We start from the raw sequence: 56778 nt of genomic DNA on the forward strand, positions 1-56778 counted from the left end.
CAAGAGCGCCAGCCCGATGGCGTCGATCGGCACCTTGTGCGTCTTGCTCTCGCGCTTGTGATACAGCGTCCAGGTGATGGCCGCGGCCACGATGCCGACCGGGATGTTGATGTAGAAGATCCACGGCCACGAGATGTTGTCGGTGATCCAGCCGCCGAGCAGCGGCCCCATCACGGGCGCGACCAGCGTCGTCATCGACCACATCGCCATGGCCAGGCCGGCCTTGGCCTTCGGGTAGCTCGACAGCAGCAGCGTCTGCGACAGCGGGATCATCGGCCCCGCCACGAAGCCCTGCAGCGCACGGAACAGGATCAGCGTGGTCATGTTGGGCGCCAGGCCGCACAGCAGCGAGGCGACCATGAACAGGATCACGCTGGCCATGAACAGGCGCACCTGGCCGAAGCGCTGGGTCATGAAACCCGTGAGCGGCACCGCGATGGCGTTGGCCACCGCGAAGCTGGTGATGACCCAGGTGCCTTGCGTGGTGCTCACGCCAAGGTCGCCCGAGATGGCCGGCAGCGACACGTTCGCGATCGACGAGTCGAGCACGTTCATGAAGGTGGCGGCGGACAGCGCGACCGTGCCCCACACGCGGGCGGAGCCCTCGAGCGGGGGGTGCGCGATGTAAGCGGGAGCAGCAGTGGCCATGGCGCGGGCTGTGAAGGTTCAGCGAATCAGCGCTGCGATCAGCCCGGCTGGCCCTGCGTGGCGACGTGCGCGGCCGGTGCAGCAGTGGCTGGGGCCGGACGGCTCACGGCCGCCGTGGGCGCGCCGCGGCCGAGGTTGGCGGCGACGATGCGGTCCACCTCGGCGTCGGCGCCGCGGTCGAGCTGGCTGTAGACCTGCGTCTGCGCGAAGGCGGTGCTGCGCGGCGCGTCGGCCAGCATCTTGCCGGTCTTCTGCGTGATGTCGATCTCGGCGTCCATCGACAGGCCGATGCGCAGCGGGTTGGCCTTGAGCTGCTCGGGGTCGAGCGCGATGCGCACGGGCACGCGCTGCACCACCTTGATCCAGTTGCCGGTGGCGTTCTGCGCCGGCAGCAGCGCAAAAGCAGCGCCGGTGCCCACGCCCAGGCCGGCGACCTTGCCGGTGTACTCGACCTTCTTGCCGTACACGTCGGCCGTGAGCTTCACGGGCTGGTCGATGCGGATGTTGCGCAGCTGCACTTCCTTGAAGTTGGCGTCGACCCACAGCTGGTGCAGCGGCACGATCGACATCATCGGCGTGCCGGCGGCCACGCGCTGGCCCAGCTGCACGGTGCGCTTGGCAACGTAGCCGTCAACCGGCGCAGGCATGGCCACGCGCTGCGTGGCGAGGTAGGCCTCGCGCACCTTGGCGGCGGCGGCCAGCACGCTCGGGTGCTGGGCCACGCTGGTGCCTTCGGTCAGCGACTGGTTGCTGGCCAGCGCCTCGCGCGCGGCGACCACGCCGGCCTGTGCGGCAGCGAGCGCGCTCTTGGCATTGGCCAGTTGCGTCTCGGCGTGGTTGAGTTCTTCCTTCGACACGGCGCCGTTGCCCGACAGCGCGCGGCGGCGCTGCAGGTCGTCCTGCGCCTTGGCGATGTCGCTCTGGGCCTTGGCGATGTCGGACTGGCGCAGCGTGACCTGCGCGGCCAGCGAGCCGTTGTTGGCGTACAGCGTGCGCACCTGACGCACGGCCTGCGCGAGCGCGGCCTCGGCCTGCTCGAGCGCGACCTTGGCGTCGGCCGGGTCGAGCTGCACCAGCGGCTGGCCGGCCTTCACGAAGTCGGTGTCGTCGGCGCCGATGGCCATGACGGTGCCGCCGATCTGCGGCGTGATCTGGATGACGTTGCCCTGCACGTAGGCGTTGTCGGTGTTCTCGTAGTGGCTGGCGACCAGCCATTCGTACAGGCCCCAGCCACCGCCGGCGACCACCACGACGGTGGCGAGGACGGTGAGTGCGCGGCGGCGCTTGCCGTTGCTTGCAGGCGCCTCGGGCGCTGCGGGGGTGGGCGCGTTGGAAGACGGGATGGAAGCGGATGTCGGAGTGTTGTTATCGCTCATGATGGAGTTCTTTCCGAAGAAGGCGGATCAGCAAATCAGTTCTGGGTGGCGGCCGTCGGGGCCGCAGCCGTCGCGGTGGCCGGCGGCTGCCAGCCGCCGCCCAGGGCGCGCGCCAGGCCCACCTGCGTGTCGAGGGCGCGGGCCGCCAGGTCGACCGCGAGGCGGCGCTGGGCCAGTACGGCGGTTTCGGCGGTCAGCACGTTGAGGTAGTTGCCCAGGCCCGCGCGGTAGCGCTGCACGGCAATGTCGTAGGCGCCTTCGGCGGCCGTCTGCGCGGCGCGCTGTTCGGTCTGCTGGCGCGTGATCGACTGCGCGCTCGACACCTGGTCGGCCGCGTCGCGCACGGCATCGAGCACGGTGGCGTTGTAGCTTTCGATGGCCACGTCGAGGTCGGCCGACTTGCCGCGCAGGTTGGCGCGCAGGCGCCCGCCTTCGAAGATCGGCAGGTGGATGGCCGGGCCCACGCCCCACTGCTCGCTGCCCGACTTGAGCAGCCTGCCGAAACCCAGGCTCTGGAAGCCGGCAAAGGCCGTGAGGTTCACGTTGGGATAGAACTGGGTCTTGGCATTGGCCACGTCGCTGGTGGCGGCTTCGACGCGCCAGCGCGCGGCGGCGATGTCGGCGCGGCGGCCCAGCAGGTCGGCCGGAATGTTCGCCTGCAGCGCCATCGGCTTCACGCCGGCGAGCACCGGCGGCTTGAGCGACGCCGACACGTTGGGCTGGCCCACGAGCGCATCGAGCGCGTGCTGCTGCAGCGCGATCTGCTCGTTGAGCGCTTCGATCTGCTGGCGTGCTTCAGGCAGGCCGCCTTCGCTCTGGCGCAGTTCGAGGCGCGTATCGAGGCCGGCCGAGACGCGGTCGCGCACCAGCTTGAAAGTTTCATCGCGCTGGGCCAGCGTGCGCTTGGCCACCTCGACCTGTTCGTTCAGGCGCGCCCACTGAAAGTAGCTGCGCGTCACGTTGCTCGCGAGCAGCACGCGCGCGGCATCGGCGTCGGCTGCCGCGGCATTGGCCGCGCCGAGGGCGGTGTCGAGTGCGCTGCGGTTCTTGCCGAAGAAGTCGAGCTCCCAGCTCGCGCCGAGCTGCAGCAGGCCGATGTTCTGCGTGGAGCCGCCCAGCGGCGCCGGGTAGATGTAGTTGCTGTTGAACTTCTGGCGGTTCAGGTTCAGGTCGGCGCCGACCTTGGGCAGCAGCGCCGCGCCGGCGATGTCCGCCGAGGCCTGGGCGCGCACGAGGCGCGCACGCGCGACCTGCAGGTTCGGGTTGCCGGCCACGGCCTGGTCGACCAGCGCATTGAGCTGGCTGTCGCCGAAGGCCTGCCACCACTGGCTGTCGAGGGCGGGCACGGTAGCGCGCGCGGGGTCGGCCGCGATGCCGAGCGTGGTCGCATCGCGCAGCGTGGCGTGCGAGCCGATGCCGGCCATGTCGGCGCAACCGGCGAGCGCGACCACCGCCAGCGCGGCGGCCACGACAGGCGTGCGGCGCAGCGCGCGCACGGCGAAAGACTCAGTCATTCTTCTCTCCACGGGCCGCGAGGCCCTGTGCGTTGTCGAGGATGCGGCGCAAGTAGTCCTTGAGCTGCTCCCATTCTTCGGGGCTGAAGCCGGCCAGGTACTCGTTCTGTACCCGGCTCAGCACATAGGGCACTTCCTTCGCGGCCGCACGGCCTTCGTCGGTGAGTTCGATGTTGACCACGCGGCGGTCTTCGAGCGAGCGCACGCGGCGGCACAGGCCCTTGGCTTCGAGGCGGTCGAGCAGGCGCGTCATGGCGCCGGTGTCGAGTTCGCAGGCGCGGGCGAGTTCGGCCACCGTGGTGGCGGCGCCGGCGTGCAGCTTGTACAGCGGCACCCACTGCGGGTACGTGGGGCTGCCGGGTTCGCACATGCGCGTGCCGACCGTCTGGCCCACGGACGTGACGATGCGGCGCATCAGGTAGCCGATGCTCTCTTCGGCGCGGTAGTCCTCGGCGCGATAGAAGTCGGCCGGCGCACGCGCGGCCTCGTCGGGCGCCGGGGGGGCCTGGGGAATGTGGGCATCGCTCATGCCCAAAATATTAGCTGCCATGACAATTACTGTCAAGGCGACCTTTGTGGGGGCAAGGGCTCGGTAGAATTCGCGCCCATGGCTTCTTCCCCTCCGTCGTCCTCCGCAGCCAAGGGTTCGCCCCGCTCGCTGTCGGGGTTGCGCCCCTTCCTTCGCCCCTACCGCGTGCAGATCGTCCTGGCGGGGGTCTTCCTGGTGATGGCGGCCGTCACGACGCTGGCCTTCCCTATCGCCCTGCGCAGCCTGATTGACGGCGGCTTGGTCAGCGCCGACAAGGGCGCGCAGACCATGGCGCTGCGCGAGCACTTCGGTGCCCTCTTCGCGGTGGCCGTGGCGCTGGGCCTGTTTTCGGCCGCACGCTTCTACACGGTGAGCTGGCTCGGCGAGCGCGTGACGGCCGACCTGCGCAATGCGGTCTACGGCCACGTGCTACAGCAGAGCCCGGCCTTCTTCGAGACCACGCAGACGGGCGAGGTGCTGTCGCGCCTCACGGCCGACACCACGCTCGTGCAGACAGTCGTCGGCTCGTCGCTGAGCATGGGCCTGCGCAACGCCGTCATGGGCGTGGGCGCGCTGGCGGTGCTGGTCTGGACCAATCCTTATGTGATGGTGCAGGTGCTGGGCATCCTGGTGCTGGTGGTGCTGCCGAGCATGTGGTTCGGCCGCCGCGTGCGCAAGCTCTCGCGCGCCAGCCAGGACCGCGTGGCCGACTCGAGCGCCATCGCGGCCGAGGTGCTGAACGCGATTCCCGTGGTGCAGAGCTACACGGCCGAAGGCCGCGAGGCCGACCGCTTCAACGGCTCGACCGAGAACGCCTTCCATACCGCCGTGCGCCGCACGCGCGCACGCTCGGTGCTCGTGGCCTTCATCATCATCGCCACCTCGGCCGCCTTGCTTTGGGGCCTGTACGAAGGCACGCAGGCCGTGCTGCGCGGCGACATCACGGCCGGCCACCTGGGCCAGACGGTGGTGTACGTGGCGATCCTCGCGAGCGCCACGGCGGTGCTCGGCGAGGTGTACGGCGACCTGCTGCGCGCAGCCGGTGCCACCGAGCGCCTGATGGAGCTGCTGCATGCGCCGACGGCCATCGCCTCACCCGCACGGCCGGCGGTCGCGCCCGTTCCCGCCGCGGGCAGCGCCATCCGCTTCGACGCGATCACCTTCCACTACCCCTCGCGGCCGGGCACGCCGGCGCTGCGCGACTTCAGCCTGGACATCGCGCCGGGCGAAACCGTGGCGCTGGTGGGATCGAGCGGCGCGGGCAAGAGCACGGTGTTCCAGCTGCTGCTGCGCTACTACGACCCGCAGTCGGGCCGCATCGTGCTCGACGGCGCATCACTGGACGCGCTCGCGCTGCACGACCTGCGCACCCGCATCGGCCTCGTGCCGCAGGACGCGGTGATCTTTTCGGCCAGCGCCTTCGAGAACATCCGCTACGGCCGGCCCGAGGCCAGCGCCGACGAAGTGCACGCCGCGGCGCGCGCCGCCTTCGCGCACGACTTCCTGCAGGCCCTGCCCGAAGGCTACGACACCTTCCTGGGTGAACGCGGCGTGCGGCTGTCGGGCGGCCAGCGCCAGCGCATCGCCATCGCACGGGCCATCTTGAAGAACCCGCCGCTGTTGTTGCTGGACGAAGCCACGAGCGCGCTCGACGCCGAGAGCGAACGCATGGTGCAGGCCGCGCTGGAATCGGCGATGGAAAACCGCACCACGCTCGTGATCGCCCACCGCCTGGCGACCGTGCAGAAGGCCGACCGCATCATCGTGCTGGACCACGGCGGCATCGTCGAACAGGGAACGCACGCGGCGCTGGTCGCGCAAGGCGGCGTGTACGCGCGGCTGGCTGCGCTGCAATTCACGGCCTGACCCGATCCCCGATATCGATCGGGTCGGTCGGTTACTGCAGGGTTTCTTTCAGCGCCGCCGGAATCGGCAGCGCCATCACCGGAATGCCTTCGTCGAGCAGCGCCTCGGTCTGCTCCGGCGTGGCCTGGCCGCGGATGCCGCGCTCGGCGGTTTCGCCGTAGTGCATCCTGCGCGCCTCGTCGGCGAAGCGGTCGCCGACGTCTTCGGTCTTGGCCAGCACTTCGCGCACGGCGCGCATCCAACGGGCTTCGGGTGATGAAGTCGCGGTTGCGGATACTTGAGTGGAAGGCGGTGCGGGCGCCGACGGCGTGTGGGCCGCGTCGCGCCCTTCTTCCTTCGGCGCCTTGGCGTTGCTCAGGTTCAGGCGGGGCGCGCTCAGCAGCTTGACGATCGCGGTGTCACCGCAGACCGGGCACTCGACGAGGCCGCTTGCGAGCTGGCTGTCGAACGCTTCATTGGACGCGAACCAGCCCTCGAAGCCGTGGCCGTGCGTGCAGCGGAGATCGAGGACCTTCATGCGCGGATTATCCCGCGCCGCCTTGCGAGGCTGCGGCCTGCCAATCCAGTGCCCATGCGCCCGAGAGGACGTTCTGCAGCCACAGGGCGCAGGTGAGCGTCTTTGCGTCGGTCACGGTGCCGTCGCGGCACCAGCCGATGAGCTCCTGCGGCGTGGCAGTGAACACGTCGAGAAACTCGCCATGGTCGAGCTTGCGCTCGCCCAGCGAGAGGCCGCGTGCAAAGTAGATGTGGATGATTTCGGTCGAGTACGCCACCGCCAGGTGCGTGGCCCCGGCATGCGCCCATTCGCGCGCGGTGTAGCCGGTTTCCTCGAGCAGTTCGCGCTGGCCGCACAGCAGCGGATCTTCGCCGGCGTCGAGCTTGCCCGCGGGAAACTCGACGATCACGCGGTCCACCGGGTAGCGGAACTGGCGCTCCAGCACCACGCGGCCGTCGTCGAGCAGCGGAATCACCACCACTGCGCCGGGATGCACCACGTACTCACGCGTGGCGCTGTGGCCGTCGGGCAGGCGGATGGTGTCGCGCTTGGCGTGCAGGAACTTGCCCTTGAAGAGCTCCTCGCTGCTGACGAGCGCTTCTTTCAAATGCGAATCGGGGGCGGGAGAAGTCATGTCGGTCAGTGCCTGTGCTTCATCAGGTAGCGCCAGGTGAATCCCGGGAAGGCCAGCACGACGAACAGCGAAGCCGTCACCGCGTAGAACTCCCAGCCCTGCGCCGCGATCTGCCCTGCCCTGCGTTCGAACAGCAGGCCGATGCCGCCGGCAATGAAGTACAGCACCACCAGTTCGCCGAAGCGGATGGCGAGGGACTTGTGCTTGGCCGACAGCGGCACCGCCCCGAACAGGCGTTCATTGAGGAACGGCAGGTTGGCGGCCGCCAGGGCCACCAGCAGCACCACCCAGACCGACGCGGTTTGCGACACCTGTGCGGGCCGCGTCAGTGGGCCAGCGTGGCCGCGATGGCGTCGTAGCACAGCGTCATCAGACCGCCGGGCAAGACACCAAGAATCAGGATCAGCGCGCCGTTGATCGTGAGCACGGTGCGCACGTCGAACGAGGCCGACACGGTGGTCGCCGTGACAGGTGCGTCGAAGTACATGACCTTGACCACGCGCAGGTAGTAGAAGGCGCCGATCAGCGACATGATCACGGCGAACACCGCCAGGCCGATGTAGATGGCGGCACCCGAGGCGATCAGCGCTTGCAGCACGGCCAGCTTGGCGTAGAAGCCGACCAGCGGCGGCAGGCCGGCCAGCGAGAACATCGCGATGGCCATCACGCCGGCATACAGCGGGCTGCGCTGGTTCAGGCCGGCCAGGTCGGTGATCTCTTCGCTTTCGAAGCCTTCGCGCGCCAGCAGCAGGATGATGCCGAAGCTCGCCAGCGTGGTCAGCACGTAGGTGATGACGTAGAACATCGAGGCGCTGTAGGCGGCCTGCGCGTTCTGCGTGCCCTGCTGGTCGGAACCCGCCACCAGGCCCAGCAGCATGAAGCCCATCTGCGCGATGGTCGAGTAGGCCAGCATGCGCTTGAGGTTGCTCTGCGCGATGGCGGCCAGGTTGCCGATCACCAGCGAGGCGATCGCCAGCACGGCCAGCATCTGCTGCCAGTCGATGGCCAAGGGCTGCAGGCCGTCGACCAGCAGGCGGATGATGATGCCGAAGGCAGCCAGCTCGGGCGCGGCACCGATCAGCAGCGTGACCGCCGTCGGCGCGCCCTGGTAGACGTCGGGCACCCACATGTGGAACGGAGCAGCGCCAACCTTGAAGGCCAGGCCCGCCACGATGAAGACCAGGCCGAACACCAGCACCTGGTGGTTCACCTTGCCGGTCGAGATCGCCTTGAAGACTTCGTTCAGGTCGAGCGAGCCGGTCGCGCCGTACATCATCGACAGGCCGTACAGCAGGAAGCCGCTGGCCATCGCGCCGAGCACGAAGTACTTCATGGCGGCTTCGCTGGCCACCGCGTTGTCGCGGCGCAGGGCCACGAGCGCGTAGCTCGACAGCGTGAGCAGCTCGAGGCCGAGGTAGATCAGCAGGAAGTTGCTGCCACCGATCATCACGAACATGCCCAGCAGCGCCAGCATGCTGATCGTGAACAACTCGCCGCCGCGCAGCATCTCGCGGTCGGCCGCGTAGGGACGGCCGTAGACCAGCGTCACCATCAGGGCGAGCGAGGCGAAGCACTTGAGCCAGTTGCCCATCGAGTCGCTCACCACCATGCCGCCGAAGCCGTAGGCGGTCTTGCCGCCGACAGCGGCCAGGCCCGTGAGCACAGCCACCGCCGCCAGCGTGAGCAGCGTCAGGATGTAGGTGCGGGTGCGGCGCGGGCTCGTGTCCGACAGGTCGACCAGCGCAATGATGCAGGCCATGACCAGCAACACGATTTCGGGGTAGATCGTCACCCAGCTGAGTTTGTCAATCATCTCGTTCTCTTCTTCAGCGTGGCATCAGACGGGCAGCTTCGAAATCGCCACATGGCGCAGAAGCTCGACGACGGAGGCATCCATCGCGTCGGTGAAAGGCTTCGGATACAGACCCATCCAGAGCACGGCGATCGCCAGCAGCGACAGCATCAGGAACTCGCGGGCGTTGATGTCCTTGAGTTCCTTGACGTGGTCGTTGGCGACCGGGCCCAAGTACACGCGCTTGTACATCCACAGGGTGTAGGCGGCGCCGAAGATCAGTGCGGTGGCTGCCCCCAGGCCGATCCAGAAGTTGGCCTTCACGGCGCCCAGGATCACCATCCATTCGCCCACGAAACCGGCGGTGCCCGGCAGGCCGCAATTGGCCATGGCGAACAGCAGCGCGAACGCGGCGAACTTGGGCATGGTGTTGACGACGCCGCCGTAGTCGGCAATCTGGCGCGAGTGCACGCGGTCGTACAGCACGCCGATTCCCAGGAACATGGCGCCCGACACGAAGCCGTGGGCAATCATCTGCACAATGCCGCCGGACACGCCGAGCTCGTTGAAGATGAAGAAGCCCAGCGTCACGAAGCCCATGTGGGCCACCGACGAGTACGCCACCAGCTTCTTCATGTCCTGCTGCACCAGCGCAACGAGGCCCACGTAGATCACGGCGATGAGCGACAACGCGATCATCAGCCACGCCCATTCGTGCGAGGCGTCAGGTGCAATGGGCATCGAGAAGCGCAGGAAACCGTAGGCGCCCAGCTTCAGCATGACCGCGGCCAGCACGGCCGAACCGCCCGTGGGGGCCTCGACGTGCACGTCGGGCAGCCAGGTGTGGACCGGCCACATCGGCACCTTGACGGCGAAGGCCGCGAAGAAGGCAAAGAACAGGAAGGTCTGCGCGGTCGAACCCAGCGGCAGCTTGTGCCAGCTCAGGATGTCGAAGCTGCCGCCCGACTTGTTGTACAGGAAGATCAGCGCGACCAGCATTAGCAGCGAGCCGAGCAGCGTGTACAGGAAGAACTTGAACGCCGCGTAGATCTTGTTCGGGCCACCCCAGATGCCGATGATCAGGTACATCGGGATCAGCGTGGCTTCGAAGAACACGTAGAACAGGATGCCGTCGAGCGCAGAGAACACGCCGATCATGAAACCCGACAGGATCAGGAACGCGCCCATGTACTGGTTCACGCGCTCGGTGATCACTTCCCAGGCCGAGATCACGACCACGACCGTGATGAACGAGGTCAGCAGCACCAGCCACAGCGACATGCCGTCGATGCCCAGGTGGTAGTTGACGTTGAAGCGCGAGATCCAGCTCGTCTTCTCGACGAACTGCATCGCGGCGGTTCCGTTCTGGAAGCGCATGAACAGCGGCACCGTGACCAGGAAGCTCACGATGGCACCGACGAGCGCGACCCAGCGCACGCCCTTGGCGTGCTCGTCGCGGCCAAACGCCAGCAGCGCGGCGCCGAATGCGATCGGCACCCAGATGGCAAGGCTCAACAAACCCATTTTTCTTTTTCTCCAGCGTTCGGGCTCAACGTTTGAACCAGACGAAGTACGTCATCAGGATGAAGATGCCCAGCAGCATCGCAAAGGCGTAGTGGTAGATGAAGCCCGTCTGCAGCCAACGGATGACACCTGCGACGCGCCCCACCACCTTCCAGGACCCGTTGACGATCGTGCCGTCGATCAGGCCCTGGTCAGCGCCCTTCCACAGGCCGGTACCGAGCATGCGGGTACCGCGGGCAATGATGTTTTCATTGATCCAGTCGAGGTAGTACTTGTTCTCGAGCAGACGGTAGACCGGACCGAACGTCCGCTTGATGGCGGCCGGCAGGGCCGGGTTCATCATGTACATGTAGTACGAGAGCGCCACGCCGGCCAGCGCCAGCCAGAACGGTGCGGTCTGCAGGCCGTGGATCGCCATGGCGACCGGGCCGTGGAAGGCTTCCTTCAGCTCGCCCATCGCGTGGTGCTTGGCACCGTCCACGAAGATCGCGTCCTTGAAGAAGCTGCCGAACAGCATCGGGTCGATGGTCATGAAGCCGATCACCACCGAGGGGATCGCCAGCAGCACCAGCGGCAGCCAGACCACCATCGGCGATTCGTGCGGCTTGTGGGCGTCATGGCCATGGCCGTGATCGTCGTGGCCGTGATCGCCATGGGCATCGTGCGCATGGTCGTCATGGTGCGCATCGGGGTTCTGGTCGTAGCGTTCCTTGCCGTGGAAGACCAGGAAGTACATGCGGAACGAGTAGAACGCCGTCACGAACACGCCGGCCAGCACCGCGTAGTAGGCGAACTGCGCGCCCCACAGGTGGCTTTCGTGCACGGCCTCGATGATGCTGTCCTTCGAGTAGAAGCCCGAGAACAGCGGCGTGCCGATGAGCGCCAGCGAACCCAGCAGCGAGGTGATCCAGGTGATGGGCATGTACTTGCGCACGCCGCCCATCCAGCGGATGTCCTGGTTGTGGTGCATGCCGATGATCACCGAGCCTGCACCGAGGAACAGCAGTGCCTTGAAGAAGGCGTGCGTCATCAGGTGGAACACCGCGACCGAGTAGGCCGAGGCACCGAGCGCCACCGTCATGTAGCCGAGCTGCGAGAGCGTCGAGTACGCAACCACGCGCTTGATGTCGTTCTGGATGATGCCCAGGAAGCCCATGAACAGCGCGGTGATGGCACCGATCACGAGGATGAAGCTCAGGGCCGTGTCGCTCAGCTCGAACAGCGGCGACATGCGCGCCACCATGAAGATGCCGGCCGTCACCATGGTCGCCGCGTGGATCAGCGCCGAGATGGGGGTCGGGCCTTCCATCGAGTCGGGCAGCCACACGTGCAGCGGGAACTGGGCGCTCTTGCCCATCGCGCCGATGAACAGGCAGATGCAGATCACCGTGATGAGCATCCACTCGGTGCCCGGGAAGGTGATGCCGGCCAGCATGTTGGCCTTGGCGAAGGCTTCGGTGTAGTTCAGCGTGCCTGCATAGGCGGCGATCAGGCCGATGCCCAGGATGAAGCCGAAGTCGCCCACACGGTTGACCAGGAAGGCCTTCATGTTCGCGAAGATGGCCGTGGGCTTGTTGAACCAGAAGCCGATCAGCAGGTACGACACCAGGCCCACCGCTTCCCAGCCGAAGAACAGCTGGAGCATGTTGTTGCTCATGACGAGCATCAGCATCGAGAAGGTAAAGAGCGAGATGTACGAGAAGAAGCGGTTGTAGCCGTCGTCTTCTTCCATGTAGCCGATGGTGTAGATGTGGACCATCAGCGACACGAAAGTCACGACGCACATCATCATGGCCGTGAGGCCGTCGACCAGGAAGCCGACTTCCATCTTCAGGCCGCCGACGATCATCCACTCGTAGAGCGTCTGGTTGAAGCGGGCACCGTCGACGATGACCGACTTCAGCGTCAGCGCCGAGATCACGAAGGCGACGAACACGCCCAGGATGGTCAGCGAATGCGTGACCTTGCGGCCGATGTGGTTGCCGCCGAACTTGGTGCCGAACAGGCCGGCAAGTGCGGCGCCGACCAGGGGTGCCAGCGGCACGGCCAGCAAGGTGGATGCGGAAAGGGTTGCGCTCATGCTGAGACCGCCCGTAGGGCCGCCCCAAGGGCGGTCTGCGCCCCCTCGGGGGGCAGCGAATACACGAAGTGAGGAGCGTGGGGGCCCATGTCTTAACCCTTGAGCGAATTGAGTTCGTCGACGTTGATGCTCGACTTGTTGCGAAACAACAGGACCAGCAACGCGAGGCCGATGGCCGATTCGGCCGCTGCCACCGTCAGGATGAAGAACACGAAGATCTGGCCGTGCATGTCGCCCAGGTAGTGCGAGAAGGCCACGAAGTTCATGTTGACCGCGAGCAGCATCAGCTCGATGGCCATGAGCAGCACGATCAGGTTCTTGCGGTTCAGGAAGATGCCGATCACCGACAGCGCGAAGAGCATCGCGCCGAGCGAGAGAAAGTGTCCGAGCGTGATCGTCATGCCTTGTTTTCCTTTGCAGCATCCGCTGCCGGGGCCTCAACCACCGGCTCGGCCGCACGCGTGACGGGCATCTGCACGATGCGCACGCGGTCGCGCGCCTTCACGCGCACCTGGTCCGACGGGTTGACGTACTTGCTGTCCTTGCGGGTGCGCAGCGTCAGTGCAATGGCGGCAATGATGGCCACCAGCAGGATGACCGCGGCGATTTCCAGCGGGTACAGGTATTCGGAATACAGCAGCTTGCCCAGCTCGAGCGTGTTCGAGCTGTTGGGCGAGGTCGTCGCCATGGCGCGCGGGCCTTCGCCCAGGCGGAAGCCGCCCATGAGCACGGCCGCCATTTCGAGCGCGATGAGCGCGCCGACGCCTGCAGCCAGCGGGAAATGCTTCCAGAAGCCCTCTCGCAGGCCGTCGACGTCGATGTCCAGCATCATCACGACGAACAGGAAGAGCACCATCACGGCGCCGACGTACACGAGCACCAGTGCGATCGCGAGGAACTCGGCACGCAGCAGCAGCCAGATGGCCGAGGCCTGGAAGAAAGCCAGCACCAGGTACAGCGCGGCGTACACGGGATTGCGGGAGGTGATGACGCGGAAGGCTGCAAACAGCAGCACCGCGGCAAACAGATAGAACAGACCGGTCTTGACGTCCATTGGAATTCGATTGGTACGGGTTTCGAGCGGAGCCGGCTCAGCGGTACTTGGCGTCGGCCGCCTTGTTCGCCGCGATTTCTTTTTCGTAGCGGTCGCCCACGGCCAGCAGCATGTCCTTGGTGAAGTACAGGTCGCCGCGTTTTTCGCCGTGGTATTCGAAGATGTGCGTCTCGACGATCGAATCGACCGGGCAGCTCTCTTCGCAGAAGCCGCAGAAGATGCACTTGGTCAGGTCGATGTCGTAGCGCGTGGTGCGGCGCGAGCCGTCGTCACGCACGTCGGATTCGATGGTGATGGCCAGTGCGGGGCACACGGCCTCGCAGAGCTTGCAGGCGATGCAGCGCTCTTCGCCGTTCTCGTAGCGGCGCAGCGCGTGCAGGCCGCGGAAGCGCGGCGACAGCGGCGTCTTCTCTTCGGGAAACTGCACGGTGATCTTGCGCGCGAAGGCGTACTTGCCCGTGATGGCCAGGCCCTTGAACAGTTCGAACAGCATGAAGCTGCCCAGGAAGTCCTTGAGCGAGAACGGCGCGGAGGCCAGCTTGGAGGGGCGCGAAAGCCCCCCGGCGGTGTGTGAAGCAGTCATGATGTCGTCGCTTCCTGCTTATTTCCAGATGTTGAACGGCGTCTGCATCCAGCCACCGACCACGACCAGCCACACCAGGGTGACGGGAATGAAGATCTTCCAGCCCAGACGCATGATCTGGTCGTAACGGAAGCGCGGGAACGTCGAACGCACCCACAGGAACATGGTGACCACGCAGAAGGTCTTGAGGCCCAGCCAGATCCAGCCCGGAATGAAGCTCAGGAACTCGAACGGCGGCAGCCATCCGCCGAGGAACAGGATGACGGTCAGGATCGAGACCAGCCACATGTTGGCGTACTCGGCCAGGAAGAACATCGCGAAGCTCATGCCCGAGTACTCGATCATGTGGCCGGCCACGATTTCGGACTCGCCTTCCACCACGTCGAACGGGTGACGGTTGGTTTCGGCCAGGCCCGAGATGAAGTAGACGACGAAGATCGGCAGCAGCGGCAGCCAGTTCCACGACAGGAAGCCGATGCCCAGGTCTTGGAACATGCCCTTGCCCTGCACCGTCACGATGTCGGACATGTTCAGGCTGCCCGTGACCATCAGCACCACGACGAAGCAGAAGCCCATCGCGATTTCGTAGCTCACCATCTGTGCCGAGGCGCGCAGCGCGCCCAGGAAGGCGTACTTCGAGTTCGAGGCCCAGCCGGCGATGATCACGCCGTACACCTCGAGCGAGGTGATGGCCATCACGAACAGCAGGCCGGCGTTGATGTTGGCCAGCGCCACATCCGGGCCGAAGGGAATCACGGCCCATGCGGCGAGCGCCGGCATGATGGTCATGATGGGGCCGAGCAGGAAGAGGCCCTTGTTGGCGACCGTCGGAAGAATGATTTCCTTGGTCATCAGCTTGAGCGCGTCGGCGATCGGCTGCAACAGGCCCAGCGGCCCGATGCGGTTCGGGCCCACGCGGATCTGCGTGAAGCCGATGGCCTTGCGTTCCCACAGCGTGAGGTACGCCACGGCGCCCATCAGCGGGATCACGACGACGATGATCTTGATCAACGTCCAGATGACGGGCCAGACGACGGCGGTCCACCAGCCTGCGGCGACCAGCCCCAAGCCGAAGCCATGAATTGCGTCGATCATGCCAGTGCCTCCTCGGCACGCGCCGGTGCACCCGGTGCGGTCGATGCGTTGCGCGCATCGGCGGTCAGCTGCAGCGACGGTGCGCGACGCACGATCGAGTCGAGCTGATAGATGCTCGCGACCACGGGCGCAGCCACGGCGCCGCTGGCCGCGACAGCCCTGGCGGACGTGGCGTTGCTCAGCGCATTCGCCGGCACGGTGCCCTTGTCACCGATGGTGGAGAGCACCTCGGCGGTCGATTCGAAGGCGAAGCCCGGCAGGCCGAGCAGGTTCGCCAGCACGCGCAGCACCTTCCAGGCCGGACGCGTTTCGCCTTGCGGCTTCACGACGGCATGGAAACCCTGCACACGGCCTTCCGCGTTGACGAAGGTGCCGGGCGTTTCGGTGAACGGGGCGATGGGCAGCAGCACGTCGCTGAATTCGAGGTTGGCCTTGAAGGGGCTCAGCGTGACCACCATCTGCGCATTGCCGATGACATCGGCGGCGGCAGCACCGGCGGCCGAGTCGAACACCGGCTCGGTGTTCAGCAGCAGCACGGCCTTGAGGCCGGAGCCGGCGGCGAGCATGCGGCCGGCGTCGAGGCCGCCGTTCTGCGGGAAGGCGCCGACGAGCTGTGCGCCCACGGTGTTGCCCGCTTCGGTCAGGTAGCCGACGGTGGCGCCGGTCTGTGCGCCGATCCAGTTCGCGAGGGCCAGCAGGCTGCTGGCTTGCGCGTGGTGCGCGGCGGCATTGCCGAGCAGGATCGCCTTGCGCTCGCCGCTCAGCAGCGAGGCTGCGATGGCTTGTGCGGCGGCGTCGGGCGCGTTCTTCGGTGCCAGCGGTGCGGCAGCGCCGTTGGTCTGGCCGATGGCAGCGGCCACGGCGGCCAGCGCCTCGACCCACTGGTCGGCTTCGACGATGGCCGCTTGCGCCACGTCGATGGCCCAGGCACCGCGGTCGGCCATGAGGCTGGACGAGGTGATCACCGACAGCGCGGCGCCCTTGCGCACGGCCTGGCGGATGCGCTGAGCGAACAGCGGGTGTTCCTTGCGCAGGTTCGAGCCGACGACCAGCGCGCGCTGCACTTGCGTGAGCGAGGCGATCGACGTACCGAGCCAGCGCACGCCTTCGAAGGCCGTGAATTCGGCGTTGCGCAGGCGGTAGTCGATGTTGTCGCTGCCGAGTTCACGCGTGAGCATGGCGGCGAGCTGCAGCTCTTCGAGCGTGCTGTGCGGGCTGACCAGCGTGCCGATGCTTTGCGCACCGTGGTCGGTCTTGATCTGCTTGAGGCCGTTGGCGACGTACTCGAGCGCCGTCTGCCAGTCGACCTGCTGCCATTGGCCGCCCTGCTTCAGCATGGGCTGGGTCAGGCGTTCCGTGCCGTTGAGCGCTTCGTACGAGAAGCGGTCGCGGTCGGCAATCCAGCATTCGTTGACGTCTTCGTTCTCGAGCGGCACCACGCGCATCACGCGGTTGTTCTTGACCTGGACGATCAGGTTGGCACCGGTGGAGTCGTGCGGGCTCACCGACTTGCGGCGCGACAGTTCCCAGGTGCGGGCGCTGTAGCGGAACGGCTTGCTCGTGAGCGCGCCGACCGGGCAGATGTCGATCATGTTGCCCGACAGTTCGGAGTCGACCGAGTCGCCGAGGAAGGTTTCGATTTCGGAGTGCTCGCCGCGGTGCGACATGCCGAGCTCCATCACGCCGGCCACTTCCTGGCCGAAACGGACGCAGCGCGTGCAATGGATGCAGCGGCTCATTTCTTCCATGCTGATCAGCGGGCCGACGTCCTTGTGGAACACGACGCGCTTTTCTTCTTCGTAACGCGAAGAAGAACCGCCGTAGCCGACGGCCAGATCCTGCAGCTGGCACTCGCCGCCCTGGTCGCAGATGGGGCAATCCAGCGGGTGGTTGATCAGCAGGAACTCCATGACGGACTGCTGGGCCTTGATGGCCTTGTCGCTCTTGGTGCGAACGATCATGCCCTGCGTGACGGGCGTGGCGCAGGCCGGCATCGGCTTGGGCGCCTTTTCCACGTCGACCAGGCACATGCGGCAGTTGGCCGCGATGCTGAGTTTCTTGTGATAGCAGAAGTGCGGAATGTAGGTGCCCGCCTTTTCGGCCGCATGCATCACCATGCTGCCTTCGGTCACTTCGACCTTCTTGCCGTCGAGTTCGATTTCGATCATGTCTGTGTTTCTTCTCGCACTCAGGCCTTGACGGGCGCCGTCGGGACGTGGCCCGGAATCAGGGCCTCGAACTCATGGCGGAAGTGCTTGATCATGGCGCGCACGGGCATGGCCGCCGCATCGCCGAGCGCACAGATGGTGCGGCCCATGATGTCGCCGGCCACGGAGTCCAGCAGCTGCATGTCGCTGGGCTTGCCCTGTCCGTTGTGGATGCGGTCCACCACGCGGTAGAGCCAGCCCGTGCCTTCGCGGCACGGCGTGCACTGGCCGCAGGACTCGTGCATGTAGAAGTACGAGAGGCGCTTGAGCGACTCGACCATCGAGCGGCTGTCGTCCATGACGATCACGGCGCCCGAACCCAGCATGGAGCCGGCCTTGGCGATGGAGTCGTAGTCCATGGTGCAGGCCATCATGATGTCGGCCGGCAGCACCGGCGACGACGAGCCGCCGGGAATCACGGCCTTGAGCGTGCGACCCTTGCGCACGCCACCAGCCAGTTCGAGCAGCTTGGAGAACGGCGTGCCCATCGGCACTTCGTAGTTGCCGGGCAGCTCGACGTCACCGCTCACCGAGTAGATCTTGGTGCCGCCGTTGTTCGGCTTGCCGCACTCGAGGTAGGCCGGGCCACCGTTGCGGATGATCCAGGGCACCGCCGCGAAGGTCTCGGTGTTGTTGATGGTGGTCGGCTTGCCGTACAGGCCGAAGCTCGCCGGGAACGGCGGCTTGAAGCGCGGCTGGCCCTTCTTGCCTTCGAGCGATTCGAGCAGTGCGGTTTCTTCACCGCAGATGTAGGCACCGAAGCCGTGGGCGGCGTGCAACTGGAAGTTGTACGTGCTGCCCATGATCTTGTCGCCGAGGTAGCCGGCGGCGCGTGCCTCTTCGAGGGCGGCCTCGAAGCGGTCGTAGCTCTGGAAGATCTCGCCGTGGATGTAGTTGTAGCCCACGCTGATGCCCATCGCATACGCGGCGATGGCCATGCCTTCGATCACGATGTGCGGGTTGAACTGCAGGATGTCGCGGTCCTTGCACGTGCCGGGCTCGCCTTCGTCCGAATTGCAGACGAGGTACTTCTGGCCCGGGAACTGGCGGGGCATGAAGCTCCACTTCAGACCGGTCGGGAAACCGGCGCCGCCACGGCCACGCAGGCCCGAGGCCTTCACTTCGGCGATCACCTGGTCGGGCGTCAGGCCCTCGGTGAGGATCTTGCGCAGCGCCTGGTAGCCGCCGCGCGCTTCGTAGTCGGCCAGATGCCAGTTGGTGCCGTCGAGGCCTGCATAGATCTGAGCGCCGATGTGGCGGTCATGGAAGCAGGTCTGAACACCGGTGGCCTGGAATTGCGAGAGAACCTGTTCGGGCGCCATCACGAAGCCTCCCCTGGCTTGGCACTGCGCAAACCGTCGATGAGCTGGTCGAGCTTGTCGTTGCTCATGAAGCTGCACATGGTGCGGTCGTTGACCAGCATCACGGGCGAATCGGCGCAGGCGCCGAGGCATTCACTCTGCTGCAGCGTGAACAGGCCGTCGGCCGTGGTCTCGCCCATCTTGATGCCGAGTTTCTTCTCGAGATGGACCAGCGCGGTCACGCCGTCGCGCAGTTGGCACGGCAGGTTGGTGCACACGTTGAGCTTGAACTTGCCCACCGGATGCTGGTTGTACATGTTGTAGAAGGTCGTCACTTCGTGCACGGCGATGGGCGCCATGCCGAGGTAGGCGGCGATCTCGCGCTCGCGCTGCACGCTCACGAAGCCTTCGTCCTGCTGGACGATGGCGAGGCAGGCCATCACGGCCGACTGCTTGCCAGCTTCGGGGTACTTCGCGACCTCGCGCGCAAAGCGCTCGAGGATGGCGGCCTTCAACGGCGCCGAAGGCACCGCGTCATGGTGATGGGTTGAGGAAGTCGTCATTCGCTCTTTCTCACCTGTCGATTTCGCCGAACACGATGTCCATCGTGCCGATCACCGCGACAGCGTCGGCGATCATGTGGCCGCGCGACATTTCGTCGAGGGCAGCGAGGTGCGGGAAGCCCGGGGCGCGGATCTTCAGGCGGTACGGCTTGTTGGCGCCGTCGCTCACGAGATAGATGCCGAACTCGCCCTTGGGGTGCTCGACGGCGGCATACGCTTCGCCTTCGGGCACGTGGAAGCCTTCGGTGAAGAGCTTGAAATGGTGGATCAGCTCCTCCATGTTCGCCTTCATCGATTCGCGCGCGGGCGCAGCAACCTTGTGGTTGTCGGTGATGACCGGACCCGGATTCACGCGCAGCCATGCCGAGCACTGCTGGATGATCTTGTTGGCCTGGCGCATTTCTTCCACGCGCACGAGGTAGCGGTCGTAGCAGTCGCCGGTCTTGCCCACGGGCACGTCGAACAGCATCTGGTCGTAGACGTCGTAGGGCTGCTTCTTGCGCAGGTCCCATTCGACGCCCGAGCCACGCAGCATCGGGCCGGTGAAGCCCAAGTTCAGCGCACGCTCCGGCGTGACCACGCCGATGCCCACGGTGCGTTGCTTCCAGATGCGGTTGTCGGTGAGCAGCGTTTCGTACTCGTCGACCATCTTCGGGAAGCGCTTGCAGAAGTCGTCGATGAAGTCGAGCAGCGAACCCTGACGGTTTTCGTTGAGACGCTCGATCGCCTTCGCGTTCTTGATCTTGCTGACCTTGTACTGCGGCATCGAATCCGGCAGGTCGCGGTAGACACCACCCGGACGGAAGTACGCCGCGTGCATGCGCGCGCCGGACACGGCCTCGTACATGTCGAACAGGTCTTCACGCTCGCGGAAGCAGTAGATGAGCATGTTCATCGCGCCGCAATCCAGACCGTGCGCGCCGAGCCACAGCAGGTGGTTCAGCAGGCGGGTGATCTCGGCGAACATCACGCGGATGTATTGCGCGCGGATCGGCACATCGAGACCCATCATCCGCTCGATGGCGAGGCAGTAGGCGTGCTCGTTGGACATCATCGACACGTAGTCGAGGCGGTCCATGTAGGGCAGCGACTGGATGAAGGTGCGCGATTCGGCGAGCTTCTCGGTCGCGCGGTGCAGCAGGCCGATGTGGGGGTCGGCACGCTGGATCACTTCGCCGTCCAGCTCGAGCACCAGGCGCAGCACGCCGTGTGCTGCGGGGTGCTGGGGACCGAAGTTGAGTGTGTAGTTCTTGATTTCGGCCATATCTGTCAGTGCAAACCGCCGCCGTAGTTGTCTTCGCGGATCACGCGCGGCGTGATTTCGCGCGGCTCGATCGAGACCGGCTGGTAGACCACGCGCTTCTGCTCTTCGTCGTAGCGCATTTCGACGTGACCCGACACCGGAAAGTCCTTGCGGAACGGGTGGCCGATGAAGCCGTAGTCGGTCAGGATGCGACGCAGATCGTCGTGGCCGTCGAACACGATGCCGTACAGGTCGAAGGCTTCGCGCTCGAACCAGGTGGCGGCACTCCAGACAGGCTGGAGCGAATCGACTACGGGCAGGTCTTCATTCGGCGCGAACACCTTGAGGCGCACGCGCTGGTTGAGGCTCACGGAGAGCAGGTGCGAGACAACGCAGTAGCGATCGCCCTGCCACTCGCCTTCGCGGTAGTCGGAATAGTCCATGCCGCAGAGGTCGATCAGCTGCTCGAAGCGGCAGCCGGGCGCATCGCGCAGCAGCGTTGCTGCATCGATGTAGTCGACGGCACCGACCACGACGGTCACTTCTTCGAGTGCGAGCGTCACGCTCTTGGCCTTGGCGCCGAGCGCCTCGGCAATGGTGGCGCGCAGCACCTCCGGCGAAATTGCAAAGTCAGTCATCGTCGGCAATCTCTCAGGCGCGGGCAATGGTGTTGGTGCGGCGAATCTTCTGCTGCAGCTGGATCACGCCATACAGCAGTGCTTCAGCGGTGGGCGGGCAACCCGGCACGTAGACGTCGACCGGCACGATGCGGTCGCAGCCACGCACCACGGAATAGCTGTAGTGGTAGTAGCCGCCGCCGTTCGCGCAGGAGCCCATCGAGAGCACCCAGCGCGGCTCGGGCATCTGGTCGTAGACCTTGCGCAGCGCGGGCGCCATCTTGTTGCACAGCGTGCCGGCCACGATCATCAGATCGGACTGACGCGGGCTGGGTCGGAACAACATACCGAAACGGTCGATGTCGTAGCGGGCAGCACCCGCGTGCATCATTTCGACCGCACAGCATGCGAGACCGAACGTCATCGGCCAGAGAGATCCGGTCTTCGCCCAGTTCACGACCGAGTCGTAGGTCGTGGTGACGAAGCCTTCTTTGAGAACGCCTTCAATGGCCATCGTGTTGCTTCCTTGTCATTCCCAGTCGAGCGCGCCTTTTTTCCACTCGTAGACAAAGCCCACGACGAGGATGGCGAGAAAGATCATCATGGCCCAGAAGCCAACAGCGCCGATTTCCTTGAGCGCAATGGCCCACGGAAAGAGAAAGGCAATTTCGAGATCGAAGAGGATGAAGAGAATCGCGACGAGGTAATAGCGCACGTCGAACTTCATGCGCGCATCCTCGAAGGCCTCGAAGCCGCACTCGTAGGGAGCGTTCTTCGCAGCATTGGGCCGATTGGGCCCAAGGATGTATCCGATGACTTGCGGGGCGACGCCTACGCCGACCCCGACCAAAATGAACAAAAGGACGGGAAGGTAGGAATCGAGGTTCATCGAGAAATTTTCACCGCTTGCCACCGACAGAAAAGCCTCTGGATAGAGATTTTCTGCCGGTGATATTTGGTGCGGTCGGCGAGACTCGAACTCGCACAGCTTTCGCCACTACCCCCTCAAGATAGCGTGTCTACCAATTTCACCACGACCGCGGTTTTAAACTGTCCAGATGGCATGAGGTGCCGTTGAGGCATTTGGCTTTCTGAACAGATTTAGAGTTTACCCTGAAATGAAGCCGTTTCTCACAGACGGCTGCATGAAAACAACCTGATTACTTGGCCGGAATCTGGCCAGTGCCCGAAACGGGTGCTGCAGGCGCCGAAGCGGCCTTGGCAGGTGCTGCTGCAGCAGGGATTTCGCCCGCAGCGCCAGTCGCGGGAGCGGCCGGCGTGGCAGGTGCGCCTACGGCTGCGCGCTCCAGCAGGCTGCCACCGCCCGCAGGACGTGCGTGGCTGAAGTAAGCCAGCAGCAGCGTACAGGCAAAGAACACCGCAGCCAGCACGGCCGTCGTGCGCGAAAGGAAGTTGGCACTGCCGCTGGCACCGAACAGGCTGCCCGCACTGCCGCTGCCGAAGGCCGCGCCCATGTCGGCGCCCTTGCCGTGCTGGATCAGGATCAGGCCGATCATTGCCAGCGCCGCCAGCATTTGCACGCCGACCAGAAGATTGAGGACCACGTTCATTCGTTCTTACTCCTAAGTGATGGCTGCCGTTGCCGCGATCAGCGTGCAGCGGCAGAAATGATCTGCAGAAAGTCGGGCGCCTTGAGCGAGGCGCCACCGATGAGGCCGCCGTCGATGTCGGCCTGCGCCAGCAGTTCGGCGGCATTCGCCGCGTTCATGCTGCCGCCGTACAAAATCTTGATGCCCGCAGCATGCTCGCTCGCCGCATGGTGCAGTTGCGCACGCAGCACGGCATGCACCGCCTGCGCCTGCTCCGGCGAGGCCGTCTTGCCCGTGCCGATGGCCCAGACCGGCTCGTAGGCCACGACGATCTCGCTGATGCAGTGGCCATTCAGATGAATCACCGCAGCCAGCTGACGCTTGACGACCTCTTCGGTCTGCCCTGCTTCGCGCTGTGCCAGCGTCTCGCCGACGCAGACGATCGGCGTGATGCCATTCGCCAGCGCGGCCGCCGTCTTGGCCGCCACCGTGTCATCGGTTTCGCCGTGGTACTGGCGACGCTCGGAGTGACCGACGATCGCATAGCGCACGCCGAACTCCTTCAGCATCGCCGCCGACTGCTCGCCGGTGAACGCACCTTGCGGGTGCGCCGAGATGTCCTGCGCACCGAGCGCCAGCGACGGCGTGTCCGCCAGCAGCGATTGCAGCTGGGCAAAGTACGGCGCAGGCGCACACAGTGCAACACCGCATGCCGCAGGACTGGTTGCCAGCCCTTGCTGCAGGGCCTTCACCAGCGCCTCGTTGGCGGCCAGGCCGCCATTCATCTTCCAGTTACCGGCAATCAGTTTCTTGAAGGTTGTCATCGCGTTGTTCGTCTCACCAAGTCAGCACGATCTTGCCGATGTGCTGGTTCGATTCCATCAGGGTGTGAGCCTGGGCCGCGCCGCTAGGCTCACCTGCTGCCGCATAGGTGCTGTGGATCACGGGCTTGACCGCGCCGCTTTCAAGCAGCGGCCAGACCTTCTCGCGCAGCGCCTTGGCGATGGCACCTTTGAACGCCACCGGCCGCGGACGCAACGTCGAGCCAGTGATCGTGAGCCGCCGACGCAGCACGAGGCCCGCGTTGATCTCACTCTTCACACCGCCCTGCACTGCAATGATCACGAGCCGACCGTCTTCGGCCAGGCATTCGATCTCGCGCGCCACGTAGTCGCCGGCCACCATGTCGAGCACCACGTCCACGCCCTTGCCGCCCGTGAGCTGCTTCGCCACTTCGACGAAATCGCTCGTGCGGTAGTTGATGGCGTGATCGGCCCCCAGCTTCAGGCAGGCTTCGCACTTGTCGTCGCTGCCGGCCGTGACGATCACGGTCGCACCGAGCGCCTTGGCGATCTGGATCGCCGTGACGCCGATGCCGCTCGAGCCGCCCTGGATCAGCAGCGTCTCGCCCTTCTGCAGGCGGCCGCGCTCGAACACATTGCTCCAGACAGTGAAGAAGGTCTCGGGCAGCGAGGCCGCCTCGATGTCGCTCCACCCCTTGGGCACCGGCAGGCATTGCGCCACAGGCGCCACGCACAGCTCGGCATAGCCGCCACCGGCGACCAGTGCGCACACGCGGTCGCCGACCTTGAAGCCCGCCTCGGCCAGCGCCTTGGCGTCGCCCGACACGATCTCGCCGGCCACTTCGAGGCCCGGCAGGTCGGAAGCACCGGGCGGCACCGGGTAATGCCCCATCCGCTGCAGCACGTCCGGGCGATTGACGCCGCTGGCCGCCACGCGGATCAGCAGCTCGCCCTCGCCCGCCACCGGGTCGGGACGTGCAGCGACGCGCAGCACCTCGGGGGCGCCGTACGAAGTGATCTCAATGGCTTTCATGGGGGTCTCCGAGACTCGGATGCCCGCACAGGGGCGGGCATCAGTGGCTGTCCACGAGAGGCGACGACACCAGGCCGTCGCGCCTCACTGCTTACTCCTGCGGTTCGCGCGGCGCTTGCTGCTGCGACTCGCCGGCGGGCTGCTGTTGCTGCTCGCCGCGGGGCTGTTGCTGCTGGTCGTTGTAGCGCGGTGCGCGCTCGCCACGATCACCACCACGGTCGCCGCCGCGATCGCCACGGTCCGAACGCTCACGGCGGTCGCCACCACGGTCACCGCGATCGCCGCGGTCTTCACGCGGCGGGCGCTCGCTGTATTCCATGCCGGCCGGACGCTCGGTCAGGGCCTTCATGGACAGCTTGACGCGGCCCTTTTCGTCGGTCTCGAGAACCTTGACCTTCACGATCTGGCCTTCGCTCAGATAGTCGGTCACCTTCTCGACGCGCTCGTGCGCGATCTGGCTGATGTGCAGCAGGCCGTCCTTGCCGGGCAGCAGGTTGACCAGTGCGCCGAAGTCCAGGATCTTGGTGATCGGGCCTTCGTAGACCTTGCCGATTTCGACTTCAGCGGTGATCTGCTCGATGCGGCGCTTGGCGAATTCGGCCTTTTCCGGATCGGTCGAGGCGATGGTGATGGTGCCGTCTTCGTCGATGTTGATCGTCGTGCCGGTTTCTTCCTGCAGGCCACGGATGACCGAGCCGCCCTTGCCGATCACGTCGCGGATCTTCTCGGGGTTGATCTTCAGCGTGGTCAGGCGTGGCGCGAAGCTGGAGACTTCGGCCTTGGCCTCGCCCATCGCTTCTTGCATCTTGCCCAGGATGTGCATGCGCGCTTCCTTGGCCTGTGCCAGTGCGACCTGCATGATTTCCTTGGTGATGCCCTGGATCTTGATGTCCATCTGCAGCGCGGTGATGCCGTTGGTCGTGCCGGCCACCTTGAAGTCCATGTCGCCCAGGTGATCTTCGTCGCCCAGGATGTCGGTCAGCACCGCGAAGCGGTTGTCTTCCTTGATCAGGCCCATGGCGATACCGGCCACGTGCGCCTTCATGGGCACGCCGGCGTCCATCATCGAGAGGCAGCCGCCGCAGACCGAAGCCATCGACGAGGAGCCGTTCGATTCGGTGATTTCCGACACCACGCGGATGGTGTACGGGAATTCTTCCTTGGTCGGCAGCACAGCGACGAGCGCGCGCTTGGCCAGGCGGCCGTGGCCGATTTCGCGGCGCTTGGTCGAGCCCATGCGGCCCACTTCGCCGGTGGCAAAGGGAGGCATGTTGTAGTGGAACAGGAAGCGGTCTTCGTACTCGCCGGCCAGCGCGTCGATGCGCTGTGCATCGCGTTCGGTGCCGAGCGTGGTGATGACCAGTGCTTGCGTTTCGCCGCGCGTGAACAGGGCCGAACCGTGGGTGCGGGGCAGCACCGAGTTGCGGATTTCGATGGGGCGCACGGTGCGCGTGTCGCGGCCGTCGATGCGGGGTTCGCCCGACAGGATCTGGCTGCGAACGATCTTCGATTCGATCGAGAACAGCAGGTCGTTGACCTTGCCGGCGTCGAAAGGCTCGCCGCCTTCCTTCAGCGATGCCATCACGCTGGCATTGGCTTCGCGCAGGGCTTGCGTGCGGGCTTGCTTGCTACGGATCTGGTAGACAGCGCGCAGCTTTTCTTCGGCCAGCCCCTTGACCTTGGCGACGAAGGCTTCGTCTTCGGCAGGCGCCTTCCAATCCCACTCCGGCTTGCCGGCGTCGCGCACGAGGTCATGGATCGCGTTGATCGCGATGTTGGCTTGTTCGTGGCCGAACACCACGCCGCCGAGCATGATTTCTTCGCTCAGTTGCTGGGCTTCGGACTCGACCATCAGCACGGCAGCTTGCGTGCCGGCGACGACGAGGTCCATCTGCGAATCCTTGCGGGCCGTCTGGCCCGGATTCAGCACGTACTGGCCGTTGATGTAGCCCACGCGGGCGGCACCGATCGGGCCGCTGAACGGGATGCCGGAGATCGACAGGGCGGCGCTCACGCCGATCATGGCGGCGATGTCGGCGTCGACTTCAGGGTTCAGCGACACGGTGTGGATGACCACATGCACTTCGTTCAGGAAGCCTTCGGGGAACAGCGGGCGGATCGGGCGGTCGATCAGGCGGCTGGTCAGCGTTTCGTGCTCGCTGGGCTTGGCTTCGCGCTTGAAGAAGCTGCCGGGGATCTTGCCCGCGGCGTAGGTCTTCTCGATGTAGTCGACGGTCAGCGGGAAGAAATCTTGACCGGGCTTGGCCGACTTGGAAGCGACCACGGTCGCCAGGATCACGGTGCCGTCGATGTCGACCAGCACGGCGCCATTGGCCTGACGGGCGACTTCACCCGTTTCCATGACGACGGTCTTGTCGCCCCATTGGAAGGACTTGGTGATTTTGTTGAAGAGGCTCATTGTTGCTCCTATTTTGATAGCGAATCACACAGGATTCGCAAAGGGCGGAGGCTGCTCAGAACACGATGCCATTCCAGCGAAGCTCGGGGCGAACTTCATTGGAATGACACAGCTTCGCTCTGTTGGGCACTCCGAAAGTGGATCGCGAAGTAAAAAACGCCTGAGCTAGCGGACTAACCCAGGCGTTTTTTCATGCGATTCGAATTACTTGCGCAGACCCAGCTTGGCGATCAGCGCGGTGTAACGCTCGGCGTCCTTGGACTTGAGGTAGTCGAGGAGCTTGCGACGGCGACTGACCATGCGCAGCAGGCCGCGACGACCGTGGTGGTCCTTGGCGTGCGTCTTGAAGTGGGGGGTCAGCTCGTTGATACGGGCGGTCAGCAGTGCGACTTGCACTTCAGGGCTGCCGGTGTCGTTGGCTGCACGGGCGTTGTCTTTGACAACTTCGGCCTTGATGGAGGCTGCGATCATGTTGAATTTCCTTGTTCCGGGATGTTTGACTTGCGGTGAGCACTGGAACTGCCCTCACCGTGCGCCTTGCGGCATGCAAAGCTTTGGGAGTATACATCGGCCGGCTTGACCGCTCCTTCCCGCCGCCTTCCGTCGAGCGAAACCAGCCCCACGGCCCCCAGCACACAGGCGGCGCCGGCAACCTGAGGCCAACCAACCGCCTCCCCCAGCCACCACGCGGCCAGGACCAGCGCCGACACCGGCATCAGCGCCGTGAACAACGCCGCCTCGGCGCCCCGCAGCCGGGCGGCGCCCGCGTACCAGAGCAGGAAGCCCGCCACCGTCGGCACCAGCGCGTAATAGGCCACCCCGGCCAGCGCCTCGGCCGGCACCGGCTGAAGCCAGGCCCGCTCCAGCAGCGCCGGAATCACGGACAGCAGCAGCCCCAGCGCGACCATCGCCGTCGACTGAACGAGCGGCGCCAGCGGCACGCGCAGCCGCTTGTTGAGCAGGATAAACAGCGACTCCAGCGCCACCGCGCCCAGCACCAGCAGGTTGCCGAGCAGCGCGGTCGACGTGCGCTCGCCGCCCTCTCCGCCCGGGCGCAGCGTGATCGCCAGCACGCCCAGGCTCGCGAGCACGATCCCGCCCACCAGGTAGCGCCCCGGCCGCTCGCGCAGCGCCAGCACGGCCACCAGCGCGGCCATGGCCGGCAGCGTGCCGGTCACCACGCCCGCATCGGCGGCCGGTGCCCAGCGCACGCCCAGGATCAGCAGCACCGTGTAGCCGACGCTGCCCGCCGCCGCCTGGCACAGCAGTAGCGCGGCGTCGTGGCGATCGGGCCGCGGCCAGCGGGCGCGCATGAACCCCATGAGCGCCACGAACACGGGCAGCGCCAGCGCAAAGCGCAGCGCGGTCGCCGTGAACGGCGGCAAGCCGCTCGCGATGAGCTTGCTCGCGACCACCGTGCTGCCGACCGTGACCATCGCGAGCGCGCACAGCCACATTCCCTTGCTTCGTTCCGACATGTTTCTTCGCCTTTCGATTGCGCTGGCAACCACAAAGAGACGAGCGTCTCCCGCCGGGACACCGGCGGTCTTGAACGAAATTGCAGGGAAGGAAAGATTCAGCCGCAGCGCGCCGCCGCATACGCCCCGGGCGTGAAGCCCAGAAAGCGCACAAAGGCCCGCGTCATGTGACTCTGATCGGCAAAGCCAGCACCAGCCGCGGCATCGGCCAGCGCCCTGCCCTGTGCGATCAGCCGACGGGCGCGCGACAGCCGGCACTGTTGCAGCCAGGCATGCGGCGGCAGCCCGAAGGCGGCCGCGAAACCGCGCAGCAGCTGGTAGCGACTCAGGCCGGCCTCGCGTGCCAGTTCGGCGAGCGTGGGCACATGGATGCAGTCGTCGGCGATGCGTGCACGTGCGCGCTCCATCGCCGCCGGTGCCACGCGTTTCGGCGACTCAGGAGCCCGCGCGCCGGGCGCATCGCGCAGCAGCTGCAACACGCCCTGCTCCAGCGCCAGCGCGTCGTCGCCCTCGACAACGGCCGCGAACAGCCGGTCGAAGCCCTGCCGCAGCGCCGGATCGCTCAACACAGGCCGCGTCAACTCGAACCCCGGCGGCACGCCCTCCGACAGCAGCGCAGGCGCCAGATGCAGCATCCGCCAGGCCCGCGCTTCACCGCGCATCGCAACACCGTCGTGCACCTCGCCCGGATTCACCGTGATGACGTCGCCGCGCACCGCCTCGACCGCGCCGCGCCCGCTGGCCGAGCGCTGCCCGCCGCGGTCCATCACGCCGATGCCGAACACGTCGTGCATGTGGCGCGGAAAACTGCGGCTCGATTCAGCCGCAATCGCCTGCAGGCCCGGCAGTGCCGAGCCGCGGATGCGCACGGCATCGACGGGCGCGGACCTCGATGCCATGCCGGAAAGCCTCAGCGCGCCTGCTTCGCCAGCCAGCCGCGCAGCCGCTCGACGCCCTGCACCAGCCGCTGCGGGTCTTTCGACGCGAAGCACCAGCGCAGCCAGCCCTGCGCCTCGGGCGCGAAGGCGTTGCCCGGCGCAAGCCCCAGACCCGCTTCGGCGACGAGGCGCTTGGCGAGTTCGAGCGAATCGCCAAAACCTTCGAGCCGGAAGAAGGCGTACATGCCGCCCTTGGCCGGCGCCACCTGCACGCCCGGCACCGCTGCCAACAGCGGCACCAGCGTGTCGCGGCACTGCTTCAGGTGCGCGACCACGCGCGGCGTGATGTCCGCCGTGTGCTCCAGCGCGGCGATGGCGGCGCGCTGCGTGAACACGCTCGCGCACGAGGTGTTGAACTCGATCAGCTTGCCGATGCCGTCGACCATCGCCGGTGGCAGCACCAGCCAGCCGAGGCGCCAGCCGGTCATGAGGAAGCTCTTCGAGAAGCTGTGCGTCACGACGAGGCGATCGTCGGGCGTCGAGATGTCGAGGAAGCTCGGCGCACAGCCATTCGAGTCAAGTTCCCCCCGAGGGCTTCGCCCTCCCCCCGGGGGGCGAGTCCGCCTTGAGGCGGCTCGGCGCCGGACTCGGCTCGAAGTACAGCCGCTCGTACACCTCGTCGGCCAGGATCCAGGTGCCGGTCTCGCGGCAGTGGTCGAGCACGGCCTGCTGCTCGTCGCGCGTCATCGTCCAGCCCGTGGGGTTGTTCGGCGCGTTGACGATCAGCAGCTTCGTCTTCGGCGTGACCGCGGCGCGCAATGCGGGCAGGTCGAGCGTCCACTGGCCGTTCACCGGCACCAGCGACACGGTGCGCACCTGCGCGCCCATGATCGCCGGCTGCGCCGTGAGGTTGGGCCACACGGGCGTGACGGCGACCACGTCGTCGCCCGCGTCGACCAGCGCCTGCACCGCGAGCATCAGCGCGCTCACGCCGCCCGAGGTGACGGCGATGCGCGAGGCATCGACGGCCGGGTGCAGGCGGCTCGTGTAGCGCGCAATGGCTTCGCGCAGCTCGGGCAGGCCGAGGTTGTGCGCGTAGAAGGTTTCGCCGCGCTGCAGCGACTCGATGGCCGCCTGGCGGATCACCTCGGGAGTGACCTCGTCGCTCTCGCCGAACCAGAAGGCGAGCACGTCGTCGCGGCCCATGCCGGCATTGGCGACTTCGCGGATCTTCGAGGCTTCGAGGTGGTGGATGGCTTCACGCATGTCTGGGGGTTCCTGTGCTGTCGGGGTCGTGCGCCTCAAAGGCGATTCAAGGGCGCTTCATCTTGCAAGAGGTGGGCTGCTCTGCGCGCTCGGGCGCGATCGTCTTGATCACGCGGAAGCCGTAGCCCGAGCCCTCGACGTCGAACTGCACGCCGGGCTTGCCCTGCTTGTCCATCACGCCCACCACGAGCGGTTGCTGGAACTGATGGTCGGCCGCGCGCATGCGGCCGCGCTGGCCGTACAGGCTCACGTCGGCCTGCTCAAGCGCACGCGCCAGCGGCACGGCCTCGGCGCTGCCCGCGCGCTCCAGCGCCTGCGCGAGCGACTCGACCAGCAACTGCATGCGCATGTGCACGTAGTCGTCGGCCGGCCGTGGAAAGCGCGTGCGAAAGGCGCGGTAGAAGGCTTCGGACTGCGGCGTCTGCACGTTCGGCAGCCAGTCGGCCACGGCAACCACGCGGCCGATGCCCGCGTCGCCGATGGCGGCCGGCGCGCCCAGCGCATTGCCGTAGAAGGTGTAGAAGCTGCCGTTGAAACCGGCTTCGCGCGCGGCCTTCACGAGCAGCGTGAGGTCGTTGCCCCAGTTGCCGGTGATCACCGCCTGCGCGCCGCTGGCGAGGATCTTGGTGGCGTAGGGCGCGAAGTCCTTCACCTTGCCCATCGGGTGCAGTTCGTCGCCGACGATCTCCACGTCGGGGCGCTGCACGCCAAGCTGGCGGCGCGATTCGCGCAGCACGGCCTGGCCGAAGCTGTAGTCCTGGCCGATCAGGTAGACGCGCTTGAGCGCCGCGTCGTCCTTGACCACGTCCATCAGCGCGGCCACGCGCATGTCGGCATGGGCGTCGAAGCGGAAGTGCCAGAAGCTGCAACGCTCGTTCGTCAGCACCGGATCGACGGCCGAGTAGTTCAGGAAGATCACGCGCCGCGACGGGTCGCGCTCGTTGTTCTTGTCGATGGCATCGATCAGCGCCGCCGCCGTCACCGACGAGTTGCCCTGCAGCACGATGCGGGTGCCGTCGTCCATGGCCGCGCGCAGCGCCGACAGCGCCTCTTCGTTCTGGCCCTTGCTGTCGTAGCGATCGAGTTGCAGCGGACGCGCACCGCCCGGCAGCTTCACACCGCCGCGTGCGTTCACGCGCTCCACGGCCCACAGCAGGTTGCGAAACACGGCCTCGCCGGTGTTGGCGAAGGGGCCGCTCATGCTCTCGATGAGCGCCAGCCGGATCGGGGCGGGTTGCGGGGCCTGCGCGAAGCCGGCGAACGGGGTCGCGCATAGCGCCGCCGCTGCGAATTTCAAGGCCTGGCGGCGCCAAATAAAGGGGGTTTTCATTGTCTTGAAACGCGTGCCGATGCGCCTAGATGAGGTGTCAAGCGGCACTCACGATGGAAAGGCCGCGCAGTGTAAGGGACACACATTCCATGTCCCCATTGTGTTCATTCACCCTGGAGTTTTCGCCATGTTCTTCACCCCCACCCACCGCAGCGCGCATTTCGCTCCCCGTGCCCACGACCGTGCTTTCGAGCGCTTCGTGAACGAGGCTTTTGCCGGCGCCCGCCGCTCGCCCCTGATCGAGCAGGACGACAAGAGCTGGACCCTGTCGCTCGACGTGCCCGGCCTGTCGCGTGAAGACCTGTCGGTGGCCATCGAAGGCGCCGTGGTCCGCATCGAAAGCAAGGCCGAAGCCAAGCGCCAGATCAAGCTCGCCTACGAGCTGCCGCAAGCCATCGACCTGGCCACCAGCGAAGCCAAACTGGAGAACGGCGTGCTGACCCTGAAGCTCGGCAAATTGGTGCCGGCGAGCCAGGTTTCGCACTTGCAGATCAACTAGTCCGAGCGATGCCCCCACGAAGAAAATGTTAGTGACAGCTTGTTTTGACTTTAAACAAGCGTCGTATTCACAATACTGCTGGATAACGTCACATGATGTGACGATTTATTAGTACTTTCTTCTTCGTGGGCATCTCGTAAACGCATCGAGTTCCCGGGCGGTGCGGACAGCGGGTGTGCCTCAAGGCACCATGAAAACGCACCTGCAGTCAGCCAATGACAACCAACGGTCCGACACGCTCCTGATCTTCCTGCCAGGGGCTTACCTCAAACCCGAAGAGTTCGAGCGCGAGGGTTTCATCAGTGCCGTGCGCGAGCGGCACCTCGCAGCCGACGCACTGCTGGTCGATGCGGACGTCTCCTACTACTACGACCAGACCCTGAGCGAGCGGCTGCACGCCGACGTCATCGAGCCCCAGCGGGCCAAGGGCTACACCTCGATCTGGCTGGTCGGCATTTCCATCGGCGGTTTCGGTGCGCTGATCCATGAGCTGGCGCGGCCGGGCTCTGTGGACGGCATCGTGGCGCTGGCGCCCTACCTCGGGCGCCGCGTGCTCGGCGCGGAGATCAAGAAGGCCGGTGGCCTGCGCACCTGGCAGGCCCCCACCGGGCCGCAGCCCGACGAGGAGCCTGATCGCAAGCTCTGGCCCTTCTTCCAGCAGTACCTGGCGCCAAGGCCCTCCAAGGACCTGCCGCCGCTGTACCTGGGTTTCGGCCTGGCCGACCGCTTTGCCAGCAACCACAAGCTGCTGGCCGACGCCCTGCCGCCGGGGCGCGTATTCACCACCGAAGGCGGCCACGACTGGCCCGAATGGCGCCAGCTCTGGCGCAATGTGCTCGACGTGCTGCCGCTGCCCTCGCTGCCCGCGCTGGTGCGCGGCGCACGCGCGCCGGCTATGCGGTTTCCGGCTGTGGCGCCTCGGGCGTCATCAGCGATGCCATCGGCCATCGCGGCTTGACGTCGAAGGCATAACGCTCGGAGGCCTGCGACAGGCCCGACTGCAACCGCATCGCCGCGGCCATGGCGATCATGGCGCCGTTGTCGGTGCACAGGTGCAGCTCGGGGTAGTGCACGCGCACCTTGCGCTTCGCACACGCCGCGTTCAGCTGCTCGCGCAGGTTCTTGTTGGCCCCCACGCCGCCCGCCACCACCAGCCTCTTCAGGCCGGTCTGGTCGAGCGCCGCGAGCGACTTCTTCAACAGCACCTCGACGATGGCCGCCTGCGTGGACGCGGCCAGGTCGGCCTTGCGCACGTCGAGCTGGTCGCCGAGCTTCTTGGCCTGCGTGAGCACGGCCGTCTTCAGGCCGGCAAACGAAAAGTCGAGATCGCCGCTGTGCAGCAGCGGGCGCGGCAGCTTGAAGGCCGCGGCATCGCCCTCTTCGGCCAGCTTCGCGAGCCAGGGGCCGCCGGGGTACGGCAGGCCCATGAGCTTGGCGCTCTTGTCGAAGGCCTCGCCGGCCGCGTCGTCGATGGTTTCGCCGAGCAGTTCGTAGCGGCCCACGCCGTCGACCCGCATCAGCTGCGTGTGGCCGCCCGACACCAGCAGCGCCACGAACGGAAATTCGGGCGGGTCGGCGCTCAGGAACGGCGACAGCAGGTGCCCTTCGAGGTGATGCACGCCCAGCACCGGCTTGCCCAGCGCCACGCCGAGCGCGCAGGCCACGCCCGCGCCCACGAGCAGCGCGCCGGCCAGGCCCGGGCCACGCGTATAGGCCACCACGTCGATCTCGGCGAGCGAGCGCCCGGCCTCGGCCATGACGGCTTCGGTGAGCGGCAGCACGCGGCGGATGTGGTCGCGGCTGGCCAGCTCGGGCACCACGCCGCCGTAGGCCTGGTGCATGGCGATCTGGCTGTGCAGCGCGTGCGAACGCAGCAGCGGCAGCGCGTCGCCGTGCGACTCGACCAGCGCCACGCCGGTCTCGTCGCAGGATGATTCGATTCCCAACAAGAGCATGGCGCCGAGTGTAGGGGCCGCCCGTCGGCGGCGCCCGCGAAGGGGCAAGCGAGGCACGGAAGTTGCACGAGTGACGTGCGCTCCACCCACTCCCCCACGAATGACTTCCGGCCTGAGCTTCCTGATCGCCGCGCGCCGATGCGAGATCGACGCGCTGGACCAGCTCGCGCGCACCAGCGAACTGGTCGGTGCGATCGGGCGGCTCGTGCATGCGCTGCAGCGCGAGCGCGGCATGTCGAACGTGTTCCTGGCCTCGCACGGCGGGCGCTTCGCCGACCAGCGCGGTCCGCAGATCGCCGAATGCCTTGCGCTCGAGCAGCAGGTGCGCGCCGGCTTCGACCGGCTCGAGGCCGAGCACCACCGCGTGGTGGGTGCCGGCCACGGTGCGCGCCTGTTCAGCCGCATCGCCTGGGTGCTGCCCGGCCTGGACGCCCTGCCCGCGCTGCGCCAGCGCATCGACGCGCTCGAGCTCCAGCCGGCACAGGCCGTGGCCGCCTTCGCCAAGCTGGTGGCCGGCCTGCTGGCCGTGGTGTTCGAGGCGGCCGACGGCGCCACCGACCCCGAGATCTCGCGCCTGCTGGTGGCGATGTTCAACTTCATGCAGGGCAAGGAGTTCGCGGGCCAGGAGCGTGCCTTCGGCGCCGCAGCGCTCGCGCTGGGCCGCGGCGACGAGGCGCAGCGCCAGCAGTGGCGGCACCTCATCGAGTCGCAGGAGCGCTGCTTCCAGGTGTTCACCGATTTCTCGGGCGACGCGGTGCGCACCCTCTGGCACGACAGCCAGTCCGACGCCGTGCTGGCCGAACTCGAACGCCTGCGCCGCAAGGGCGCCACGTCGGTGCCGGCCGACGCGCTGCTGAGCCAGGCCTGGTTCGACTGCTGCACCCGGCGCATCGACGCCATGCAGACGGTCGAGAACCGCCTCTCGGCCGACCTGCGCGCGCTGTGCGACCACAAGACCGCGCAGGCGCGCAGCGAGCTGGCCGCCTACCGGCAGCTGCTCGGCACGCTGGCCCCGCAGGCCGGCGGCGCGCTGTTCTTCGACGATGCTCAAGCACAGGACGCCACGCCCGCGCAGCTCGGGCGCCACCTCGAACGCTCGGTGCTCGACATGGTCCAGGAGCAGTCGCAGCGCCTGCAGGCCATGAGCGACGAACTCGACACCGTGCGTGCCTCGCTCAACGAACGCAAGATCGTCGAGCGCGCCAAGGGCCTGCTGATGGCGCACCGGCGCCTGAGCGAGGCCGAGGCGCACAAGATGCTGCGCCAGACCGCCATGAACCAGAAGCGCCGCCTCGTCGACGTGGCCGAGTCGATGCTGGCCATGGCCGACTACCTGCCGCTCGAACCTGCACCGCGGCGCTGACCCGGGCCGCTTGGATTGGTGCAGCGCACAACAGTTGTGCGTCGCCGAAGTTTCCGGGCCGGATCGGACCTTCTCCTTGCCCCACGGGCGGCATCAGCTCCCCTTTCCATAGCAAAACACTGCCAGGTCAGGCTGGCACGTCGCTTGCGTAGACCTTCTCACGGACCGCAAGGTCTCAAGGCAGGTTGCACCCAACGGCGGGTGCGGCCCACCGAACCGGACAAAGGCGTCCCCATCCCGCACGGGCTCGTTCACGAGCAGCCCCTGCGCGGTGCGGACGCCTTTTCGTTTTTGTCTTTCACTTCTGGAGCCCCGCCCATGTCCGATCTGCTGCTGAAAACCAAACTGAGCCGGCGCCGCGTGCTGCAAGCCGCCGCCCTCGGCGCCGTGGGCATCGACCCCGCATTGCGCGCCGCTGTCTGGGCCCAGGGATCGGACAAGCCGGAAAAGGAAGAAGTGAAGATCGGCTTCATCCCGCTGACCGACTGCGCCAGCGTGGTGATGGCCTCGGTGCTGGGCATCGACAAGAAGTACGGCGTGAAGATCGTGCCCAGCAAGGAAGCCAGCTGGGCCGGCGTGCGCGACAAGCTCTCCAACGGCGACCTCGACATGGCGCACGTGCTCTACGGCCTCGTCTACGGCATGCACCTGGGCCTGAGCGGCCCCAAGAAGGACATGGCCGTGCTCATGACCCTGAACAACAACGGCCAGGCCATCACGCTGTCGAAGAAGCTGGCCGACAAGGGTGCGGTCGATGCCGCCTCGCTCGCCAAACTCATCGCCACCGAGAAGCGCGAATACACCTTCGCCCAGACCTTCCCCACCGGCACGCACGCCATGTGGCTGTACTACTGGCTCGCCTCGGCCGGCATCGATCCGTTCAAGGACGTGAAGAACATCACCGTGCCGCCCCCGCAGATGGTGGCCAACATGCGCGTGGGCAACATGGACGGCTACTGCGTGGGCGAGCCCTGGGGCCAGCGCGCCATCATGGACGGCATCGGCATCACGGCCATCACCACGCAGGACATCTGGAAGGACCACCCCGAGAAGGTGCTCGGCTGCACCGCGGAGTTCACCAAGAAGTACCCGAACACCGCACGCGCCGTGACCGCCGCGATCCTCGAGGCCAGCAAGTGGATCGACACCGGCCTGCAGAACAAGAACAAGATGGCCGAAACCATCGCCGACAAGAGCTACGTCAACACCAGCGTGGACGCCATCAACCAGCGCATCCTGGGCCGCTACACCAACGGCCTGGGCAAGAGCTGGGACGACCCCAACCACATGAAGTTCTACAACGGCGGCGCCGTGAACTTCCCGTACCTGTCGGACGGCATGTGGTTCCTCACGCAGCACAAGCGCTGGGGCCTGCTGAAGGAGCACCCCGACTACCTGAAGGTGGCCACCGAGATCAACCGCATCGACATCTACAAGCAGGCCGCCGCCGCCACGCAGACGCCCGTGCCCAAGGACACGATGCGCAGCAGCAAGCTCTTCGACGGCACCGTCTGGGACGGCAAGGACCCGAAGAAGTACGCGGACTCGTTCAAGTTGCATGTCTGAGGAGAAACACACCATGGTCAGCGCTGTCTTTCACTCGCCCCTGAACGCATCCCTCCCTCTCCCGCATGCGGGAGAGGGCCGGGGTGAGGGTGCGGCCCACGCCAAGGCCGCCCCGCTCCCCCGCGCGGAGAAAGAGAAGAAGCCACGCACGCCCCTCGACCTGCGCGCCTTCTGGATGCGCGTGCTCCCGCCGTTCCTGGGCTTCGGCCTGCTGGTGCTGGTCTGGGAGATCGTGGCCATGAAGAGCACCACCGGTTTCCCCACGCCACTCGCCACCTGGCAGCAGGCGCTCACGGTGTTCAGCGACCCGTTCTACAGCAAGGGCCCGAACGACCAGGGCGTGGGCTGGAACGTGCTGTCATCGCTGCAGCGCGTGGCGCTGGGCTTCGGGCTCGCGGCGGCGGTCGGCATTCCGGCCGGCTTTGCCATCGGGCGCTTCGAGTTCCTCTCGCGCATGTTCAACCCGCTGATCAGCCTGCTGCGCCCGGTGTCGCCGCTGGCCTGGCTGCCCATCGGCCTGCTGGTGTTCAAGGGCGCCAACCCGGCCGCGATCTGGACCATCTTCATCTGCTCGATCTGGCCGATGGTCATCAACACCGCCGTGGGCGTGCAGCGCGTGCCCAGCGACTACATGAACGTGGCCAAGGTGCTCAACCTCAGCGAATGGAAGATCCTCACCAAGATCCTCTTTCCCGCCGTGCTGCCCTACATGCTCACGGGCGTGCGGCTGGCCGTGGGCACCGCGTGGCTGGTGATCGTCGCGGCCGAGATGCTCACGGGCGGCGTCGGCATCGGCTTCTGGGTGTGGGACGAGTGGAACAACCTCAACGTCGCCAACATCATCATCGCGATCTTCGTGATCGGCATCGTCGGTCTGGTGCTGGAGTTCGCGCTCATCAAGCTCGCCACCGCATTCACGTTCGAAGAGGTGAAGTCATGAACGACGATTCGAAGTACATCGAGATCCACGGGGTCGAGCAAGCCTTCAAGACGCCCAAGGGCCGCTTCGTCGCGCTGCGCGACGTGAACCTGAACGTGGCCAAGGGCGAGTTCGTCACGCTCATCGGGCACTCGGGCTGCGGCAAGTCGACGCTGCTGAACCTCATTGCCGGGCTGACCACGCCCACGCAGGGCGTGCTGCTGTGCGCCAACAAGGAGATCAAGGGCCCGGGCCCCGAGCGCGCCGTGGTGTTCCAGAACCACTCGCTGCTGCCCTGGCTCACCTGCTTCGAGAACGTGTACCTCGCGGTCGAGCGCGTGTTCGCGGCCACCGAGAGCAAGGCACAGCTGCGCGAACGCACCGACGCGGCACTCGCGCTGGTGGGCCTCACGCCCGCGGCGCAGAAGCGGCCCGGCGAAATCTCGGGCGGCATGAAGCAGCGCGTGGGCATTGCGCGTGCGCTGTCGATGGAGCCCAAGGTGCTGCTGATGGACGAGCCCTTCGGCGCGCTCGACGCCCTCACCCGCGCCAAGCTGCAGGACGAGCTGCTCGCCATCGTGCAGAAGACGCGCAGCACGGTCGTCATGGTCACGCACGACGTCGACGAGGCCGTGCTGCTGTCCGACCGCATCGTGATGCTGACCAACGGCCCGGCCGCCACCATCGGCGACGTGCTGACGGTGGACATCGCACGCCCGCGCAACCGCGTGGCGTTGGCCGAAGACCCGGCCTATGTGCACGCGCGCAAGGCGGTGATCGATTTTCTCTACACGCGCCAGGCGCATGTGGAGAAGGCCGCGGCCTGATCCGGCAGGCGCAGCACCACGGGCGTCAGGACATGATGACCTGCAGGCTGTGCTCGTACCACCCGGTCAGGCGCTCGAACGTGTCGACCAGCGCCTCGCTGGAACGCACCAGCGTGGCGCGCCCTTCGGGGCTGTCGAGCGCCTGCACGCCGCCGACGAGGCGCAGCCACTCGTCGCGCGCGCTCACCAGCCCGGCGCGGATCTCGGGCGAGCTGAGCGGCGCGCGCTCCAGCTCCAGCAGCGCGGCTTCGAACTCGTGCATGGTCGGCAGCAGCCGGTCGCGCGAGGCACCGGCCGCGAGCGTCGAGGCCAGCAGCGCGTCCTTGGCCAGCCGCTGCGCACGCATGCGCTGCCGTCCGCAGATGTTGACGATGCGCAGCGCGCGCCGAGCACCCGAGGCTTCCAGCGCATCCGTCAGGGCCTCGGCCGCCGACAGCAAGGCCTCGCCGCGCGCATCGATCGCTGCAAGCCCCTGCGCCGCGGGCTTGGCGCCCAGCAGCGCGGCCAGCTCGTTCCACGCGGCCTGCACCTCGCCGAGCGCCTGCACGCCGACCGGGCCCAGTTCGAGGGCGGTCAGATGATCCAGCGTCTGCTGCACCCGCTCGGTCGATTGCGTGCGCAGCACGCGCGCACGCTGCGCGTCGATCCCCGCCGCGAGCTGTGCCGCCACGCGCACCAGCCGCTGCGAGAGCATGCGCAGCTGGCCCGCCCGGTTGATCGCCTCGGCCCACTGCGCGGCCTCGATGACCGAGCGCGACACCTCGCCCAGGCGCAGGTTGGCGTGCATCGCGGCGCCGCGCAGCAGGCCGAAAGCCTCGTCTTCGCCGATGCCGCGCGCGGACATCAGCAGGCCCTTGGCGCGATCGACCCACTTGCGCTCGTCCATGCGCGTGCGCAGGTTGTCGAGCTCGGTGCGCAGTGCGGCTTCGCGTGTCCATCGGGCCTGCGCCCGGGCGAGCAGTGCGGGGAGCGACAACGCATCGAGCGGTGCCCACGCCTGCACGCCGAGCGCGACCAGTGCCTCGTGCTGTTCGCCGGCCAGCGGCGCCCCCACCACGCTCACCGCGCACGGCGGCACGCCGCTCCACCCCTGCAGCGCGTCGCACAGCAGTTGCAGCGGGGCCGGCCCGGGCCAATGGACCAGGACCTGTTGCGGTGCGAGCACGCCCACCTGTTGCACCAGCGTGTGGCAGGTGGCCCGCCCGAGCACCGTGGCGCCCGCCTGCGCAAGCCCCTGCACGAGCGGCTCCGGCAGGGGCGCGCGGGCGTCGATATCAGGGGGAAGAACAAGCAGAAGGGACGTCATGGCGGGGTGTCGAAAGGCCCGGCAAGCATAGGCGACGCCCGCGCGCACACCCACGCAATTTCGCGGGCACGCCTCTTGCATTGGATGGAGTGCGGTGTAACGAAGCACCGCTTTGGTGATGAGGCTGCAGGCTCCTGCATCCCGCCCGGCCGCGCTCAGGCCGGGCACACCCCCACGCCGACAGCGTCCGCTGCCGGCACCCCGACCCCCACCCCGTCCGTCGACACGGCCTGCCCCAGGCCGGGCCGCGGCTTTTTGCACCTTTGAACACCATGTCCGGTTTCAGGAATTTCTTGCAGTCAGGCCACAGTCCGACCCTGTTCGCGGCCTTCCTGTACTTCTCGTTCTCCTGCTGCATCTGGGTGCTCAACGGCGCCATGGCGCCCTTCATCGGCGAGACCTTCGACCTCTCGCCCGCGCAGAAGGGCCTGATGCTGTCGGTGCCGATCATCGCGGGCGCGCTCATGCGCTTTCCGCTGGGCCTGCTTTCGCAGTACATCGGCCGCAAGAAGGCCACGCTGGTCGAGATGGGCCTCATCGCCGTGGCGATGCTGTTCGGCTTCTTCTTCGTGAAGAGCTTCAACGACCTGCTCGCCATGGGCGTGCTGCTGGGCATTGCCGGCGCGAGCTTCGGCGTGGCGCTGTCGCTGGGCTCGGGCTGGTTCCCGCCGCAGCACAAGGGCCTGGCCATGGGCCTGGTGGGTGCGGGCAACGTGGGCACGGCGGTGTCGGTGCTGGTGGCGCCGCCGCTCGCACTGTGGCTCGGCTGGCAGGCGGTGTACGGCGTGGCCGCGGTCGCGATCCTGATCCCGATGGTGGTGATGGTGGTGTTCGCCAAGGAGCCACCCGATGTGGACCCCCACGGCAGCTTCCGCGAACACATCGCCTGCCTCTTCGAAAAAGACGGCTGGGTCTTCAGCCTGATCTACGGCGTGACCTTCGGCGGCTTCATCGGCCTGACCACCTTCCTGCCTTCGTACTACTACGACCAGTTCGGCGTGAGCAAGGTGCAGGCCGGCCAGCTGACGATGCTCGCGGCCTTCATGGGCGCGGCGGTGCGCATCGTGGGCGGCTGGCTGTCCGACCGCTGGGGCGGCGTCAACACGCTCACGGTGGTGCTGCTGGTGGTGGCCGTGGGCCTCGTGCTCGTGGGCTTCTCGTCGGGCTCGCTGGCGCTCACCACGTTGTTGCTGATCGTGTGCTTCGCCGCGCTGGGCGCGGGCAACGGCGCGCTGTTCCAGCTGGTGCCGCTGCGCTGGCCCGCGAGCACGGCGGTGGCCGGTTCGATGATCGGCGAGATCGGCGCCCTCGGCGGCGGCCTCGTGCCCAACGCCATGGGCCTGTCGAAGCAGTACCTGGGCAGCTATGCCTGGGGCTTCGTGTTCTTCGCGCTGCTGTCGCTCGTGATGCTGGGCGTGATGCGCGTGATGCAGATCCGCTGGACACGCACCTGGGCCGAAAAGGGTGGCCGCGCGCGTGTCACACCGGCCCCTGCTGCGAAGCCCTCGCCCGTTCGCAAGGCCGCCCGCTCATGAGCCCTTTCGCCCGCCTCCGCTCAACGTGGCAGGAACAGCAGCCACACGATGAGCAACACGTTGAACAGCACCGACACGCCGAGCGCGAGCTGGTACAGCGCGAGCGGGTCACGGCGGATCAGCGGCGTGGCGGCGGGCGCGTTCACGGGGCGCGAGGCGCCGCGCTCCAGCGCGAGCAGCATCTCCTCGGCGGTCTCGAAGCGTTCGCGCGGATCGCGGGCCACGGCCTTGCGCACGAGGTGGTCGAGCCACACGGGCACGTCGGGCCGCAGGCGCGAGAGCGCGACCGGGTCGCGCCGGTAGCGCGCCACCTGGTAGGGCTCGATCTCTCCGTAGGGCAGGTGTCCGCCGAGCCATTGGTAGAGCGTGGCGCCGAGCGCGAACAGATCGCTGCCCGCATCGGCCACGCCCCCCTCTTCCCACTGCTCGGGGTTGATGTAGCTCGGCGTGCCCGCATGCAGCTCGCGCTGCGCCGCGCCCTCGCGACCCGAGACCGCCACGCCCAGGTCGAGGATGCGCCAGCGTCCGTCGTCGCCCCGGTGCAGGTTGCCGGGCTTGATGTCGCGGTGGATCACGCCATGGCGGTGCAGCCGCCCGAGCGCGCGGCTCACCTCGATGGCCGCGGCGACCACCTCGGCCACGGTGCCGCGCGCGCCGTCCTTGCGCATCTGCTCGAGCGTGCGCCCGCCGTGCCAGTCGAACACGATGTACAGCGCGCTGGCGTCCGGCGCGCGCTCGTGCACGCGCACGAAGCCGCCGCCCTGCCCCACGCGCTGCCCCAGCCAGGCTTCGTGCGCCAGCATCGCGCGCTCCTGCGGGTCGCTGGCGCGCGAGGGGTGCAAGGTCTTGAGCGCGACCAGCTCGCGCGTGACCGGATGGCGCGCCTGGTAGAGCAAATGCACGCCGGTGTCGGCGACGGGCGCGGTGATGACGTAGCCGTCGAGCACGTCGCCCACCTTGAGCACGGGCGGCGGTGCGAGGCGGCGGCCGTCGCCGAGTTCGTCGTCGAGCTGGCGCGCATCGAGCCCCACCACGCGGATCACCAGCGCGGTCGCGTTGTCGCGCGTGCCGGCGGCCAGCGCGGCCTGCACCAGCGCTTCGCTTGCTGCCTCGGCGTCGCCCTGCAGTGCGAGCGCAGCCACCTGCTGCGGCTTGAGCACGCCGTGCACGCCATCGGTGCTGAGCACGAAGCAGTCGCCCACCCGCACGTCGCCCTGCATGTAGTCGATGCGCACCTGGTCGTCCAGGCCGATGGCGCGCGTGAGTCGGCTGCGCATGTCGGGGTGGTCGAAGGCATGGTCCTGCGTGAGCAGCTGCGCGGGCTCGCCGTCGGCGCGCACGCGCCAGGCGCGCGTGTCGCCCACGTGGGCCAGCGTGTAGCTCTGGCCGTGCAGCACCAGGGCGGTGAGCGTGGTGAGTGCGGTGCCGGCGCCCTCCTGCTTGCCTTGGCGCCGGCGGTTGTGGTCGGCGAGCCAGCCGTTCTGTGCGCCGATCAGGCGGTCGAGCGCGGCGGTCGGCTCCCAGGTGGCGGGCGTCGCGAAGTAGTCGGCCAGCAAACCCATCACCGTGGTCTGCGCCGCCTCACGGCCGCGCCCGCCGCTGGAGACACCGTCGGCAATCGCCGCGATGAGCCCGCGCGCTTCGTCGCCGACCGGCGCATGCACCGTGCCGGCGAAGTCTTCGTTCACCTCGCGCGGCCCGCGCTGGCTGCTGTAGCCAATGTCCACTTCAAAGCTCATGGCGCGATTCTGACCGCGCGCCACGGGCTGTCGTTCGCTTGATTTCCCTGAAAGGTCCAGCCCCATGAAGAAAATGAAACTCGTGATGGTCGGCAACGGCATGGCCGGCGTGCGCACGCTCGAAGAGCTGCTGAAGATCGCCCCCGATCTGTACGACATCACCGTCTTCGGCGCCGAGCCGCATCCCAACTACAACCGCATCCTGCTGTCGCCGGTGCTCGCGGGCGAGCAGACGGTCGACGAGATCGTGCTCAACAGCTGGGAGTGGTACTCGGACAACCACATCACGCTGCATGCCGGCAAGAAGGTGGTGGAGGTCGACCGCGTCAAGCGCATCGTGCGCGCCGAAGACGGCACCGAAGCCGCCTACGACCGCCTGCTGATGTGCACCGGCTCCAACCCCTCCATGCTGCCTGTGCCCGGCAAGGACCTGAAGGGCGTGATCGCCTACCGCGACATCGCCGACACCGACTACATGATCGAGACCGCGCGCACGCACAAGAACGCCGTGGTCATCGGCGGCGGCCTGCTCGGGCTCGAAGCGGCCAACGGCCTGATGCTGCGCGGCATGACCGTGACGGTGGTGCACGTGATGCCCTGGCTCATGGAACGCCAGCTCGACGATGTGGCGGGCAAGCTGCTGCAGAAGTCGCTCGAAGACCGCGGCCTGAAGTTCCTCATGGGCGCGCAGACGCAAGACCTCGTCGGCGGCGACGATGGCCGCGTGAAAGCCATCCGCTTCAAGGACGGCACCGAAGTCGCGGCCGACCTCGTGGTCATGGCCGTGGGCATCCGCCCCAATGTCGATCTGGCCGAGAAGATGCGTCTGCACTGCAACCGCGGCATCGTCGTGACCGACACCATGCAGACCGTGACCGACGCGCGCATCTACTCGGTGGGCGAATGCGCGGCGCACCGCGGCATCGCCTACGGCCTGGTCGCACCGCTGTTCGAGCAGGCCAAGGTGGCGGCCAACCACCTGGCGCTGTTCGGCATCGGCCGCTACCTCGGGTCGCTCACGTCCACCAAGCTCAAGGTGACGGGCATCGACCTGTTCAGTGCCGGCGAGTTCATGGGCGGCGAAGGCACCGAAGAAATCGTGATGAGCGACCCCTTCGGCGGTGTCTACAAGAAGCTGGTGCTGAAAGACGACAAGCTGATCGGCGCCTGCCTGTACGGCGACACGGTCGACGGCAGCTGGTACTTCAAGCTGCTGCGCGACGGGCGCAGCGTGCACGACATCCGCGACAAGCTGATGTTCGGCGAATCGAACATCGGCGACACCGGCCACGAGGGCCACAGCAAGGCCGCAAGCATGCCCGACGACGCCGAGGTGTGCGGCTGCAACGGCGTGAACAAGGGCACCATCTGCAAGGCCATCAAGGAGAAAGGCCTGTTCACGCTCGACGAGGTGAAGAAGCACACCAAGGCCAGCGCCAGCTGCGGCTCGTGCACCGGGCTGGTCGAGCAGATCCTGATGTTCACGGCCGGCGGCGACTACTCGGCCACGCCGAAGAAGAAGGCCGTGTGCGGCTGCACCGACGTGAGCCACCAGGACGTGCGCGACGCCATCCGCAAGGAGCACTTCCTGACGCACGACGAGGTCTACCGCAACCTCGGCTGGCGCACGCCCAACGGCTGCGCCACCTGCCGCCCGGCCATCAACTACTACCTGATCAGCACCTGGCCCAAAGAGGCGAAGGACGATCCGCAGAGCCGCTTCATCAACGAACGCAGCCACGCCAACATCCAGAAGGACGGCACCTACTCGGTCATTCCGCGCATGTGGGGCGGCCACACCACACCCGACGAGCTGCGCCGTATTGCCGACGCGGCCGACAAGTACAAGATCCCGACCGTCAAGGTCACGGGCGGCCAGCGCATCGACCTCTTGGGCGTGAAGAAGGAAGACCTCGAAGGCGTGTGGAAGGATATCGGCATGCCCTCGGGCTTTGCCTATGCCAAGTCGCTGCGCACGGTGAAGACCTGCGTGGGCAGCGAGTGGTGCCGCTTCGGCACGCAAGACTCCACGCAGATGGGCAAGGACCTGGAGCGCGCGCTGTGGGCCATGTACTCGCCGCACAAGGTCAAGCTGGCCGTGTCGGGCTGCCCGCGCAACTGCGCCGAGGCCGGCATCAAGGACGTGGGCGTGATCGGCGTCGACTCGGGCTGGGAGCTCTACGTGGGCGGCAACGGCGGCATCAAGACCGAGGTGGCGCAGTTCCTCGTGAAGGTGAAGACCAGCGAGGAAGTGATGGAGTTCACCGGCGCCTTCCTGCAGCTGTATCGCGAGGAAGGCTGGTACCTGGAGCGCACGGTGCACTACATCGGCCGCGTGGGCCTGGACTACGTGAAGAAGAAGATCCTCGAAGACGCCGAGGGCCGCAAGGCGCTGTGGGAGCGGCTGCAGTTCTCGCTCGACGGCGAACCCGATCCGTGGTTCGAGTCGGCCCAGGCCTCGGTGGACGTGCGGCAGTTCGAGCCGCTGTCGGCCTGAGCGCAAGGGGGGAGAAAGACGCTTGAAACGAAGACACTTCATCGCCGCCGCCGCGCTGACCTCCCTGACCTCCCTGACGGGGGTGAGCGCCCGCGCCCAGGTGGCCGACCTCAACGATGCCATCAACAAGGCGGGCCGCCAGCGCATGCTGTCGCAGCGCGCGAGCAAGGCCTACCTGGCGCTCTTGCAGAAGGTGGAGCCGCGCAGCGCGCAGCAGGTGCTCGACAGATCGATCGCGCTGTTCGAAAAGCAACTGGGCGAACTCAAGGCCTTCGCGCCGAACGCCACGATCCGCGGCACCTATGACGCGCTCGACGGCAGCTGGAACGACTTCAAGCGCGAGCTCACCAGCGCAACGCCGGGCAAGGACGAAGCCGCCAAGGTGGTGAAGCTCGACGCCACCGTGCTCGCACTCGCGAACCAGGGCACCGCGCAGTACGAAGCCGCCTCGGGCAAGCCCGTGGGCCGGCTGGTCAACATCGCGGGCCGGCAGCGCATGCTGTCGCAGCGCATGGCCAAGTTCTACCTGGCCGGCGCGATGCAGATCGATGCGGCCGGCAGCGCAGCAGAGATCGCCCGGTCGCGCGCCGAATTCCTGAGCGCGCTGGAAATTCTGCGCAACGCACCCGAAGCCACCGCGCAGATCCGCCAGGAGCTGGTGCTGGCCGACGCGCAATGGATGTTCTTCAACCGCGGGCTCCAGCGCCTCGAAGGCGCCGGAGCCTCGCCTGCCCACATGTCCGACGTGTTCGTGACCAGCGAGAACCTGCTCGCCATCATGGACCGCGTGACCGGCCTGTATTCCGACCTCAAAACCTAGAGAGCCCCACCATGAGCGAATGGAAAGCCATCTGCCGCATCGACGACATTCCCGTGCTCGGTGCGCGCCGCGTGACGCGCCCTGAAGGTGTGGACGTTGCCGTGTTCCGCAACGCCGACAACCAGGTCTTCGCACTGCTCGACCGCTGCCCGCACAAGGGCGGCCCGCTGAGCCAGGGCATCGTGTTCGGCACCAGCGTGGCCTGCCCGCTGCACAACTGGGCCATCGGGCTGGACGACGGGTGCGCCAAGTCGCCCGACGAAGGCTGCACGCCGAAGTTCGCGGTGCAGGTGACGGACGGCGTGGTGCATCTCGATGCGCACGAACTGGCGACGCACGCCATCGACCTGCCCCGCCCCGTGGCCGGCCCCGCGCGCACCATCGCGCTCGTTTCCGCTTGAGACCGGCCGCGCCCCCCATGAACGAAACGAAGTCCACCTGCCCCTACTGCGGCGTGGGCTGCGGTGTGATCATCGAATCCGACGGCGCGCAGATCACCGGCGTGCGCGGCGACCCCGACCACCCGGCCAACTTCGGGCGCCTGTGCAGCAAGGGCTCGACGCTGCACCTCACGGCCAGCGCGACCGTCACGCGCCAGACGCGGCTGCTGCAGCCGATGCAGCGCCTCGTGCGCGGGGAAGCACCCGCGGCAGTGACGTGGGACACCGCACTCGACAACGCCGCCGGCAAGTTCGCACAGGTGGTGCGCGACCATGGCCCCGATGCGGTCGGTTTCTATGTGTCGGGCCAGTTGCTCACCGAGGACTACTACGTCTTCAACAAACTGGCCAAGGGCCTGGTCGGCACCAACAACATCGACACCAACTCGCGCCTGTGCATGAGCAGCGCCGTGGCCGGCTACAAGCAGACGCTGGGCGCCGATGCGCCGCCGGCCTGCTACGACGACCTGAAACACGCCGAGTGCCTGTTCATCGTGGGCAGCAACACGGCGTGGGCGCACCCCATTCTTTTCCGCCGCATCGAGGACGCGAAGGCCGCGAACCCGGCACTGAAGATCGTCGTGGCCGACCCGCGCCGCACCGACACGGTCGAGATCGCCGACCTGTTCCTGCCGATCCAGCCCGGCACCGACGTGATGCTGTTCCACGGCATGCTGCACCTGATGCTGTGGGAAGGCTGGACCGACACCGCCTACATCGCGGCCCGCACCAACGGCTTCGACGCGCTGAAGGCCACGGTGCGCGAGTGCACGCCCGACAAGGTGGCGCAGGTCTGCGGCATTCCGAAGGACGACCTGCTCGCGGCGGCGCGGATGTTCGCCACCTCGCCCGCGACGCTGAGCCTGTACTGCCAGGGCCTGAACCAGTCGTCCAGCGGCACGGCGAAGAACGCCGCGCTCATCAACCTGCACCTGGCCACGGGCCAGATCGGCAAGCCCGGCGCCGGCCCGTTCTCGCTCACGGGCCAGCCCAATGCGATGGGCGGGCGCGAGGTGGGCGGCCTGGCCAACCTGCTGAGCGCGCACCGCGACCTGGCGAACCCCGAGCACCGCGCCGAAGTGGCCGCGCTGTGGGGCCTGGATCGTGAAGGACGCTCGGTGCCCGAGAAGCCCGGCAAGACGGCGGTCGAGATGTTCCAGGCCGCGGCCGACGGTGAGATCCGCGCGCTGTGGATCGCCTGCACCAACCCCGCCCAGTCGATGCCCGATCAGGCCACGGTGCGCCGCGCGCTCGAACGCGCCGAGTTCGTCGTGGTGCAGGAAGCCTTCGCCACCACCGCCACCTGCGCCTTTGCCGATCTGCTGCTGCCCGCCACCACCTGGGGCGAGAAGGAAGGCACCGTGACCAACAGCGAGCGCCGCATCTCGCGCGTGCGCCCGGCTGTGCCGGCACCGGGCGAGGCGCGCAACGACTGGTCGATCGCGATGGCCTTCGCGCACCGGCTCGAACGGCAGCTGGGCCGCAGCTTCACGCTGTTCCCTTACGACAGCGCCGAGTCGGTCTGGAACGAGCACCGCGAATCGACGCGCGGGCGCGACCTCGACATCACCGGCCTGAGCTACGCGATGCTCGAAAGCGCCGGCCCGCAGCAGTGGCCGCTGAAGGAAGGCGACAGCACCGGCCGCGTGCGCCTGTACGAAGACGGCGTGTTCCCCACGCCCGACGGCCGCGCGCGCTTTGTCGACACGCCCTACAAACCCGTCGCAGAGGCGCGCGAGGCGCGCTACCCCTTCTCGCTGAACACCGGCCGGCTGCGCGATCAGTGGCACGGCATGAGCCGCACCGGCACGGTCGGCAAGCTGTTCGGCCACGTGGCCGAGCCCATGGTGCAGATGAACGCACAGGACATGGCGCGCCGCCAGATCGCCGAGGGCGACCTGGTGCACCTCACGTCCAAGCGCGGCTCGATCCTGCTGCCGGCGCGCGCCAGCGCCGAGATCGGCCTGAGCCAGGCCTTCGTTGCCATGCACTGGGGCGAGGAATACCTGAGCGGTTGCTCGTCGACCGGCGTGCGGCTCGCGGGCATCAATGCACTCACCACGCCGGCCTACTGCCCGACCTCGAAGCAGCCCGAGCTCAAGCACACGCCCGTGAAGATCCTCAAGGCCGAGCTGCTGTGGTCGCTGCTGGCCATGGCCTGGCTGCCCGCCGGCGACGCGCTCACGGCGCAGCGGGCGCTGCAGCCGCTGATGGCGCTGTTCCCCTTCGCCACCTGCGTGCCGTTCGCGAGCAATGCGCAGGGCGAAGAAGAACGCAGCGGCGTGCTCTTTCGCGCCGCCGCGCACGACGCGCCCGACGCCGCGCTGGTCGGCCAGATCGAAGCCCTGCTGGGCCTGCAGACCACCGACACCCTGCGCTACGCCGACCACCGCCGCGGCCAGCGCCGTGCCGCGCGGCTGGTGCGCCGCGCCGACGGCAGCGCCGGGCTCGAAGCCTTCCTGCTGGGCGGCGACACCAGCGCCGAGGCCTGGATCGCCACCCTGCTGCGCGAGGAACTGCCCGCGCAGAGCTACGGCCGCCTGCTGCTGTCGCCGGGCGCCCGCGCGCCGGTGGCCGTGCAGTCGCGCGGCAAGCCGGTGTGCGCCTGCTTCAACGTGACCGACCGCGCCATCGAGGCCGAGCTGGTGCGCTGCACCGGCAGCCCCGACGAGCGGCTCGCCGTGCTGCAGGGCGCGCTGAAATGCGGCACCAACTGCGGCTCGTGCGTGCCGGAGTTGAAACGGATGATCCGCGTGACGCCTGCCGAGGCGATGGCGGAAACCCCGTGATCCTGTGTGTTTCTCCCGCCCCTTCCGGGGGAGGGCGGGGGTGGGGCAAGCGGCGCATCCATCGAGCGCTCTGCCTGCCCCCCTCCCAACCTTCCCCCAGCGGGGGAAGGCGCAAGACAAAGGCATAAGCCGACTCACATTCCGGCATAAGCGTTGCAGGACAATCCGCCTACCCATGGGAATCAGCCACTACATCAAGGAAATCGGCCGCGGCGCGCGAGGCGCCCGTCCGCTCACGCGCGAGCAGGCCTGCGACCTGTTCGGCCAGGTGCTGGACGGCACGGTCACCGACCTGGAAATCGGCGGCTTCTGCCTCGCCATGCGCATCAAGGGCGAGACGCCCGAAGAAATGGCCGGCTTTCTCGACGCCACGCACGCGCGACTGAACCCCGTGACGACGCTCGGCGGCCCGCTGATCGCGCTGCCCAGCTACAACGGCGCGCGCAAGCTGCCGGTGCTCACGCCGCTGCTGGCGCTGCTGCTGGCGCGCGAAGGCCTGGCGGTGCTGGTGCACGGCAGCGCGAGCGAAACCTCGCGCGTACTGGCATCGAACGTGCTTTCAGCCCTGGACATGCCCCCGATGACCACGCTCACCCCGCTTGCCGCCGGCCAGGTGGGCTTTGCCCCGACCGAGCTGCTGAACCCCGCGCTCAAGCGCCTGCTCGACGTGCGCCGCGTGGTGGGCCTGCGCAACCCCGGCCACAGCGTGGTCAAGCTGATGCGCCCGACCACCGGCCCCTGCGTGGTGGTGGCCAGCTACACGCACCCCGAATACGCCCGCACGATGGGCGAGACCTTCGAGCTCACGGGCATGACCGCCCTGCTCTCGCGCGGCCTCGAAGGCGAGGTGGTCTCCGACCCGCGTCGCACCGCCCAGATCGACGGCTTCGTGCGCGGCGTGCGCAGCGAACTCCAGGCCCAGGCCGCCGGCACCGCCGCCGACGTGCCCGGGCTGCCGAAAGAAATCGACGTCGCCACCACGGCCGACTACACGCGGCGCGTGCTGGCCGGCGAGCTTCCCGTGCCCGAAGCCATCGCGACGCAAGTCAGGCACATCACCGAACTGGCCTCCCACGCATGAACACCCCCTCCACCCTCATCACCGGCCGCTGCACGCTGGTGGGCGCCGGCCCCGGCGACCCCGAGCTGCTAACCGTCAAGGCCGTCAAGGCGATCCAGGCCGCCACGGTGCTGCTGGTCGACGACCTCGTGAACGACGCCGTGCTCCAGGCCTACGCCCGGCCCGGCGCGCGCATCGTGCACGTGGGCAAGCGCGGCGGCTGCAAGAGCACGCCGCAGGCCTTCATCGAGCGGCTCATGATCACGGCCGTGCGCGAAGGCGAGACCGTGGTGCGCCTCAAGGGCGGCGACCCGTTCATCTTCGGGCGCGGCGGCGAAGAGGTGGAACACCTGCGCGAGGCCGGCATCGAATGCGCGGTGGTCAACGGCATCACCGCCGGCCTGGCCGCCGTGACCTCGCTGGGCGTGCCGCTCACCCACCGCGACCATGCGCAGGGCGTGGTCTTCGTCACCGGCCACGCCAAGACCGGCGCCGGCGCGGCCGAAGACCCGACCGACTGGCGCGCGCTGGCCGCCACGGCGCACAACGCGCGCCTGACGCTCGTGATCTACATGGGCGTCTCGGGCGCCGGCCACATCGAGCGCGAACTGCTGCACGGCCTGCCGGGCGACACGCCCGTGGCCGTGGTGCAGCACGCGAGCCTGCCGCACCAGCGCCACCTCGTGACCACGCTGCAGGGCCTGCAGGCCCGCATCGCAGACGCCGGGCTGGGCAGCCCGGCGGTGATCGTGGTGGGGGATGTGCTGCGGGGGTTCGCCGCAGCGGCGCTGCCCGCGCCCCTGGACCAGGACCGCTTCGGCACCTGAGCGGACCCGGCGGTCCGTTGCCGCCGTTGTCGCCTCACCCGAAGTACGGGTGCTCCGCCGGAAACAGGGCCCGCTTGACGAAGGTGCGCCACTGCGCCGGCGCACGAGACCCCAACGCCACCAACCCCGCACAGTAGGCCTGCGCGCGCACCTGCGGCGTGAGGCCGGCCAGCGCGGCCTCCGCGCTGCGGGTGTCCTTGCTGGTTTCGAGCGCGGTCACGAAGGCGCGCAGCCTGTCGGCATCGTCCGGCGACAGGTTCTTCAGCGCCAGCATCGACTTGTCGACCGGCCGGCCATGCCGGATCGCCAGCCCGATGGCCGGCCAGAGCGATTCGAAGTCGTCCGGCGTGATGGCCCGCGCAGCTTCGAGCGCCTTGCCGACCTGCTTCTGGCTGGCACCATCCGATGCTCCGACCATCAGCACGAGGCGGGCCTGCGGCTGCGAAGCGACCGTGGCGATGTCGAAGGCCTTGTCCAGATGCCCCTGCCCCAGCTCCACATAGCCGCGTGCGGGGCTGGTGGCGGGCACGTCCTTGCCGAGCTGCAGGGTCCGCTGCATCCGCAGGTAGTCGGACCTGGCCAACAGGTCGTCGATAGACACGGCCTCGCCCTGCTCGATGCGGCGGATGCGCGCCAGGTCTGCCGCGGCGATATTGCCCATGAACGGCACCTTGGCACCTGCCTTCTCATAGGCGCGGCGGGCTTCGACCCAGGCCTGCTCGCCGGCCCAGACGTGCCCGGCGGCATAGGCGAACCAGGCGCTGTCGGGATGCTCGGCGGCGCCTTTCTTGAAGGCGACATCCTTCGCGGCCGGGTCGGCGATGCACCGCACGACCAGGTAGGCCAAGTCGCCCACAGCGGGATTCGCTGCGGCCAGCGCACGGTGCTGCGCGCAGACCCGTTCCTTCGCCTCCGGCGTGATGGCCAGCGATTGCTGCTCACGCAGCGACGCGATCTCGAGGGGATCGCGCGCCAGGCGCGAGGCGATGACCTTCGCGTACCCCTCGGCCAGTTCCTGCTCCGAGACGTTCAGCCACTCGATCAGGTAGGCCGACTGGACCGAGTCCCACCGGGCGTGCGCTTCGACCAGCGCCTTGCGGTCCCCGCCCGCCGGCATCATGTTCAGGTGAAGGCTGGCCGACTGCGACGCCGGAAAGCTGACGACCGACCGGGTGCCGCCGCCCCCCTTGGTGCTGATCTGCCGCGGCGGCTCTTCGAACAGGGCATCCGCCGACTGCGATGACCAGCGCGGCGCGCCCAGCGGGCGCTCGGGCGGTGCGACCGCGTTGCCGTACACCGCCGTCCACGCCACCATCGGCGCCGCGCCGGCCACGTTGTAGACGTAGCGCACGCCGACCAGCTCGGGGTTGGCCGAGAAGGATTCGATCTCCTGTCCTTGCGCCGTGCGTGCGCCCAGTTCGATGGGCTTGTCTGCCTCGACCTCGAAAGCCCGCTTGCCGCCCGGTGCGAGCGTTGCGCTGTGGCTACCCACGTGCACCTTCACCTCGCGGTCGAGGCCGTTGTAGGCGATCACGCTGGCGCTGCCGAGCGTGGTGCTGATGCCCATGAGGCTCGCGATCACGCCGCCCGCGACGACCAGGCGCGCCCCGCCGGCCCACCAGCCGTCTGCTGTCTGGAAGCGCGACCAGGCATCGAGCTTCTTCTGGCGCGGACGCTCCTGCCCGTTCATCAGCGTCGTGTACGTCGCGGGCACCACCGGTGCGGCGGGCGCATCACCGGTGGGGGCTTGCTGTGTCAGTGCGACGTCGGCGAGGCTGGCCTCGGTGGTCAGCAACTGGTCGAGCGCGGCCCGGCGCAGGCTGCCCAGCGCGCGCACCATGGGGCGGACCCAGCTGTCCGACGCGCGGAGCCATTCGTTGATGTTCTCCCGCGTCGGGTAGCCGAAGCTGAACTCGCCCACCGTGGCCGCCCAGCTCTCGCGGCCCATCAACGCCAGCGCCTGGGGGCCGGCCTCGAGGGTTGGCGCGTCCTTGGCGATCTCGGCCATGCCGCTGAAAAGCGCGCTGGCATCTGCCAGCACGCGCCGGGCCTCGGCCTCGTTGGTCTTGCGCTTGGCCGTGACCATGGTCAGCGTGTTGATCGTCGTTTCCTGCAGGTCGATCAGGTTCGCCTCGGCATGCTCGGCATAGTGCAGCAGCCGCAACTGGGCCAGCCAGCCGGCCTCCCACTCGGGCCCCAGCACCGCCGCCAGCGCGTGCAGCGTGGAACGGCAGCGGCGGTCGTGCGTTTCGAGTTCGCGCTCGACGGCTGCGATGTCCTGCGCCACTTCGTCGATGGCGCCGGCCACCTCGCGCTTCCTGATCGCCTTGCCGCGATGCTCCAGGCGCGCGCCCTCGGTCTTGGCGATGCCGTCCTGCACGGCGACCAGCGTGGCGCGTTCGTGCCGCAGCGCGCCCAGCCGTTCGAGCACACCCGACAGCGACTCGGGATAGAGCCCCGGCAGCGCTGCGGCCGCCTCCGATGCGCTGATGCGGTCGAACAGCGCCTCGGCAGTGTTGTGCGAGCGCGTGACGGCGCGCCCCAGGTACACGCCGCGGTAACGCCGCTTGTACGACTCCCGGTCGTACTCGGCATCGAGCGCCTGCGCTGCCGCCTCGCGCGTGTCGGCGATAGGGGGCGGCACCACGTGGCTGATCAGGGCGGCGCAGTTGCGCTCGCGAAAGGCCGGTGCGTCGTCGAACAGGTCCCACGCGGAGTTCTCTCGGGTCTCGGCCGGAAGGTAGACCTTCTTCGCGTTCTCTTCGCGCTCGTGGCTGGCCGGGTGCGTGGCCCACATGCGCGACACCGACACCCGGTCGCGCTTGAAGATGCGGTGCGTGGCCGGCCCTTCGGCCGGTGCGGGCGGCGGCGTGCCGTAGTTCGGGTCGTCGTAGATCGCCCGCAGCTTCTGGATGATCCGCGACTGGATGTCGTAGAGATCGGGTGCCGCATGGCCCTTGTGCAGCCGCTGGTTGGCGAAGTCGAGGGTGCGGTCCCAGGCGCTGTCGGCCGCCTGCATCTTGTAGAGCGCGTCGATCAGCGCGTCGCTGCCCGCAAGGCTGACCGAGACGCGGTCGGCCTGGAACTCCATCTCGCGCGACAGCGCGCGGTCGGCCAGCACGACAACGCGGAACAGGCTGTCGACCACCGACCGGATCGACCACACCAGCAGGGAAAACAGCCAGCCGATCCACGCGATCCGGATGTCGGTGCGCGAGAGCCCTTCGAGAAAGCGGTCCAGCCCGTCGCGCTTGGCCACGATGTGCGCCGCGATCTGCTGCGCCAGGTAGACCCAGCGACCGACCGCCATGCTGCGCTGCGCGAAGTGACCGAACTCGTGCGCCAGGACGGCCTTGAATTCGGACACGGTCAGCACGTTGACCAGCGGCAACCCGATCTCGAGGTTCTTCTTCGAGGGGAGGAAGAAGTTGAGCAGCGACAGGTCGTAGAACACCGCCGCATTGACCCGCGCGGACACGTACACCTTGGCCGGTCGCGGGGCTCGCGCTTCGTCGGCGAGCCGGTACAAAAAGGCGAACAGCCGGGGCTGGTCGGCCTCGGTGATTTCGGTCAGGCCGTCCATCTGGCCGCGCCGGACGAATACCAAAGCTTTCAGCATGAACACCGCCAGGAAGGCGGCGCCGACCCCCACGACCAGCAGCAGGAACCCGTCGCGCGACCCGTAGACCGAGGCCCGGATCGAGAGGTAGGCCTTCCAGGCCAGCCAGCCCGAGAACAGCAGGTAGGCCCCGACGAAAACCAGCAAGGCCACCATGGCCAGCCACGCATGCCGCCGGTAGGCCGGCGACGCCTTGGCCAATTGACTCCCGGCGCCGGCGGGACCCGCCGGATAAAGCTGATCCACCATGTTGTGCCCCCTTCCTCTTAATGACCGTTGTTCTTCGGACCGCCGGGTCGCACCCGCCGGGCCATGCCACCGATAATTCCACCCCATTGCGTATGGATTCTTACATCCGCAAGAGAAACAAAAAGAGGGGAAAAGTGCTCGACAAACTCAACGAATTCACCGAAAGCCACGGCGAGCTGCGCCGCGGGCGCGGGCTGGTCACGGGCACCATTGCCTTCAGCCTCGCCGCCCTGTGCTTTCTGGGCGTGCTGGCCTTCCACTTCCCGCAGTACCTGACGACGCCCGAGCTGCGCAAGAGCTACAACGTCGACGTGATGCGCGTCATTCTGCTGACGGCGCTGGTCATTGCGGGCGGGCTCTCGCTGGTCAACATCATCTTCAACCGCTCGCGCTGGCTCTCGTCGGCCGCGTTCCTGCTGGTGGTGGTGTCGGCCCTGCTGGGCGGGCACAAGGTGCCGGTGCACGACTTCGCCGACCACACGCCGTACATCGGGCTCGACTGGTTCATCCTCGACCTGCTGGGCTCGTCGCTGATCTTCATCTTCATCGAGAAGCTCTTTGCGCTGCGCAAGGACCAGCCCGTGTTCCGCGAAGAGTGGCAGACCGACTTTCATCACTTCGTGGTGAACCACATGATCGTGGGCTTCGTGCTGCTGGCCACCAACCTCATGGTGCACAAGCTCTTCGGCTGGGCCGCCAACGACGGCATCCGCGGCTGGGTGGGCAACCTGCCGTTCTGGGCCGGCATTCTGCTGATCATTCTGGTGGCCGACCTCGTGCAGTACTGGACGCACCGCGCGTACCACGAGGTGCCGGTGCTGTGGCGCCTGCACGCCGTGCACCACAGCGTGAAGAGCATGGACTGGATGGCGGGCTCGCGCCAGCACAT

General features: G+C 67.4%; 48 protein-coding genes, 1 tRNA gene and 1 pseudogene (2 of these 50 only partly in view). 15 read left to right on the plus strand and 35 right to left on the minus strand.

The genetic code is table 11. The annotated features are described in order from the left end of the window. The 4 genes in view from CLU95_RS05025 to CLU95_RS05040 are tightly spaced (at most 38 nt apart) and all read right to left on the minus strand, a layout consistent with a single transcriptional unit that may run on beyond the window. Positions 1–648, minus strand: partial view of a DHA2 family efflux MFS transporter permease subunit gene (locus tag CLU95_RS05025; RefSeq protein WP_099790989.1) — the 5' portion only. Its footprint begins 915 nt before the window's first position; the window shows 648 of its 1563 coding nt (coding positions 1–648); it begins with the start codon at positions 646–648; its stop codon lies beyond the left edge, outside the window. Between the two features lie 38 nt (positions 649–686). Continuing rightward, entirely contained in the window at positions 687–2024 is a 1338-nt protein-coding gene (locus CLU95_RS05030; protein WP_099790991.1) for an efflux RND transporter periplasmic adaptor subunit, read from the minus strand. Between the two features lie 35 nt (positions 2025–2059). Next, the gene (locus tag CLU95_RS05035) at positions 2060–3538 is read right to left on the minus strand and encodes an efflux transporter outer membrane subunit (protein ID WP_099790993.1); all 1479 of its coding nucleotides are present in this window, start codon (positions 3536–3538) and stop codon (positions 2060–2062) included. Beyond that, positions 3531–4067 (minus strand): MarR family winged helix-turn-helix transcriptional regulator, encoded by a 537-nt coding sequence (locus CLU95_RS05040; RefSeq protein WP_099797124.1) that lies wholly within the window; start codon positions 4065–4067, stop codon positions 3531–3533. The genes CLU95_RS05035 and CLU95_RS05040 overlap by 8 nt, the downstream gene beginning before the upstream one ends. A 78-nt stretch (positions 4068–4145) precedes the next feature. Between CLU95_RS05040 and CLU95_RS05045 the strand changes: the two genes are divergently transcribed. After that, positions 4146–5933, plus strand: a complete 1788-nt coding sequence (locus CLU95_RS05045; RefSeq protein WP_099790995.1) for an ABC transporter transmembrane domain-containing protein — start codon at positions 4146–4148, stop codon at positions 5931–5933. Positions 5934–5964: 31 nt separating this feature from the next. On the opposite strand, the gene CLU95_RS05050 is transcribed toward CLU95_RS05045, so the two are convergent. From CLU95_RS05050 to CLU95_RS05180, 27 genes and pseudogenes are all read right to left on the minus strand, one after another. After that, on the minus strand, positions 5965–6450 hold the full coding sequence (locus CLU95_RS05050; RefSeq protein ID WP_099790997.1) for a DUF1178 family protein: 486 nt from the start codon (positions 6448–6450) through the stop codon (positions 5965–5967). Positions 6451–6457: 7 nt separating this feature from the next. After that, positions 6458–7063, minus strand: coding sequence for an NUDIX domain-containing protein (locus tag CLU95_RS05055; protein ID WP_180288548.1), 606 nt, complete (start codon positions 7061–7063; stop codon positions 6458–6460). Positions 7064–7068: 5 nt separating this feature from the next. Further along, on the minus strand, positions 7069–7374 hold the full coding sequence (locus tag CLU95_RS05060; RefSeq protein ID WP_099791001.1) for a DUF2818 family protein: 306 nt from the start codon (positions 7372–7374) through the stop codon (positions 7069–7071). Positions 7375–7388: 14 nt separating this feature from the next. Further along, entirely contained in the window at positions 7389–8876 is a 1488-nt protein-coding gene (nuoN, locus tag CLU95_RS05065) for an NADH-quinone oxidoreductase subunit NuoN (RefSeq protein ID WP_099791003.1), read from the minus strand. Between the two features lie 24 nt (positions 8877–8900). Next, entirely contained in the window at positions 8901–10379 is a 1479-nt protein-coding gene (locus CLU95_RS05070; RefSeq protein WP_099791005.1) for an NADH-quinone oxidoreductase subunit M, read from the minus strand. Positions 10380–10404: 25 nt separating this feature from the next. Beyond that, the gene (nuoL, locus tag CLU95_RS05075; protein ID WP_099791007.1) at positions 10405–12459 is read right to left on the minus strand and encodes an NADH-quinone oxidoreductase subunit L; all 2055 of its coding nucleotides are present in this window, start codon (positions 12457–12459) and stop codon (positions 10405–10407) included. Positions 12460–12551: 92 nt separating this feature from the next. Continuing rightward, positions 12552–12860 carry an NADH-quinone oxidoreductase subunit NuoK gene (gene nuoK / locus CLU95_RS05080; RefSeq protein ID WP_099791009.1) on the minus strand — a complete coding sequence of 103 codons (309 nt, stop codon included), beginning with the start codon at positions 12858–12860 and terminating at the stop codon, positions 12552–12554. Beyond that, positions 12857–13513 (minus strand): NADH-quinone oxidoreductase subunit J, encoded by a 657-nt coding sequence (locus tag CLU95_RS05085; RefSeq protein ID WP_099791011.1) that lies wholly within the window; start codon positions 13511–13513, stop codon positions 12857–12859. The genes nuoK and CLU95_RS05085 overlap by 4 nt, the downstream gene beginning before the upstream one ends. A 37-nt stretch (positions 13514–13550) precedes the next feature. Next, positions 13551–14096 carry an NADH-quinone oxidoreductase subunit NuoI gene (nuoI, locus tag CLU95_RS05090; RefSeq protein WP_013542405.1) on the minus strand — a complete coding sequence of 182 codons (546 nt, stop codon included), beginning with the start codon at positions 14094–14096 and terminating at the stop codon, positions 13551–13553. A gap of 18 nt (positions 14097–14114) precedes the next feature. Then, the gene (gene nuoH / locus CLU95_RS05095) at positions 14115–15191 is read right to left on the minus strand and encodes an NADH-quinone oxidoreductase subunit NuoH (RefSeq protein WP_099791013.1); all 1077 of its coding nucleotides are present in this window, start codon (positions 15189–15191) and stop codon (positions 14115–14117) included. After that, positions 15188–17359 carry an NADH-quinone oxidoreductase subunit NuoG gene (nuoG, locus tag CLU95_RS05100; protein ID WP_099791015.1) on the minus strand — a complete coding sequence of 724 codons (2172 nt, stop codon included), beginning with the start codon at positions 17357–17359 and terminating at the stop codon, positions 15188–15190. Before nuoG ends, nuoH begins: the two co-directional genes overlap by 4 nt. Before the next feature lie 20 nt (positions 17360–17379). After that, a complete protein-coding gene (nuoF, locus tag CLU95_RS05105; protein WP_099791017.1) occupies positions 17380–18720 on the minus strand; it encodes an NADH-quinone oxidoreductase subunit NuoF in 1341 nt (446 codons plus the stop codon). Further along, positions 18720–19262 (minus strand): NADH-quinone oxidoreductase subunit NuoE family protein, encoded by a 543-nt coding sequence (locus CLU95_RS05110; protein WP_099791019.1) that lies wholly within the window; start codon positions 19260–19262, stop codon positions 18720–18722. Before CLU95_RS05110 ends, nuoF begins: the two co-directional genes overlap by 1 nt. Positions 19263–19272: 10 nt before the next feature. Then, positions 19273–20526: an NADH-quinone oxidoreductase subunit D gene (locus tag CLU95_RS05115; protein ID WP_099791021.1), complete on the minus strand. Its 1254-nt coding sequence runs from the start codon at positions 20524–20526 to the stop codon at positions 19273–19275. A 5-nt stretch (positions 20527–20531) separates the two neighbouring features. Beyond that, on the minus strand, positions 20532–21143 hold the full coding sequence (locus CLU95_RS05120; protein ID WP_099791023.1) for an NADH-quinone oxidoreductase subunit C: 612 nt from the start codon (positions 21141–21143) through the stop codon (positions 20532–20534). A 13-nt stretch (positions 21144–21156) separates the two neighbouring features. Continuing rightward, positions 21157–21636, minus strand: a complete 480-nt coding sequence (locus CLU95_RS05125) for a NuoB/complex I 20 kDa subunit family protein (RefSeq protein ID WP_007837763.1) — start codon at positions 21634–21636, stop codon at positions 21157–21159. A gap of 15 nt (positions 21637–21651) precedes the next feature. Further along, entirely contained in the window at positions 21652–22011 is a 360-nt protein-coding gene (locus CLU95_RS05130) for an NADH-quinone oxidoreductase subunit A (protein ID WP_099791025.1), read from the minus strand. A 67-nt stretch (positions 22012–22078) separates the two neighbouring features. Beyond that, positions 22079–22163, minus strand: a tRNA-Leu gene (locus tag CLU95_RS05135). A 119-nt stretch (positions 22164–22282) separates the two neighbouring features. Then, a complete protein-coding gene (gene secG, locus CLU95_RS05140; RefSeq protein ID WP_099791027.1) occupies positions 22283–22693 on the minus strand; it encodes a preprotein translocase subunit SecG in 411 nt (136 codons plus the stop codon). Between the two features lie 38 nt (positions 22694–22731). Continuing rightward, positions 22732–23496, minus strand: coding sequence for a triose-phosphate isomerase (gene tpiA, locus CLU95_RS05145; protein WP_099791029.1), 765 nt, complete (start codon positions 23494–23496; stop codon positions 22732–22734). A 13-nt stretch (positions 23497–23509) separates the two neighbouring features. Next, complete coding sequence (locus tag CLU95_RS05150; RefSeq protein WP_099791031.1) at positions 23510–24508, minus strand: NAD(P)H-quinone oxidoreductase; 999 nt, start codon at positions 24506–24508, stop codon at positions 23510–23512. Positions 24509–24599: 91 nt separating this feature from the next. Next, positions 24600–26927, minus strand: a complete 2328-nt coding sequence (pnp, locus tag CLU95_RS05155) for a polyribonucleotide nucleotidyltransferase (RefSeq protein ID WP_099791033.1) — start codon at positions 26925–26927, stop codon at positions 24600–24602. Between the two features lie 204 nt (positions 26928–27131). After that, positions 27132–27398, minus strand: coding sequence for a 30S ribosomal protein S15 (gene rpsO / locus CLU95_RS05160; RefSeq protein ID WP_056579564.1), 267 nt, complete (start codon positions 27396–27398; stop codon positions 27132–27134). Next, positions 27395–28405: a DMT family transporter gene (locus CLU95_RS05165; RefSeq protein WP_099791035.1), complete on the minus strand. Its 1011-nt coding sequence runs from the start codon at positions 28403–28405 to the stop codon at positions 27395–27397. Before CLU95_RS05165 ends, rpsO begins: the two co-directional genes overlap by 4 nt. 98 nt (positions 28406–28503) lie before the next feature. After that, complete coding sequence (locus tag CLU95_RS05170) at positions 28504–29304, minus strand: AraC family transcriptional regulator (protein WP_099791037.1); 801 nt, start codon at positions 29302–29304, stop codon at positions 28504–28506. Between the two features lie 11 nt (positions 29305–29315). Beyond that, positions 29316–30549, minus strand: a pseudogene (locus CLU95_RS05175) (pyridoxal phosphate-dependent aminotransferase). A 46-nt stretch (positions 30550–30595) separates the two neighbouring features. Next, positions 30596–31879 carry a branched-chain amino acid ABC transporter substrate-binding protein gene (locus CLU95_RS05180; protein WP_099791039.1) on the minus strand — a complete coding sequence of 428 codons (1284 nt, stop codon included), beginning with the start codon at positions 31877–31879 and terminating at the stop codon, positions 30596–30598. Between the two features lie 127 nt (positions 31880–32006). Between CLU95_RS05180 and CLU95_RS05185 the strand changes: the two genes are divergently transcribed. Together CLU95_RS05185 and CLU95_RS05190 are read left to right on the plus strand one after the other, a co-directional pair. After that, the gene (locus CLU95_RS05185) at positions 32007–32378 is read left to right on the plus strand and encodes an Hsp20/alpha crystallin family protein (protein ID WP_099791041.1); all 372 of its coding nucleotides are present in this window, start codon (positions 32007–32009) and stop codon (positions 32376–32378) included. Positions 32379–32568: 190 nt separating this feature from the next. After that, positions 32569–33336 (plus strand): alpha/beta hydrolase, encoded by a 768-nt coding sequence (locus CLU95_RS05190; RefSeq protein ID WP_099791043.1) that lies wholly within the window; start codon positions 32569–32571, stop codon positions 33334–33336. Here CLU95_RS05190 and tsaD read toward each other — a convergent pair. Next, a complete protein-coding gene (gene tsaD / locus CLU95_RS05195) occupies positions 33272–34333 on the minus strand; it encodes a tRNA (adenosine(37)-N6)-threonylcarbamoyltransferase complex transferase subunit TsaD (RefSeq protein ID WP_099791045.1) in 1062 nt (353 codons plus the stop codon). The genes CLU95_RS05190 and tsaD overlap by 65 nt on opposite strands. Before the next feature lie 100 nt (positions 34334–34433). On the opposite strand from tsaD, the gene CLU95_RS05200 reads away from it, so the two are divergent. From CLU95_RS05200 to CLU95_RS05215, 4 genes are all read left to right on the plus strand, one after another. Next, on the plus strand, positions 34434–35696 hold the full coding sequence (locus CLU95_RS05200) for a nitrate regulatory protein (RefSeq protein WP_099791047.1): 1263 nt from the start codon (positions 34434–34436) through the stop codon (positions 35694–35696). Positions 35697–36014: 318 nt separating this feature from the next. Then, positions 36015–37262, plus strand: a complete 1248-nt coding sequence (locus CLU95_RS05205) for a CmpA/NrtA family ABC transporter substrate-binding protein (protein ID WP_099791049.1) — start codon at positions 36015–36017, stop codon at positions 37260–37262. Between the two features lie 13 nt (positions 37263–37275). Then, complete coding sequence (gene ntrB / locus CLU95_RS05210; RefSeq protein ID WP_099791051.1) at positions 37276–38202, plus strand: nitrate ABC transporter permease; 927 nt, start codon at positions 37276–37278, stop codon at positions 38200–38202. Then, complete coding sequence (locus tag CLU95_RS05215) at positions 38199–39008, plus strand: ABC transporter ATP-binding protein (protein WP_099791053.1); 810 nt, start codon at positions 38199–38201, stop codon at positions 39006–39008. Before ntrB ends, CLU95_RS05215 begins: the two co-directional genes overlap by 4 nt. Before the next feature lie 25 nt (positions 39009–39033). Here CLU95_RS05215 and CLU95_RS05220 read toward each other — a convergent pair whose 3' ends face one another. Next, the gene (locus CLU95_RS05220) at positions 39034–40314 is read right to left on the minus strand and encodes an ANTAR domain-containing protein (RefSeq protein ID WP_099791055.1); all 1281 of its coding nucleotides are present in this window, start codon (positions 40312–40314) and stop codon (positions 39034–39036) included. A 272-nt stretch (positions 40315–40586) separates the two neighbouring features. Here CLU95_RS05220 and CLU95_RS05225 point away from each other — a divergent pair, with 272 nt between their 5' ends. After that, on the plus strand, positions 40587–41849 hold the full coding sequence (locus tag CLU95_RS05225; RefSeq protein WP_099797125.1) for an MFS transporter: 1263 nt from the start codon (positions 40587–40589) through the stop codon (positions 41847–41849). Positions 41850–41869: 20 nt separating this feature from the next. Here the strand turns inward: CLU95_RS05225 and CLU95_RS05230 are convergent, their stop codons facing one another. Continuing rightward, the gene (locus CLU95_RS05230; protein ID WP_099791056.1) at positions 41870–43588 is read right to left on the minus strand and encodes a bifunctional protein-serine/threonine kinase/phosphatase; all 1719 of its coding nucleotides are present in this window, start codon (positions 43586–43588) and stop codon (positions 41870–41872) included. Positions 43589–43652: 64 nt separating this feature from the next. Here CLU95_RS05230 and nirB point away from each other — a divergent pair, with 64 nt between their 5' ends. From nirB to cobA, 6 genes are all read left to right on the plus strand, one after another. Then, entirely contained in the window at positions 43653–46085 is a 2433-nt protein-coding gene (gene nirB, locus CLU95_RS05235; protein ID WP_099791058.1) for a nitrite reductase large subunit NirB, read from the plus strand. A 22-nt stretch (positions 46086–46107) separates the two neighbouring features. After that, positions 46108–46905 (plus strand): type IV pili methyl-accepting chemotaxis transducer N-terminal domain-containing protein, encoded by a 798-nt coding sequence (locus CLU95_RS05240; RefSeq protein ID WP_099791060.1) that lies wholly within the window; start codon positions 46108–46110, stop codon positions 46903–46905. 11 nt (positions 46906–46916) lie between these two features. Beyond that, positions 46917–47306 (plus strand): nitrite reductase small subunit NirD, encoded by a 390-nt coding sequence (gene nirD / locus CLU95_RS05245; protein WP_099791062.1) that lies wholly within the window; start codon positions 46917–46919, stop codon positions 47304–47306. A 17-nt stretch (positions 47307–47323) separates the two neighbouring features. Then, entirely contained in the window at positions 47324–50134 is a 2811-nt protein-coding gene (locus CLU95_RS05250) for a nitrate reductase (RefSeq protein ID WP_099791064.1), read from the plus strand. A gap of 175 nt (positions 50135–50309) precedes the next feature. Then, a complete protein-coding gene (ybiB, locus tag CLU95_RS05255; protein WP_099791066.1) occupies positions 50310–51215 on the plus strand; it encodes a DNA-binding protein YbiB in 906 nt (301 codons plus the stop codon). Next, positions 51212–52021 (plus strand): uroporphyrinogen-III C-methyltransferase, encoded by an 810-nt coding sequence (gene cobA, locus CLU95_RS05260; RefSeq protein WP_099791068.1) that lies wholly within the window; start codon positions 51212–51214, stop codon positions 52019–52021. Before ybiB ends, cobA begins: the two co-directional genes overlap by 4 nt. Positions 52022–52055: 34 nt before the next feature. Here the strand turns inward: cobA and CLU95_RS05265 are convergent, their stop codons facing one another. Continuing rightward, positions 52056–55889, minus strand: coding sequence for a M48 family metallopeptidase (locus CLU95_RS05265; protein WP_180288549.1), 3834 nt, complete (start codon positions 55887–55889; stop codon positions 52056–52058). Positions 55890–55981: 92 nt separating this feature from the next. Between CLU95_RS05265 and CLU95_RS05270 the strand changes: the two genes are divergently transcribed. Further along, positions 55982–56778, plus strand: the 5' portion of a protein-coding gene (locus CLU95_RS05270; protein WP_099791073.1) for a sterol desaturase family protein. 370 nt of this gene lie beyond the right edge of the window; the window shows 797 of its 1167 coding nt (coding positions 1–797); its start codon is at positions 55982–55984; its stop codon lies off the right edge, out of view.

The organism is Variovorax sp. 54 (assembly GCF_002754375.1).
Taxonomy (GTDB): Bacteria; Pseudomonadota; Gammaproteobacteria; order Burkholderiales; family Burkholderiaceae_C; genus Variovorax.

What these genes read in the sequence shown, in the direction of transcription:
- CLU95_RS05030 (WP_099790991.1), bottom strand. Translation starts at nt 2,024, where the DNA reads ATGAGCGATAACAACACTCCGACATCCGCTTCCATCCCGTCTTCCAAC.
- tsaD (WP_099791045.1), bottom strand. Translation starts at nt 34,333, where the DNA reads ATGCTCTTGTTGGGAATCGAATCATCCTGCGACGAGACCGGCGTGGCG.
- CLU95_RS05115 (WP_099791021.1), bottom strand. Translation starts at nt 20,526, where the DNA reads ATGGCCGAAATCAAGAACTACACACTCAACTTCGGTCCCCAGCACCCC.
- CLU95_RS05045 (WP_099790995.1), top strand. Translation starts at nt 4,146, where the DNA reads ATGGCTTCTTCCCCTCCGTCGTCCTCCGCAGCCAAGGGTTCGCCCCGC.
- CLU95_RS05085 (WP_099791011.1), bottom strand. Translation starts at nt 13,513, where the DNA reads ATGGACGTCAAGACCGGTCTGTTCTATCTGTTTGCCGCGGTGCTGCTG.
- nuoG (WP_099791015.1), bottom strand. Translation starts at nt 17,359, where the DNA reads ATGATCGAAATCGAACTCGACGGCAAGAAGGTCGAAGTGACCGAAGGC.
- nuoH (WP_099791013.1), bottom strand. Translation starts at nt 15,191, where the DNA reads ATGATCGACGCAATTCATGGCTTCGGCTTGGGGCTGGTCGCCGCAGGC.
- CLU95_RS05220 (WP_099791055.1), bottom strand. Translation starts at nt 40,314, where the DNA reads ATGACGTCCCTTCTGCTTGTTCTTCCCCCTGATATCGACGCCCGCGCG.
- CLU95_RS05120 (WP_099791023.1), bottom strand. Translation starts at nt 21,143, where the DNA reads ATGACTGACTTTGCAATTTCGCCGGAGGTGCTGCGCGCCACCATTGCC.
- CLU95_RS05170 (WP_099791037.1), bottom strand. Translation starts at nt 29,304, where the DNA reads ATGGCATCGAGGTCCGCGCCCGTCGATGCCGTGCGCATCCGCGGCTCG.
- CLU95_RS05250 (WP_099791064.1), top strand. Translation starts at nt 47,324, where the DNA reads ATGAACGAAACGAAGTCCACCTGCCCCTACTGCGGCGTGGGCTGCGGT.
- CLU95_RS05215 (WP_099791053.1), top strand. Translation starts at nt 38,199, where the DNA reads ATGAACGACGATTCGAAGTACATCGAGATCCACGGGGTCGAGCAAGCC.
- ybiB (WP_099791066.1), top strand. Translation starts at nt 50,310, where the DNA reads ATGGGAATCAGCCACTACATCAAGGAAATCGGCCGCGGCGCGCGAGGC.
- nuoL (WP_099791007.1), bottom strand. Translation starts at nt 12,459, where the DNA reads ATGAGCGCAACCCTTTCCGCATCCACCTTGCTGGCCGTGCCGCTGGCA.
- CLU95_RS05035 (WP_099790993.1), bottom strand. Translation starts at nt 3,538, where the DNA reads ATGACTGAGTCTTTCGCCGTGCGCGCGCTGCGCCGCACGCCTGTCGTG.
- nuoK (WP_099791009.1), bottom strand. Translation starts at nt 12,860, where the DNA reads ATGACGATCACGCTCGGACACTTTCTCTCGCTCGGCGCGATGCTCTTC.
- cobA (WP_099791068.1), top strand. Translation starts at nt 51,212, where the DNA reads ATGAACACCCCCTCCACCCTCATCACCGGCCGCTGCACGCTGGTGGGC.
- CLU95_RS05205 (WP_099791049.1), top strand. Translation starts at nt 36,015, where the DNA reads ATGTCCGATCTGCTGCTGAAAACCAAACTGAGCCGGCGCCGCGTGCTG.
- rpsO (WP_056579564.1), bottom strand. Translation starts at nt 27,398, where the DNA reads ATGATCGCAGCCTCCATCAAGGCCGAAGTTGTCAAAGACAACGCCCGT.
- CLU95_RS05225 (WP_099797125.1), top strand. Translation starts at nt 40,587, where the DNA reads ATGTCCGGTTTCAGGAATTTCTTGCAGTCAGGCCACAGTCCGACCCTG.
- CLU95_RS05200 (WP_099791047.1), top strand. Translation starts at nt 34,434, where the DNA reads ATGACTTCCGGCCTGAGCTTCCTGATCGCCGCGCGCCGATGCGAGATC.
- nuoN (WP_099791003.1), bottom strand. Translation starts at nt 8,876, where the DNA reads ATGATTGACAAACTCAGCTGGGTGACGATCTACCCCGAAATCGTGTTG.
- nirB (WP_099791058.1), top strand. Translation starts at nt 43,653, where the DNA reads ATGAAGAAAATGAAACTCGTGATGGTCGGCAACGGCATGGCCGGCGTG.
- CLU95_RS05040 (WP_099797124.1), bottom strand. Translation starts at nt 4,067, where the DNA reads ATGAGCGATGCCCACATTCCCCAGGCCCCCCCGGCGCCCGACGAGGCC.
- CLU95_RS05070 (WP_099791005.1), bottom strand. Translation starts at nt 10,379, where the DNA reads ATGGGTTTGTTGAGCCTTGCCATCTGGGTGCCGATCGCATTCGGCGCC.
- CLU95_RS05265 (WP_180288549.1), bottom strand. Translation starts at nt 55,889, where the DNA reads ATGGTGGATCAGCTTTATCCGGCGGGTCCCGCCGGCGCCGGGAGTCAA.
- nuoF (WP_099791017.1), bottom strand. Translation starts at nt 18,720, where the DNA reads ATGGCGCCCGAACAGGTTCTCTCGCAATTCCAGGCCACCGGTGTTCAG.
- ntrB (WP_099791051.1), top strand. Translation starts at nt 37,276, where the DNA reads ATGGTCAGCGCTGTCTTTCACTCGCCCCTGAACGCATCCCTCCCTCTC.
- CLU95_RS05110 (WP_099791019.1), bottom strand. Translation starts at nt 19,262, where the DNA reads ATGACGACTTCCTCAACCCATCACCATGACGCGGTGCCTTCGGCGCCG.
- CLU95_RS05130 (WP_099791025.1), bottom strand. Translation starts at nt 22,011, where the DNA reads ATGAACCTCGATTCCTACCTTCCCGTCCTTTTGTTCATTTTGGTCGGG.
- CLU95_RS05050 (WP_099790997.1), bottom strand. Translation starts at nt 6,450, where the DNA reads ATGAAGGTCCTCGATCTCCGCTGCACGCACGGCCACGGCTTCGAGGGC.
- nirD (WP_099791062.1), top strand. Translation starts at nt 46,917, where the DNA reads ATGAGCGAATGGAAAGCCATCTGCCGCATCGACGACATTCCCGTGCTC.
- tpiA (WP_099791029.1), bottom strand. Translation starts at nt 23,496, where the DNA reads ATGACAACCTTCAAGAAACTGATTGCCGGTAACTGGAAGATGAATGGC.
- CLU95_RS05185 (WP_099791041.1), top strand. Translation starts at nt 32,007, where the DNA reads ATGTTCTTCACCCCCACCCACCGCAGCGCGCATTTCGCTCCCCGTGCC.
- CLU95_RS05165 (WP_099791035.1), bottom strand. Translation starts at nt 28,405, where the DNA reads ATGTCGGAACGAAGCAAGGGAATGTGGCTGTGCGCGCTCGCGATGGTC.
- CLU95_RS05150 (WP_099791031.1), bottom strand. Translation starts at nt 24,508, where the DNA reads ATGAAAGCCATTGAGATCACTTCGTACGGCGCCCCCGAGGTGCTGCGC.
- secG (WP_099791027.1), bottom strand. Translation starts at nt 22,693, where the DNA reads ATGAACGTGGTCCTCAATCTTCTGGTCGGCGTGCAAATGCTGGCGGCG.
- CLU95_RS05190 (WP_099791043.1), top strand. Translation starts at nt 32,569, where the DNA reads ATGAAAACGCACCTGCAGTCAGCCAATGACAACCAACGGTCCGACACG.
- CLU95_RS05180 (WP_099791039.1), bottom strand. Translation starts at nt 31,879, where the DNA reads ATGAAAACCCCCTTTATTTGGCGCCGCCAGGCCTTGAAATTCGCAGCG.
- nuoI (WP_013542405.1), bottom strand. Translation starts at nt 14,096, where the DNA reads ATGACTGCTTCACACACCGCCGGGGGGCTTTCGCGCCCCTCCAAGCTG.
- CLU95_RS05230 (WP_099791056.1), bottom strand. Translation starts at nt 43,588, where the DNA reads ATGAGCTTTGAAGTGGACATTGGCTACAGCAGCCAGCGCGGGCCGCGC.
- pnp (WP_099791033.1), bottom strand. Translation starts at nt 26,927, where the DNA reads ATGAGCCTCTTCAACAAAATCACCAAGTCCTTCCAATGGGGCGACAAG.
- CLU95_RS05125 (WP_007837763.1), bottom strand. Translation starts at nt 21,636, where the DNA reads ATGGCCATTGAAGGCGTTCTCAAAGAAGGCTTCGTCACCACGACCTAC.
- CLU95_RS05055 (WP_180288548.1), bottom strand. Translation starts at nt 7,063, where the DNA reads ATGACTTCTCCCGCCCCCGATTCGCATTTGAAAGAAGCGCTCGTCAGC.